A 56,145-nucleotide genomic window follows, 5' to 3' on the forward strand; every position below is an offset into this window, starting at 1 on the left:
TACTTCCGGCCTTCTGGGCCGCCTCGACCCGGGCCTTCCACCTCTCATTACCCAGCAGCCAGTCAAAAGAGTTGGTCTGCAGAGCAAGGAGGTCCGGGACTTCGAGCGGCTCCTTGATGCGCGCGAAAGAGACGCGACGGGGACCAGTGGAGACGGCGGAGGCGTTGCGCGAGGCTGCCAACAGATGTCCTTCCGAGGGAACGCGGCGGACTGACGACACGCACGCCAGACGACATCAGACCCGATACGGAGGAGCGGGATGCCGAGGGCAGGTGCGGAAGGGCAGCATAAACCAAAACGCAGACAAATGTCCACACGTATTATGAGTGTCAACCTCGATCCCGTAGTCAGGATCGCATGCCCGCGTACAAATCGTCAAGCTGCACGTCCAAAACGTACCCGACTGGCGGCCCCACCGCTGCCCTGTCTGCTCATATCCTGCGGCACACCTTTTGCCGCCAACCTGCGCTGGGGCGTTGGGCGGACGGTTCAGAGCCAGGTGGTGCCGAGCCAGGCGGTTGCTGCGGCGGCTGCCAGCAGGGCGATGTTGAGTCCGATCTCCCGGACCTCGCCACGGTTCAGGTGGACCACGATGCCGCCGATCTGGATCAGAACGAGGCCGATCGCCGCGGCGATGGCGAGCCCGACCGCGATCCCGGTCAGCGGCGGCAGGATCAGGCCGGCCGCGCCGAGGACCTCCAGCACTCCGATCAGCCGGACGAGCGGCATGGGAACGGTGTCGACCCAGCCCATCATCGGCTGGAGCTGCTCCTGGCTCTGGGTGACCTTCTTGCCTCCGGCGTAGAGGTAGAAGACGGCCAGGAGTGCCGCCACGATCCAGTAGGAAATCTCCATGTAGCGCACCTCGGAGGCTAGTGACGTGGCGCTGGCCACGATGGTTCTCAACCGTAAGTAGCCTCATCATGCGTCACTATTGAAGGCCTTACAAAAGGCACATGCGTGTGCGTTACACACAGAGGGTTGTCATGTCTGAGTACGAGCACACCTGCATGATCCGTGGAGACGGAGGACGGACGATCCGCGCCATCCTCGACCGCATCTGCAACAAGTGGACGTTGCTGATCGTGGCGACCCTCGATCAGGGAAGCCTGCGCTTCACCGACCTGCACCAGCAGATCCCAGGGATCTCCCAGCGCATGCTGACCCTGACGCTCCGGAACCTAGAACGCGACGGCCTGGTCTCCCGGACGGTCTACGCCGAGGTCCCGCCACGGGTCGAATACGCGCTGACTCCCACCGGCAAGAGCCTCATCCCACCAGCATTGGCCCTCGCCAGCTGGGCCATCGAGCACGTTCCGCACATCGAGTCCAGCCGAGAGGCCTACGAGACCCGAAACCAATGACCCAATGCCCTCGAGCCTCTCGTCGACGTGGTGATCTTCCCCGGGACAGGGCCCCTACGACATGATCTCGGGCATGGCCGAAGCCGCGGCCAGGGGGGTGGGGTTTCATGCGTGGCGCCCATGGCCACGGGTGATGAAGGCTGGCGAGTCGACGACGGCTCCTCGGGATCTTGCGGCCAAAACCTCGTCGGTAAGCCAGGAGGCAGGCATGGAAGCAGTGACGGGCATTGGCGGAGTGTTCTTTCGCGCCCACGATCCGGAGCGGCTCAACCGCTGGTACGCCACTCACCTGGGCGTCGAGCTGGCCCCGGAGTCCTATGACGTGTCCTCGTGGTGGCAGCAGCCCGGGCCGACTGTCTTTGCCGCCATGTCGGCCGATTCCGAGCACTTCGGCGGTCCTGCGCATTCATGGTCGATCAACTTTCGGGTAGCCGACCTCGACGCCATGGTCGGCCAGCTGCGTGGCGCCGACATCGAGGTCGAGGTCGACTCCACGGAGTACCCCAACGGAAGATTCGCCAACCTGCGGGACCCTGAGGGCAACGCCATCCAACTCTGGCAGCCCGCCGGGGCGGACCTGCGCGGGCCGGCCTGAGCCCCGTCGCGAATCCGCCCTGGTGGCCTGGCCAGGGCCGGCTCATGTGTGGTGGCCGCGTCGACCCGGCACACGAGGTCGAGCATGCGGGTTGCGTTCGAGATCTTGTTCGGGCGATGCTGGTCCGACCCCGCAGCCAACACTGGCGACGACACTGTGGTGGGTCATGGATGTGATCAGCACCGGCGAGGTCCCGGCGGGAGAGCGGTTCGCCTTCTGGCGCGAGGTGAGCGCGAAGCTGTGGGTGCCTTTCGATTTGCGTTGCGAACCGCAGGTGGAGAGCCGGTTCCAGGCTCGGGCAGGTATCAGCGAGTTCGGGGTCATGCAGGCGACGTTGACGACCACGACGCCGCACTTGGTGCAGCGCACGCCCAAGCTCATCCGCCAGGCAGATCCCGAGGTGTTCAAACTGGCTTGTATCCTGCGCGGCCACGGCCTCATGACCAACGCTGACCGGCGCGGGAATCTCCGCATGGGGGATCTGGCTCTGTTCGACTCCTCGAGTCCCTACCTGGTCGAGCACGCGCCTGATGCTGGGCCGATTCAGTTCCTGCTCTTACGGTTTCCGCGTTCGTTGCTGCCGTTTCCGGCGCGGGACCTGCGGCGGTTGAGCGCGGTGCGTATCCCGGGCGAGCGGGGTGTTGGCGCGCTGTGTTCACAGTTTCTGCTGCAGCTGGCCCGGCACATGCACGAACTCAGTCCTGCCGACACCGCCCGGCTGTCCACCCTGACGCTCGAAGTGCTGACCGCGGCGCTGGCCAACGCGCTGGAAGCCGAGAATGTGGTGCCACCCCACACCAGGCGGCGAGCGCTGATGGCCCATATCCACGCCTTCATCCAGGCACACCTCGGCGATGCACAATTGACCCCGGACGCGATCGCCGCAGCCCATAACATCTCCCTGCGTTACCTGCAGAAGCTGTTCCAGCAGGACGGGCACACCGTCTCCGGCTGGGTCCGCGAGCACCGCCTGGAGCAGTGCCGGCGCGACCTGGCCAACCCCCATCTGGCCGCCAGCCCGATCAACGCGATCGCGGCCCGGTGGGGGTTCGCCAGCCCCGCTCATTTCAGCCAGGCTTTCCGCAGCGCCTACGGCCTCTCACCGCGCCAATTCCGCCAGCAGTGCGCAACAGTACGCCCGGACTAGACATGTGTACGCATACTCGTGACGACCACCCCTGTCTGCATTTTTGTGTTGCCTGAAGCGTCAGCTCTGGCTGGTTGCGGGGGCGGGTGCTGGCTCGGGTTGCTGCGGAGGGGTCTCGGCGCGTTCGTTCAGATGCGGGAGTACGCGGTCGAGCCAGCGGGGTAGCCACCAGTTGGCGTGCCCCAAGAGGGCCATGGCCGCAGGTGCTAGGACCATCCGGACGATCGTGGCGTCGAGCAGGATCGCCGTTGACAGGCCCAGGCCCAGCATCTTCACCAGCGGGGACGGATGGGCGACGAAGCCGAGGAAGACCACCGTCATGATCAGGGCGGCGGAGGTGATCACTCGGCCGGTGCCTGCCAGGCCGCGGGCGACCGATTCGGTGCTGTCCCTGGTGGTGTCGTAGTTCTCGCGGATGCGGGAGAGCAGGAACACCTCGTAGTCCATGGACAGGCCGAAGAGGACGGCGAAGAAGATCGTGGGCAGCGGTGAGGCGATCAGGTACGTACCGTCCAGGCCGAACAGGTCCGCGAACCATCCCCACTGGAACACCGCGACCACGACGCCGTACGCGGCGCCGATCGAGAGCAGGTTCATGACGGCGGCCTTCAGCGGTACCACGACGGCGCGGAACAGCACCATCAGCAGCAGGAACGAGGCTGCCAGGACCGCGACGATGAAGATCGGAAGGGTCTTGTCGAGCTGCCGGGTGAGGTCGTCGGTCATGGCGGTCATGCCGGAGACGGCGACGTTGGGTGGGACCAGGGCGCGAACGCGTTCCAGGGTTTGGGAGGTCTTTGGATCTGCGGGAGCGCCGGTGGGGATCGCGGGTAGGACGATCGCGTCCCCTTGGGGTGAGGTGCGCGGCGAGCCCACAGTGGCGATGCCGGGATCTGCGGCGAGACGTTCGGACAGTTCGGGGATGGTCTGCGCAGTCACGCCCGGGCGGCGCAGGTCGGCGACGAGGAGCAGCGGGGCGTTGTGGCCAGGGCCGAAGCCCTCGGCCAGCAGGTCGTAGGCGCGGCGGTGAGTGGTGCTCGTCCTGTCGTCGCCCGCGTCCGGGTAGCCGGTCTGCATCCACAGCGCCGGGGCGGCCAGCGTGAGCAGCAGCGCCGACGCGCCGAGCAGGTACGGCCATGGGCGGCCGGAAACGCGATGGGCCAGGCGCCACCATGCCCCGTCCTCGGGTCGCTTGGCGGGTGAGCGGCGGCGAACGATGCGTCCGGAGTCGATGCGGTCGCCGAGCAGGGACAGAATCGCGGGCAGCAGGGTGAGGGCGGTGGCCACGGCAAAGAGCACTACCAGTGCGGTGCTGAGACCGATCGAGGCCAGCAGTCCCAAGCCCGTCAGCAGCAGCGCCGACATCGCCACGATGACGGCGCCGCCAGCGAACAGGACCGACGAGCCCGCCGCTGCCATGGCGTTCGACAGCGCGGTGCGGTTGTCCTGACCGGACGTACGGTTCTCGTGGTAGCGGGCCACGATGAACAAGGCGTAGTCGATGCCGACGCCCAGGCCGATCAGCGCTGCGACACTCGGCGCAGCGCTCGTGACGTCCATCGCATGGGCCAGCAGCACGATGCCCGCCAGTCCGGTGGCCACCGTGATCAGAGCGATCGCGATCGGCACCAACGCGGCGACGATCGTTCCGAACACGACGAGCAACACGACCAGCGCGGCCAGCAGACCGGCCACCTCGGTGCCCGAGGTCTCGGTCTCGCCGTTGATGAACGCGGCGTCACCGCCGACCTCCGCGGCCGCGCCGGCGGTCCGCGCCGGCTCCAGCGCGTCGCTGATGGCCTTGATCGGTTCCGGACCGAGCCCGGCTGACGGACGATCGAAGGTGATCTCGGCGTAGCCGATGCGGCCATCGGGCGACACCGTGCCGGCGGCGAAGGGGTCGGCCACGGCGGCTACGCGCTCCGCATCGGCGATCCGGGCGAGGGCCGCCTGGATGGCGGGCCGGTAACGGTCGAGCCGTTCCCCGTCCGGTGCCGCGAAGACCGCCTTCGCGCTGCCACCGGCCGCCTGAGGAAAGCGCTCTTCCAGGAGCTCCATCGCGCGCTCGCTCTGACTGCCCGGGGCGACGAGGTCGTCGGCGAACTTTCCGCCGACAGTGCCCGCCAAGCCGATGACCAGGACGGCCAAGACCGTCCAAAGCCCGATCGTGACCCATGGTCGGCGGGCGCTGGCGTCGCCGATGCGACGGATGACGCGATGCATGACGGTGCTCCTTCGGGGGGCCGGATGCGGCGGCGGATGCGTCGGCGGGTGCGCCGACTGGGCGGTCGTCAACAACCGTGCTCGCCGAGGCCGGCTCAGTCGCCCGCCCCTCGGTGGAACGGACCTCCCCCGCGAGAAGGGTCGTGCGTCATGGTGGGGTGCCGTTCTCCCCCGTCCAGCAGCGGATGGCCGCTCCGCCTCGGGACGGATGACCGGTGTGCCCGTTCCCGCATACGGTGGCTCCGCGCCCGCCGACAAGTCGCGGAGGGCTACCACATCTCGCATCGTGGAGCGCCGGTGAACCGCACGACGTCGCCAATCCGGCCGCCGACCGGGGCCGGGGCTGGGGCCGGGACCGGCCTCGCAGCCGGTTCCGGGACCGGCTCCGGGGTCGGCTCTCGGAGGTTTCGGGGCCCTTTCACCCGCTGGCCCCGCGCCACGGACGCCGTCCTCGCGGTCCTGGCCTTCCTCGTGTTCGTGCTGGTGCAGGACGGGCATGGCGATGATCTGGTCTTCCGCCCCCTCCGCGACCTCAACCTCGCGGCCCTGCCGGTCTTCACCGCAGCCGCTGCGGCTCTGTACTGGCGCCGCCGCGCACCCCTGGCCGCGCTGAGCGTCACCTTGATCGCCTGGGCGCTCTTGCTGCCGACCACGCGCACGCTCATCGGCGTTCCAGTGCTTGTCGCGCTGTACAGCGCCGGGCGGTATTCGTCCGAGGAACATTCTCTCCCGGCAGACCTGTTCCGCCCGAGCTCATGGCGTGGCACTGCGGGTGTCGCGGCGGCCGTCGCCCTGGTCACCATCGACCTGCATACCGATGCCGCGCCGTGGGGTGAGTCCGTCTTCGGCATCGTCGTCATGGTGGGGATGTGGTACATCGGGCGCGGTCTCCGGCTGCGCGATCGCCATGCCGCCCGGATCCTGGACGAACAGGCCGCCGAGGCCAGTCGCATCGTGGCGGAGGAACGGACGCGCATCGCCCGCGAGCTGCACGATGTGGTCGCCCATCGGGTGAGCGTCATGACCGTTCAAGCGGGGGCGGCCAAGGCGATGGCAGAGCATGCCGCCGACGGTCCGATACCGGAGCAGGCACTGCGGGCGATGGGAGCGGTAGAGGAGGAAGGACGCCAGGCGCTGGCCGAGCTGCGCCACCTGCTCGGTGTCCTGCGTCCCGACAACGGTTCGGATGGGCCGGAGCCTCAGCCCGGTCTCGCCGACATCCCCCGGCTCGCCGATCAGATCCGCGGGACGGGCATCGCGGTGACACTGTCGATGGACGGGTTGTCCTCGGGGCTGCCCGCCCGCGTGGACTTGTTCGCCTACCGCATCGTCCAGGAGGCGCTGACCAACGTACTCAAGCACGCCGGGCCCGGCGCCCAAGCCGAGGTGCGACTCAGCAGCCGGCGAGTGGGCACCGGGAACGAGATCGTCATCGAAGTGCGCGACGACGGACGCGGAACCACCGCACTCCCCCGCACAGGCGACGCCCAGAACGGCACGAGAGGCCACGGCCTCGTGGGGATGCGGGAACGGGCACTACTGTTGGGCGGCACCCTCGACGCCGGGCCGCACCCGGCCGGCGGTTTCGAAGTCGTCGCCCACCTGCCCACCGGAGGGGAGCCCGTGTGAGCATCCGTGTCGCCATCGTGGATGACCAGGCTCTGGTTCGCGGCGGCTTCGCCATGATCCTGCAGATCCACGACGACATCGAGGTCGTCGCCGAGGCCGGGACCGGCACCGAGGCGATCGAGGTGGCGCGCCGGCATCGGCCCGACGTGATCCTCATGGACATCCGGATGCCCGGCATGGACGGCCTGGAGGCCACCGAGCGGATCCTGGCCGAGTCCGACAGGACGGTCCGGGTGCTCATCCTGACCACGTTCGACCCCGACGAGTACGTCTACCGGGCGATGCACGCCGGTGCCAGCGGCTTCGTGCTCAAGGACATCCCGCCCGACCAGCTCGCGACCGCCGTCCGCACCGTCGCCGACGGCGGGGCCCTGCTGGCGCCGTCGATCACCCGGCGGCTCATCGGCCGGTTCGCCCAGCGCCTCACCGTCAACACCGCCGTCGCCGGCCGCCTGGAACGCCTCACCGACCGCGAACGCGAGGTGATGGCCGCCGTCGCCCGCGGTTCCAGCAACTCCGAGATCGCCAGAGAGCTCTTCATCGGACCCGCGACCGTCAAGACGCACGTGTCAGGCATCCTCGCCAAACTCGGCCTCCGCGACCGCGCCCAGATCGTGATCTTCGCGTACGAAAGCGGGCTCATCGAGGCCGGCGAACGCGACATCGGCCACTGAGCCACACCACCGGCGCCGACGGCTCAGCCCTCAACGGTCTCGTCCGCGTGGCTTTCGGGCAGTTTCCGGGACTCGACGCCGTCCCGAGGCAAGACGCCGTCCCGAGGCTCGACGTCGTTCTGGGGCTCGACGTCGTCCCGAGGCTCGACGTCGTTCCGAGGCCCGACGTCCTTCCGAGACGCGGCGCCGGGCAGTGCTGCGAGGAGGATGGCGCCGAGCACTAGAAGGACGGCGGTGACGGTGAGCGCGAAGGAGAAGCCTTCCGTCGCGGCGTGCCGGATGCCGACCGAGTCGACCAGGTCGTCGCTACGGCGCGTGGCCAAGGTGACCAGGATCGCCAGTCCCACGGCGCCGCCGACCTGCTGAAAGGTGGTGAAGACGGCCGAGCCGAGACCTGCGTTCTCCCCGGTGGTGCCGCTGACCGCGGCGATCGTCAGCGCGGGCAGGCTCAGGCCGCACCCGAAAGCGGTGACGAGCATGCCGGGCAGTACTCCCGCGGCGTAGCCGTCGCCCGGCTCGACACCTGCCAGGAGAAACAGCCCGGCCGCGCTGATCAGGAACGCGACGACAAGCGTCCTGCGCACACCCACCCTGATCGCCGCGCGCGAGGAAAGCCACATCCCGGCAAGGATGCCGGCGCCGTACGGCAGATACGCGGCACCGGCCGTGAGCGGCTTGTAGCCCAGCACGGTCTGCAGGTGCAGCATCAGCAGGAACGCCATCGAGTAAAAGCCAGCCGAGAACAAGAGAGTTGCGGCATTGGCCACGGCGCGCGTCCGGCTGGCCAGAAACGACAGCGGCACGAGGGGTTCGGGGCTGCGTGCCTCGACCACGATGAACGCGGCGGCCAAGACGAGGGCGAGGACGAGCGGCAGCCACTGCTCCTGCAGCAGCCCGTAGACCAGCGACAACAGCGCACCGGTGCCCAGGGCCGCTCCGGGCACGTCCAGGCGGCCGGGGCGGTGACCGGCCCGGCTCTCGGACACCAGGCGCGGCAGCAGGACGAGGGCCGCGGCGGCGACCGGCAGGTTGATCAGGAAGATCCACCGCCAGGATGCGAGGCCCGTCAGCGCACCGGACACCATCAGCCCCGTCGTGCCGCCCAGCGCCGCGATGCCGCCCCATACGCCGAGCACCTTGGCGCGCTCTTCGGACCCGGGGAACAACAGAGTGATCAGCGACAGCGCGGCGGGCCCGGCCATGGCCGCACCCGCACCCTGGACGAACCGGCCGGCGATGAGCTGCCAGGGCTCCTGCGCCAGCCCGCAGGCGAGGCTCGCCAAGCCGAACAGACCCACGCCCATCAAGAACACACGTCTGCGCCCCAGCAAGTCAGCCACCCGGCCGAACAGCAACAGCAGACCGCCGAACGCGAGGAAATAGGCGTTCACGACCCAGGTCAGACCCGCCGCACCGAAACCGAGGTCGTCCCGGAGACTGGGGAGTGCGACGTTCACCACGGTGTCGTCCAGAACGAGCATGAACTGCACGAAGCACAGCACCACTAGCGCGCCACGGCGCCGCCCAGTGGCCTGGGTTGATGTAGGCATGCGGACGACGCTAGGCAACCGCTCATGATGACCTCAAGACGCTACAAGGCCATGGAATATCGCATTGAGGCCATACCCTGAATCCCATGACTGATGAGTTCGCCGTCCCGGCCGGGGTCGGAGCGATCGTCGTCGGGAGCTTCCCGCTGACCACAGGGGAATGGATCCCCCCGCACAGCCACTCCCATCATCAATTGGCCTGGACACGACAGGGCGTGCTGGGCGTCGCCATCGATGACGACTACTGGGTCCTGCCACCCACCCGGGCCCTCTGGCTGCCCGCGGGAGTCGTCCACGGGACCGGCGCGACCCGCGACGCGGTGCTGCTGGGCCTCTACTTCGACCCAGAACGTTGCGACCTCGACTGGTCCGAACCCACGCCGGTCGCGGTCGACGGGTTGCTGGCCCACCTGATCGGCTACCTCGCCCGCGAGGACCTGGCCGACGACGCGCGCCTGCGCGCCGAGGCGGTCGTCGTGGACCTGCTGCGCCCGCTGCCAGCCACGCCCATCGACGTTCCCCAGCCCGTCGACGAACGCGTCCGCGCCGTAGCCGACGCGCTGATCGCCGACCCCGCAGACCCCCGAAGCCTTGAGGCCCACGCACGGGCCATCGGCGTGAGCCGGCGGACCCTGACGAGGCTGTTCGTCCACGACACCGGCATGGCCTTCGACCGCTGGCGCACCCACGCGCGGCTGAGGGCAGCACTTCCCATGCTCGCGGAGGGCCAGCCAGTCTCACGGGTCGCGCACGCCGTGGGATACGCAACACCGAGCGCGTTCCTCACAGTGTTCCGTCGCACCGTGGGCACCACCCCTAAGCGCTACCTGACCGGCTGGGGTGGTGAGGCCAACCGAGCCAACTGAGCCGCGCAGGTCGGCGTCTGCCAGAGCGGTCTGGTCCAACTGTGCACCCTCGAGGATGGCATTGACCAACCCCAAAGCTGCATCCCGATCTCGTTAGTCGAAGGTGATCGCGCCTAGGTCTCGGAAGACCTTGGCGAGGCTGCGGATGGCAGGGGTCTCGGCATCGGTCCGCCAGACCAGGCCCCAGCTGATGGGGCGGGCGTCCCGAATGGGCAGGTAGGCGATGTCGGGACGCGCGTTGTAGCGGATAGCCGACCACTGAACCGTTTGAATGGCTTGGCCATCGGCGACCACCGTGGCCATGTCCTCCCAGGTCGTGATCAGGGTGTTGCGCGGGACTGCGTGACCTCTGGGGGTGCTGAAGGGGACCGCGGTGTTCTCCCAGTAGTCGGGCAGGGCGACCGACGGCCCGCACACGCCGTAGTCGCCGAGTACATCGAGGCAGACTTGACCGCGCTCGACCAGTTCATGGTCGGCGGCCACCATCAGGGCCCGGGGTTCGGTCCAGACAAGGGGGCCGGCGGTGAGGTCGGGTTCCTCGACGGGAAACCAGGCGACCAGGACGTCGATCGCGCCGCTGCGGAGCGGTTTGAACGGTTCGACGAACAGGTTGTGCCGGATTTGCAGGCCCCACTGGGGGTGCCGGGCGCGGAAGGCCTCCCAGAACGGTCGCAGGTCGTGGGCAAAGCTGGGGATCATGCCGATGCGGAGCACGCTGGTCTTGCCCTCAGCGGCCAGGCTGGCTCTTTTGATGCTGTCATGCAGCTCTCGGTAGACCGGCTGGAGGTCGCCTCTGAGCTGCTCGCCGACCGCCGTGAGCCGCACGGAACGGTTGGTGCGTTCGAACAGCAGAGCCCCGATCCCGCGTTCCTGCTTCTTGATCGACTGGCTGACCCTGCCCTGCGTCAGGTGCAGCCGCTCGGCGGTCCGCCCGAAGTGCAGCTCCTCCGCGAGCGTCAGGAAGATCTCGATATCGCGAAGCTCCACACATGCACCTTTCGGGCGATTAGCGAAAGTAATGGCACGCTACTTGACCTGGCGTTGTTCCGGCAGTGATCTCACAGCACGCTTGGGGGCATCCGAACCACCCGTGCGGGGGTGGCCGATATCGAGAACGGATCTCACGATGGATGCTCGCTTGAACCTGTTCGGCAGCCCAGTCGTCTCCCATCTGCGCGACGCGCTCACCCCCGGCCGTTCCCCCACTGGCAGTGAGGTGTCGGCTCGCTGGGCTCGCTCATGGCCGGTTCTCCTGTCCGATCGCTTCGACTTCACGCACAAGACGCCGGTCCCCGCCGCTTTGTGACACCGGTGAGCGGTGGCGCACGTCACGGGCCGCGGCTGTCACGGAGAGCGGATGACCGACGTCTGGTGTTCGTCATAGCCGCGGGAACGATCCGGGCGGCACCCACTACAACGAGTGAGGCCCAAGTCATGGCATCCACGAAGGCGCAGGCCCCGGGCGGGCACGTCGCGCCGATGCGCCGCGCTGTTCTTCACCGGGTTGGCGCAGCTCATGATCGTTCTCGACGCCACCCTCGTGAACATCGCGCTGCCGTTGCTCCAGCGGAACCTGGGGATCTCCAGGGCGCCACCATTACCTGACGTCCGGGCCGCACTTGGCTCACCGCGCCACCGCGCCACCGCGCCACCGTGCCAAGCGCTGCGCGCGGCGGACGGGCCCACCTCCCACTCACTCTCGCGACCGGTCCTGCTCCGGCGCTGATTCTGCATGCCCTTTTGAGAGGAATCCATGAGTACGAATGCTGCACAGGCGGTATCCGCTGACGGGAGCGGCGGTGGCGTGCCGGATGCGCGTCAGCTGCGCGCAATCCTGATCGCCGTCTCGATGGCGCTGATGGCCGTCATCGCGTCAGTGGCCGGGCTGATCGTCGCCCAGACGGAGATGGCCGTCGAGTTCGACGCCTCGCAGGACACGGTCCTGTGGATCATCAACATCTACACCCTCGCCCTGGCCGCGCTGTTGCTGCCGCTCGGCGCGATCGGTGACCGCTTGGGCCGCAAGCCCATGCTGATCGCCGGGCTGGCCGTCTTCGGCGTCGCGAGCATTGCGGCGGCCGTAGCCCCGAATGCTGAGGTGATGCTTGCCGCGCGTTTGGCCGGCGGTGTCGGCGCAGCAATGATCATGCCCATCACCTTGGCCGTCATCACCTCCACCTTCCCCGAGGAGCAGCGCGGCAAGGCGATCGGCGTGTGGACCGGCGTCGCCGGCGGCGGCGGCGTCCTGGGCATGTTCCTGTCCGCCCTTCTCGTCGACGTCGCCGACTGGCGCTGGCTGTTCGTCCTGCCCGTAGCCCTGGTCGTCGTGGCTCTGGCCCTGACGCTGAAGTCGGTTCCCAACTCCCGCGAGCGCTCCGCCCACGCGTTCGACACCGTCGGCGCACTGGCATCCACCGTCGCCGTTGCCGGCCTCGTCTTCGTCCTGCAGGAGGGACCCGAGCGCGGCTGGACCGCACCCGTAACGCTGATCGGCCTCGCCGTCGGCCTCATCGCCACGGCCGGTTTCGTGTCCTGGGAGCTGCACCGCCGGGACGCCGCGCTGCTGGACGTACGCCTGTTCCGTGAGCGCGGCCTGTCCGGCGGCTCGATCACGCTGGTCGTGGTCTTCGGTGTCCAGGCGGGTATCCAAGTGGTCCTCTTCCCGTTCCTGCAGGCCGTGCTCGGCTGGTCGGGGCTGCTGTCCGCGGCGGCGCTGATGCCCCTGGCCGTCGCGATGATTCTGTCCTCCAACCTGGCCCCCACGATGGCCGCGCGGATCGGCGCCCGCCCGACCATGGCCGTGGGAATCGCGCTGACGGGCGTCAGCCTGGCGCTCATGGCCCTGTTCGTCTCCGTCGACGGCGGCTACCTGTCGATCCTGCCCGGCATCATTGTCATGGGCATCGGCATGGGCCTGTCCATGGTGCCCTCCACCGAGGCCATCACCGGCTCCCTGCCGCGCGAGAAGCAAGGCGTCGCCTCCGCCCTCAACGACGTCACCCGCGAATTCGGCACCGCACTCGGCGTCGCCATGCTCGGCGCAATCCTGACGGCCGGCTACCGCAACACCATCGACGACAGGCTGGATGGCATCCCCAAGGGGACCGCGGACACCGCACGGGACGGCATCGCCAACGCACTCCAGGCCTCGGGCAGCGCCGGCCCACACGCACAGAACCTGATCCACGCCGCACAGCAGTCCTACATCGACGGATGGCAGCAGTCCATGTGGGTAGGCGTCGCCGTCATGGGTGTGCTGTTCGTCTACATCGCCCTCCGCGGCCCGAAGAACGCCACCCCCGCGCCTGCGTCGGACGAGGCAGAGCCTGCATCGGACCAGGCACCCGAGACCGTCGCCGCCCTATGACCGCATACGTGGCTGGCCGAGTCGCGGCGTCCTGCCCGGGCCCGGTTCGACACCCCCGATCTACCTGCAGCGCGTCGGCACCTACCAGCCCGCCCAACGACGATCCGCACGGCACCCGATCCTGACCGGTGCCGCGAGTGAGGAGCAAGTCATGGAGTCCCGTTTCGACCTGATGGCCAATCAGCTCGGCGCCCAGATCGCCAAGCGGATCTACAACGTCGGCCTGGTCATCCAGCAGTCGCCGCTGCCCCAGGCCACCCAGGACCTGGTGATGCTGCGCGCCAGCCAGATCAACGGCTGCGGCCTCTGCGTCGACATCCACACCAAGGACACCGCTGCCGCCGGCGAAACCGCGGTCCGCATCAACCTGGTCGCCGCCTGGCGCGAATCCACCGTGTTCACCGACGCCGAACGGGCCGCGCTGGCGCTCACCGAGGAGGGCACCCGGCTCGCCGACACCCACCACGGCGTGTCGGATCAGACCTGGGCCCAGGTACGCGAGCACTACGACGACGACCAGACCGCCGCGCTGGTCTCCCTGATCGCCATGATCAACGCCAACAACCGGCTCAACGTGATCGTGCGCAACCCGGGCGGCTCCTACCAGCCCGGTCAGTTCGCCGGCCTGGCGAACTGACCGGCAGACCAGCACCTGCCGATCCGAACCCCTTCGATCCGAACCCGGCTGCGCACCTTGGTGTGACGAGCTGGAACCACCACATAGGAGAACCACATGACCACGACCCGCCCGGAGCCGACCTCGGCGCTGATCACCGGAGGCAACAAGGGACTCGGCCTGGAGACCGCCCGCCGGCTCGGAGAACAAGGCTGGACGATCTTTCTCGGCTCACGTGACCCTGGACGAGGACGAACAGCCGCCGACCAGCTGACCGCCCGCGGCGTCAACGTGACCGTGATCCCGCTGGACGTGACCTCGGACCAGTCCGTGGCCGACGCCGTAGGCCTCGTCCGCCAGCACACCGACCGGCTGGACGTACTCGTCAACAACGCAGGCGCCTCTGGCAACATCGTCGCCCCCGCGGAGGTAACAGTCGAGGAAGTTCACTCCGTCTACAACACCAACGTCTACGGGCCGATCAGGGTCACCAACGCGTTCCTTCCCCTGCTCCGGGTGGCCGACAACCCGCGCGTGGTGATGGTGTCCAGCGCCATCGGATCCATGACGATCGCGACCGACCCCACGCAGCCCCCCGCCAAATTCCACGAGCTCGCCTACAGCTCCTCCAAAGCAGCACTGAACATGATCACCATCAGGTACGCCAAAGCCCTCCCGGAGATCAAATTCAACCTCCTCACACCCGGAGAAGTCGCCAACCACAAGTACACCGCCACCGACATCAACCATCACACCGGCCAGCTGACGGTCACCGAGGGCTCGGATCCGATCATCGAGCTCGCGACCATCGACGCCGACGGACCGACCGCGACCTTCATCGATCGCCTCGGCCCCGTTCCCTGGTAACCGCACACGCAACCACCCCCGCGGTCGACACCGAAGACCGCGGGGCCCACGTGCCACATCTCGAAGCCACCCCAAGCCCCCGGCACCCAACAACGAACTGGCGCAACCGATCGTCAACCGCTCACCCGATCAACAACCAACCACTCTGGACACCAGGAAAACCGCATGAATGTCGCACTGTGGATCGTTGCCGGATTGCTGGCCGTGGCCTTCCTGGTCAGCAGCGCCAAGCTGTTCGTGCCCAAGGAGACGATGGCCGGCTTGAGCGCCGCAAGCCGATGGGTCGAAGACTTCAGCCCTGGCGCTCTCAAGATCATCGCAGGCCTCGAGCTCCTGGCCGCGGTGGGACTGATCCTGCCCGCCGTGCTCGACATCGCGCCGGTTCTCGTTCCGTTGGCTGCCACAGGGGCGGTGCTGCTGTTCGTTGGCGCGATCATCACACGCCTCCGTCGTGGCGAGAGGGCAACGGCCGTGGGCGACGGGGTCTATCTCGCTCTGGCCGCCTTCGTGGCGTGGGGCCGCTTCTTCGGTGCCGAGTCCTTCGTCGGCTGAGCAGCCCCGATAAGAACTCCTGGGAGAGCACGCCAGCCTGTGGACAGCGGTCACGTTATACGCCAGCCACTTCTTGTACCAGTCGACCGCGGTGGTCAGGGCACCGCCGTTGACGGTGGCACCATTCTCAACGGGTGGCGGTTACGGTGCGGTCAGCTGTTCGTCGGTTTCGTTCGGCAGGTGTACGGGCGTCACCGTTACGGGTTGCTCGCCTTGTGAACGCAGGCCTAGCCAGATGAGGAGTGCGCTCGCGAGTGTCACGACCACGTTGACGGTCAGTGCCAGGTGGAGACCGGTCAGCTCGGCGCTCTGCGTGGCGGCGACGGCGCTCAGGATCGGGATGCCGACGGTGATGGCCACTTGCTGGGTCATCGAGGTCAGGCCCGTGGCCAGGCCCTGCTCATCGTTCGGCAGTCCCGAGGTCCCGGTAACGGTGAAGGCCACGATCGCGGTGACGTGCCCGAAGAACCCGACGAACAGCGCGGGGATCAGGATCGCCAGGGAGATGCGGCCGGTGCCGAGGAACACCAGGGGAACGGTCGCCAGGCCTTGCACGGCCACGCCCGCGACCAGGACCGTTCGGCTGCTGAAGCGTCCGATGAGACGCCCGGCGATGACCCCGGCGGCCACCGCCGCCAGGCCCGGGACGCCCAGGATCAGGCCGGTGGCCAGCGGTGAGAGATCCAGCGTCCGCTGGAGGTACAGCGTGGTCAGGAAGATCATGGCGGGCTCCATCGTGAAGATCACGAGCCCGGCGTAGTTGCCCCACTTCACGGTGGGGCGCTTGAGGATGCGCAGCGGAGCCAGGGGTGCCGCGGAGCGCAGTTCGATCATCCAGAACGCGGCCAGCAGCAGCACGCCCACGACGGCCGCGATGGGATTCCTCTCGATGATCGCGTAGTTGGCCGCCAGCAGGCCGCCGGTGACGGTCACCGCTCCGGGCAGGTCCAGCCTCACCCGGTCGGGCGTCCTGCTCTCGCTGATCAGGGCGGGCGTGAGCAGCAGGATCATGACGGCGACGGGGACGTTGATGAAGAACGCGGCGCGCCAGCTGAGCAACCCGACCAGGGCGCCGCCGATCAGCGCGCCGACGGTGAAGCCGCCAGAGAGCAGCGCGCCGTTCAGGCCCAGGACGCGCTCGCGCATGGCACCTTCGGCGAACGTGGTGGTGAGGAGCGACAGGCTCGCCGGAATGGTCATCGCGGTGGCCAGCCCCTGCAGGGCCCGGGCGGTCAGGAGCATCTCGGGATTGGACGCAAAACCGCCGAGCAGCGAGGCCCCGGTCAGCACCACCATGCCGGACAGGAACAGCCGTCGGCGACCGAACAGGTCGGCCATCCGGCCGAACACCAGGGTGAAGCCGGCCGCGGGCAGCGCGTAGGCGGAGGCGATCCAGGCGAGCCCGGTGTCCTCCAGCCCGACGCCCGCGCCGACCTCGGGGAGCGCGACGTTCAGGATGGAGAAGTCGACCGACAACATGAACCCGGCACCAAGCAGGAGGAGCAGGATCAACAGCTGTCGGCGGTCAAGGGATGGCGGAGAGGACGTTTCCATAACCACGAGACGGTTCCCTTCGGCAAGAACCCGGTGATGCCTAACGGATGCCGGGGCGGAACGCTCCGGCATCCGGTTTGAGGGCAGGCTGAATCACACTCCCGACCGGAGCGGGCGACGCCGCCGCCGTCAGGGCAGGCTGAACGCATCCCTGGTACGAAGGCGCCGGAAAAGCTGGAGTATTAGCGCGAGTCTCGCTCTGCGGCCTCGGCGAGACGCTTGATCCTGGCCAGCCGGCGATCCCAGTCGGTCGCGAGCGCAGTCATCCACTGAGCCGTCGCGGTCAGCGCTGCGGGCCGGACTGTGTACCGCACCTCGCGTCCGACGCGGCGGCCGCAGACCAGCCCGGCGGCTTCCAGCACGCCGAGGTGTTTGACGATCGCCTGCCGCGAGACGGGGAGGCGTTCGGCGAGCGTCGTCGCCGAGGCCTCACCTTGTGCGGAGAGCACGTCGAGCAGCCGGCGCCGCGTCGGGTCTGCCATCGCGGCGAGGACGTCGTCGACCTCGACGGCGCCGTGTTCGTCGGTCACACGGACGACTCCTCGGCGTGCTTCTTGACCGCCTCGAACACCTGGCACCAGCCGCTGGTGTTGTCCTTGACCCCCTGGGCGCGCACTTCGGCGGAGGCTGCCAGCGTCGCGAACCCGCTCTCGACCACGCGGAGCCGCGTCTTGTCACCCTCGGCGGTGAGGGTGAACTCCACGAGGGTGCTGTTGTCCTCGCGCAGTTCCTGCTTTCCTTCTTCGCGGACCGTGCTCGCCCAGCGGTACGCGAGGTACGTCGGCGGCTGGACCTTCTCCACCCGTACCGGGAAGTCGCCGTATTCGGGATTGGTCGCGACCATCGTCTCTCCCTCCCTGGCCTCGCCCTCGGCAAGCATCGACTCCTCGGAGACCCAGAACCCGGGAACGGCCACCAGCGACCACACCCGCTCCAGGGAGGCCTCGATCAGGGTCTCACGTTCAATGCGGTCGGCGTTCATGAGCTGACTCCTTCGTTGTGACTTTTGGCGCAACCTCAGAGTTGCACAATGGTTCCCCAAGTGCAACCCACTGGTTGCACCTGGGGAGGGCGGCGATGATCGACCGATGAAGAATGAGGCGGTTGTCGCAGCGGGCCGCACTGCAGCTCCTGCAAGTGCCACCTCTGCGCGGTCAACCACGATTCACCCCATGCCACGGCCTGCGGACCGCTGTCCCACGACGCTGCCCACGATTCGTGGTGACTCGCCGTGGCTGTGGGGGTTCCGGGGCTCGCAACCGGGTGAGCGGCTTCGGGCAAGAGGTGGCGACGGATCTTCGTTGCTACCCACGGAGTGAGATGAGATGGAAAAGAACGGTGTCGGCTGTGGCCGTCACTGTGCTGGCTGGTGCCGCAACCCACGTTCCGGCCTCGGCGGTGGGGCGGCAGCAGGCCGCGCGGGCCGGGGTGGGGGGCGTCGGCGAGGTGACGCTCGTGACCGGCGACGTCGTACGGGTGCGGGGGAAAGGCTCGGCGGCCGTCGTGCTGGGCGTCCGGCCCGGCAAGGGACGTGAGAGAACGACGTTCCAGCGGCTCACGGTAGGCGGGCACCGCTACGTCATTCCCTCCGACGCGGCGCCGCTGGTCGGGCAGGGCAGGATCGACCGGCGGTTCTTCGACGTCGGCTTGCTGAGCGGCGAGGGATACGGTGACTCACGCCGCGGCGACATCCCGATGATCGTGCAGCGGGGCAAGGGACGCATGGCGGTCGCGGGGACCACCAAGACCGTCGCACTGCCGGCGCTCGGCATGGATGCCCTGCATGTGGAGAAGAAGAACGCCGGAACGGCCTGGGCCTCGCTCACGGCGAACGGCCTGCGCTCCAGCGGCGCGGTCGCCCGGGTCTGGCTCGACGGCAGGCGCCAGGCGCGACTCGACAAGAGCGTCAAGCAAATCGGCGCCCCCGCCGCGTGGAAGCGAGGGTGGGACGGCAAGGGCAGCACCGTCGCCGTCCTGGACACCGGGTACGACGCGGGCCATCCCGACCTCAAGGCCGTCGTCGCCCAGTCACGGGGCTTCACTGGCCAGGGCGCAAAGGACGTGCAGGACAGGAACGGCCACGGCACCCATGTGGCGTCCACCGTGGCGGGATCGGGAGCGGCCTCAAAGGGCCGGTTCCGCGGGGTGGCGCCCGGCGCGAGGATCGCGGCGGGCAAGGTCCTCGACGACGACGGGAGCGGCTACGACTCGTGGGTCCTCGCCGGAATGGAGTGGGCGGCCACCCAGGTGAAGGCCAAAGTCGTCAACATGAGCCTGGGCGGTAGGGACATCCAGGGCATCGACCCGCTGGAGCAGGCGGTCAACACGCTCACGGCCCGTACCGGGACGCTGTTCGTCGTCAGCGCGGGCAACGACGGCCCGGGCCAGCACACCCTGGGCAGTCCGGGCAGCGCGGACTCCGCGCTCACCGTGGGCGCGGTGGGCAGGAACGACTCGCTCGCCGAGTTCTCCGCCGAGGGGCCACGGCTGGGCGACTACGGGGTGAAGCCCGACATCACCGCCCCCGGCGTGGGCATCGTCGCTGCCCGGGCCAAGAACACCCAAGTCGACCAGCCCTACGACGAGAACTACGCGAGGGCGTCGGGTACCTCCATGGCGGCGCCGCATGTCGCGGGTGCGGCGGCGATCCTGGCCGCGCGGCACCCCAAGTGGCCGGCGGCGCGGCTCAAGGCGGCGCTCATGAACGCGGCCAAGCCCACCAAGGGAGCGTCGGCCTACCGCCAGGGCGCCGGACGCCTCGACGTCGCCCGGGCCGTCGGCCAGTCCGTGGTGAGCACCGAGGGCACGCTGCTGGAGATCCAGCGGTATCCGCACGCCAAGACCACCCACCGCACGATCACCTACGAGAACTCGGGCGCCAAGCCGGTGAGGCTGGCGTTGCGGGTGGACGCGCCCAAGAAGGTGTTCCGCCTGGACGGCTCAACCGTGACCGTGCCCGCCAAGGGCAGGGCCGCCGTGCGGATCGCCATCGGCGGGCCGGGCGCGCCGCAGGGCGCCCACAGCGGCACGGTCGTCGCGACCTCGGGCACCACGGTGGTCCGCACGGTGATCGGAGCCTTTCTCGAACCGAAGGCCCACAATGTCACTTTCAAGGCCATCGACCACGATGGCAAGGACGCCGGTGAACTGCTCGTCCTGCATGACCAGAATTCCTTGTTCAACGAGTTCGTCTTCACCGACGGGACCACGAAGTACCGTTTCCCGGCGGGCCGCTACAACCTCTTCGGCACGATCGCGACGGCGACCAAGCCCGATGGATGCTCCGACAGCACGCTCGCGCACACGCCTGTCGCATTGACCAAAGACCGTTCCGTGGTGGTGGATTCACGCGCCGCCAAAAAATCCGTCAGCGTGTCGATCGACGATCCCTCGGTCGAAATGCAGGAGGTCTACGACTTCGGTTTCGGATACGTCAACGGCGCCGTTCAGTACGAATGGAACCCGGAGACCAACTGCCCCCCGTCCCACCGCTACGTTCTGCCCGTCAAGCAGCGTGGCCTCGCCTACTACGTCCACACCAGTTGGCGGAAGAAAGGCGCGACGCCGGATGTCCCCGGGCCGTACCGGTACGAGGTCTACGACTACCGGCGCGGTGAGTTTCCGAAGGACCCGTCGTACAAGGCCCGTGTCGCCGACATGACGACGGTCCAGGCCACCGTGCGCGGGCTCGGGGCCCCGTCGCGCTCGGACCTCTATGTCGGTGCGGCCTTCCCCGAGATCACCTCTCCGTGGATCACGGGGGACCGGGTGAACGCCCCGGGCACAACTACGCTTCGCCTCACGCGCAATCCCCTTTTCCGGTGGCATTCCATTTTGGAGCAAGAGGGAATGTTCGTGAATTACGCCCCCCTGACCTTCGCGGGCGCGGCCCACCGGGTGACGTTCGGATCGGCCGTCGTCGGCCCGGCGCTGAAAGAGCCGCTTCCGGTCGGGTTCGAGCCGGAGCAGCGCGCCATACGCACCGGTGACGTCATTCACTACTCGCCGGGCGGCTTCTTCAGCGAGTCGGGCCACGGGGCCTTTGGAGATGGCCCTGCCCAAGGAAGCCTCGTACTGAGGTCGGGCGGGAAGGTCATCAAGAAAGCCTCGTTCGAGTCCTACGACCTGACCGCCGCCGTTCCGGCGGGTGCTGCCGAATACGAACTCACCGCCGACGCCAAACGGAGCGAATCCGGCGCGAAACTGTCCACCAAGGTCACAGCCGTTTGGAGGTTCCGGTCCGGGCGCACGAAGGGGGTCAAGCCGTTGCCCCTGCGCGTCGTTCATTTCGCGCCACAGGGACTCGACAATCTCAACCGGGCGGCCGCGGGCAGGCCGACCGTCGTCTCGCTATGGGCGGAGAGCAATGACGGATCCGCCACCAAGGGCATGACCGTGGAGGCGTCCTTCGACCGGGGCCGCACCTGGCGGAGGGTCCCAGTGAAGCGGGCCGGTGACCGCTGGACGATGACCGTTGCCGGCGCACCGGCGGGAACGGTGTCCCTGCGCGCCGTGGCGACGGGCCCGGCCGGCTCGTCGGTCACCCAGACCGTCCTCGACGCATACGCGGTCGGCGCCCGGTCCTGATCAGAGGTGGGGGCCGGAGAACCCTTCGGGACGCTCTTCGGCCTCCACCACGCCGGACAGCCGTGGGTCAATCCGCCTGCGGCTGGGTGCGTCGGGCATAGGCGCGGGCGGCGCGCGCGCGGTCGCCGCAGCGGGTGGAGCACCAATGGCGGCGGCCGTGGCGTAGCAGGTAGCGGTTGCAGGGGGTGGAACCGCAGGCGGTGAGGCGCTCCGCGTCGGGGTGCGTGAGGAGGTCGGCCGCGTTCGCTGCGAGGGTGGCCAAAGCGTGGTCCATGACCTCGTTGATGGGATGCGGGGCCGCGCGGTAGGGGCCCTCCTTCTCGTCCCACTGGAGCAGGGCGGCCGTGGGGACCCTGCGCAGCGCGTCGTTGACGGCGGCCAGAGCCCCGGGCAGGGCGGGAATCCCGGCAACGCGTGCGGCGAACAATGCCCGGAGGTGTTCGCGCAGTGAGCGCAACTGCGTCGTGCACATCTCCTGCAGTCCGGCGTCGGCTGGGGCGAGCCCGCGTTCCGCGAGCCACTCGTTCGTCCCCTTGGGAGTGCCGAGGAGGTCGATGAACTGCCCACCGGGCAATGCGATGGCGCTGTTGACGAAGTCGAGGGCGACGTACTCGTCCGCCCCCGGTGCGGGCGGCAACACAGGCTCGGCGGTCATGACTCTCATGGTACGGGTTGCGCTCATCCGTGAGAAACAACTACGGTCACTTCACGGATAGACATGCCTTCATCCGTGAGGAGATTTGTTGTGGCTTCTGCTGAGCAGTTCCCGGTCCGCGTCTTCGGCGGCCCGACCGCCCTCTTCGAATATGGCGGGCTGAGGTTCATCACCGACCCGACCTTCGACGCTCCGGGCGATTACGAGGAGAACGGCCGCAAGATCCTGACCAAGACCGCGCCGCCTTCTGGCAGCCCCGACGACCTCGGCCGCATCGACGTGGTCCTGCTCTCCCACGACGAACACCCCGACAACCTCGACAACTCCGGCCGAGCCCTGCTCGCCGACGTTCCCCTCACCCTCACCACACCCGGCGGCGGGGAGCGTCTGGGGGCCGTGGGGCTGGCCGACTGGGAGTCGATTGATCTGGACCGGCCGGGTGGCGGCACGATCACCGTGACGGGCGTGCCCGCCGTCCACGGGCCCGGCAAGCGCGAGGAGGTCGAACCGATCACCGGCCAGGTCGTCGGATTCGTCCTGACCGGGGAGGGCCTGCCCACGGTCTACGTCAGCGGCGACAACGCCTCGCTCGACGCGGTCAAGGAGATCGCCGAACGCTTCGGACCGGTGGACACCGCCATCCTCTTCGCCGGAGCTCCCCGCATCCCCGTCCTGTGGGACGGCTCGCTGCTCGTCATTGACAGCGTCCAGGCCGCCGAAGCCGCCCGCATCCTGGGCGCTCGCCGGGTGGTTCCCGTCCATTACGACAGCTGGGCCCACTTCACCGAGGGCCGCGACGAGCTGGTGGCCGCCTTCGCCGACGCCGGCCTGATTGACCGCCTAGACCTGGGCTGACCGGCTAGACCCGGGCTGACCGGCTGGTTGGCCGTCTAGACCTGGGCTGACGGGCGCTGACTGCCAAACATGCCGCAGGCGCTGGCTCCCACGCTGAGAACGGGACAACGCGCCCGGCCACAGGGATAACGCACCCGGCCACAGTCGCGAGCGCCGGAGCGCAAGCGCCTGTGTCACAACTGACGGAAGGCTTCCAGCCGATCTTGCGCATGCATAGATGATCTGTATATAAAGATGGCATGAGCAAGACGATGCAGGAGCCGACCTTCCTGATCCTGACCGCGCTGGCGGACGGCGCGCAGCACGGGTACGGGATCATCTCCGATGTCGAACAGATCTCTGCCGGCCGGACCCGGCTGCGTGCCGGCACGCTGTACGCCGCGCTGGACCGGCTGGAGGCCGAAGGGCTGATCGCCCCCGACCGCGAGGAGGTCGTGGACGGCCGGCTGCGCCGCTACTACCGGCTCACCGAGGACGGCGCCGCCGCGCTCGCCGCCGAGGTCGACGCGTTGCGCCGCCGTACGGAGGCCGCTGCCCGCCGCCTGGCCGCCTTCCCGCGCCGGGGCGGCGGCACCGTCCCGGCGTTCGCCGCCCACTTCCCGAGGGGACTTCGTTGAGCACGATCGAGGATCGTTACCGCCGCCTACTGGCCTGGTATCCAGCCGACCACCGCGCGGCGCACGAGCAAGAAATGCTGGACGTCCTGCTGTCGGCGGTGCGCCCCGGACAGACCCGGCCCTCGGTCGCCGACACCGCTGACCTGCTCTACGGGGCCATCCGGATCAGGCTGCGTCACGCCACCGGCGGCGACACCGGGTCGGCCTGGCCAGGAGCGCTCGCCATCACCGGATTCCTGGCGACGCTGATGTTGCTGGCCGACGGTGTGCGGTTCGCCCTCAACGCACCGAAATTGGCAGTGGTCGTCGCAGAGGACCTGAAGGACGGCGACTCCTTGCCTCAGACGCTGGCCGCCTACTTCGGCACCGGCCCGTACTGGCTGGCGTGGGCCGCCATCGCGTTCCTGGCCTGGCGCGGCTCACGCCGCCCCGCCGCGCTCGCCGCCTGCGCGGTGACCGCCGCCCAGATCGTCCTCGCGCTCTACGGGACTGGGTTTTCGCACCTTCCGTGGGCCACGCTCGCGGCCTCACTGGCGGGCGTCCCGCTGCCGCTGGCGCTGCTGGCCACCGCGTCCCTGATCGCCTCCCCCGGCCTGCGCCACGGGGCCCGCCTGCTGGGCCGCCGCCGCCTCGCCGCCACGGCGGCCATGGCGACCCTCCTCATCGCGCTCACCTCGTCGCCCCTTTTCACTCTGATCTACCAAGGAGACCTCGGCCCGTTGAGATTCGACGACGTCGACACGTTGACCGCGTTCTCGCAAGAGTGGAAGAGCCTGACACTGGCCACCGTCCTCGCGGTCGCTGTGTTCATCACCGCCGCACTGTCGCGCACCCATCAGGGCCGCCGGGCCTGCGCCCTGCTGGCGCTTGCCGGCGCACCCCTCATCGTCGGACTTTCCGACATCGAGCCATTCGGCGACTACCCGTTCCTCTCCGGCCTGTTGGCGGAGAGCCTGATCGGTTTTGCCCTGGTCATGCTCTGCGTCCATCTCGTGGAACTCCCCTCCAGAAGCCGGACACGCAACCGCGGACAAACCCCGGCCTGATCGCCGACGGGCAGGTCTTCGCCGCCGCGGGCCGCTGTCGTCCGGAGACGTTAGAAGCTTCCAAACCCGCCGGAGTCGCCAACGCCATAGCTGCTGTGGTGGCCGGTCCCTCGTTCGCGCTGTTCGAGGCGTTCGCGGCTGCGGCGGGTCGGCACCGGGAACCGCCGGTTCGTGCACCAGGCAGTGGGCCCCCGGTTCGGCTGCTCCCACGGACCGACGGCCGCCCACCATTCGGTGAACGTGAGCGGATGACCTGCCGCAGCGCAGTCAGCACCCACCGCCCGTTTCGTAGCGGCGTTCCAGCGCACCGTCGTGATCCCCCACTCGTACAGTTCATCGCCGAGCACATCCAGGCGCGACGGCCCGTGGGCCTTGTCGTTCTTCCGCAGCGTCCGGGCCCCTGGTACGTCGTACCGGAACAACCGGGCGACGGTTCGTCCTTTCCGCACCCAGCCCCACACCTGGCGGTGGGCGATGGCGGTGAGCCGCTCCTGCCGCTCCCGGGCCATCGCCGCGGCACGTTCCCGGACGGCGCGGACCCCTGCTACCCGAGCGAGGATCTCCTCCCGCACCGGCTGGTACCGCTCCCAGGCCTGATCCTGGAGCGCCGCACGTTCGTTGGCCCGTGCCTCTAGCTCAGCCCGATACCCAGGCAGCCAGCGGACTTCCGCAAGCCGCCGACCGCGCCGCCACCAAGGCCGATCGAACGGACGGTTCAATGCGGCGTCAGCGTGTGCGAGGTCCTCTTCGAGTTGCCGGCGGGCGGCCACCCAGCGCTCGCGTTCGTCGTCGGTACCGGGCACCCGTTCGGTGCCCCATGTCTGACCCTCGTCGGGCCGTACCGTGACTACGTAGCTGCCAGCCAATACGGGCGCGACCTCGATCGTTCCCTCTTCCGCTTTGACCAAGGACCGCTCCTTCGTCCCGGGCGAATACCCCGCCACAGGCGAAACTACGACAGCGATCGGGAACCTTCCACTGTCGCCTTTACCACCGGTCCCAGTGGAGGACCTGGTCGCGTGGGATGCGGGGCGCGGGCTTGAAGTCGGTGCCGATCGTATGGGCGAGCGGGATGAACGCGGCGAGCATGACCTCGTTGTAGGGAACGCCGAGCGTGGTGGAGAGCTCGCGTTCCAGCGGTCCTTGGGCGGTGGTCCATGTTGTGCCGAGGCCGCGGGCGCGCGCGGCGAGCATGAAGCTCCATGTCGCGGGAAGGATGGAACCCCATGTTCCGGATTGCAGGGCCGCCGAGGCGCGGTCGGTGCGCCCTTCGATGGCGGGGATGACGAACGCCGGGACGCGGTGGATGTTGTCGGTCAGATGCTGCAGACCGTCGAACACGCCCTGGGTGGAGCGCGGAGCGTGGTTCATGCGGCGGATGTCGTCCTCGTTCAGCGGCTGGCCCTCGGCGGCGGCGAGCGCGCGGCGGAAGATGCCGCCGACCTTGCGGCGCAGGGCGGGCTCAGTGACCACGATGAAGTGCCAGCGCTGCCGGTTGCGCCCAGTGGGTGCCTGAGTGGCCAGGTCGACGCACTCCTCGATGAGTCTGCGCGGAACGGGTCGGTCGAGGTCGAGCCGCTTGCGGACGGCTCGCGTGGTGGACAGCAGTTCGTCGGGGGTGAGGTCAAGGGTCATCGTGATGCTCCTCAGGCTCGGGTGGAGGTCGTCGGCTCGGCGGGGACGCGGAGGCCGGAGCAGCGAGAGGGCCCCGGAAGCCCGCCGCCACGCCGATGTAAGCCAGCGGCATCACCACAAGACTCCATCTTTGGAAAGATTATCTGTGAGCAGACGATTGGAACCGTATGACTGCCAATGATCTGCTGTCAAACAATCTTCTCAAAGAAGGTTCTGATAACCTCGGGCAGGTCGACTGAGCAGGAGACCCATGCCGTCCAAGACCGTCCGCCCGGCGTACTTCCCGGCGCTCGCGGCCGAACGCCCAGACATCGCGATGTGCCGGGCCTCGGCGTACCTGGCTCGGGCCGCCGACGCCCACGCCACCCAGCACGGCCTCGGCGTCGGTCAGCATCTGGTGCTGAAGATGCTCGACGCCGTCGGCCCCTGCTCCCAGCAGGTGCTCAGCGAGGAGCTGCGCATCGACCGCAGCGTGATGGTGAACGTGTGCGACGACCTGGAGCAGTCGGGATTCGTACGCCGCGAACGCAACCCCGACGACCGCCGCTCTTACGCCGTCACCATCACCGACGAGGGCCGCGAACGCCTCGCCGAGGCCGAAAGCACCGTCTCGTCCTACTTGGACGAGACCTTCGCCCCCCTCACCACCAGCGAACGCGCCCAACTGGCCGCGCTCGTCAACAAGCTCCTGGAACTTTGATCCAAGGCCGAGCGGCGGCGGAGGGCACCTGCCGACTTGCGTCGTCGACTGCTGCACGCCGCGAGTCGTTAGGCGTGATCAGCCGGGATCATGAGGCCGCAGGCCGGTTCCCAAACCACGGGCCGACCGCCTCTGGGGAGGCTTGTGTTTCCGGCGCTGGGGCGTTGACGGCCTCGACCAGCGGGGCGGCGTTGGTCCCTCGGGGCGGAGACGTCGCCTGGTGAGGGTTGCAGGCCACCGTTCCGCCGACGTGCTCCCACCAGCCAGGACCGTAGGTGATGGGCTTCCGGCAATGACGGCAGATCGGCTCCTCAACCATGGCGTTGATCTGGATCAAGGACCTCACCCGCGCCCGTTGATCACAACTCGATATGTGTCCTGGACGTGAAGCCTGTCCTGCCGATCGTGTGAGCCAGATGACGGTCAAGCGGGCCAGGTAGATGGTGTGGTGACCTCAGTGCTGGATCAGGCCACCGACCGGGACCGGAGCGACATGGCCGGTTGCCGGGAGCGTCTGCCACAGGGTGAGGCCGATGTCGACCAGCGATGACCGGCGCAGGTGAGCGACGTCGGGGATCGGAGTCCAGGTCGGCTCAGCGGTTTCGCCGTTCGGCTCAGCTCGAAGTTGCCCGCCAGTGATGCGGACCTGGTAGAAGATGCCGACATTCTGGTGCTCGGGTCCGCCGGGGATGGCGCGCTCAGCCGCAGGGATGACCCTTGAGTCCACGCCCAGCAGGCGTTCGACCACCGCGTCGCAGCCGGTCTCCTCAGCGACCTCCCGGATCACCGCGTCGAACGGATCCTCCGCGTGCTCGACCCTGCCGCCCGGAAGTGTCCAATTGGTCTCGCCCTTCGGTGGTATGTGACGGGCGAGCAGCACGCGCCCGTCCTCGATGCACACTGCATACGCCGCCAGCCGGAAGCTCATCCCCGTATCTCCCCATACCTCCGGAACGCGGCATGCGCGCTCGGCGTAGCGGCCATGGTGAGGGCCAGGGCTGTCCAGAACGTCGTGGTCCGGCCAGGACGCATCAATGATCAACTCCTCGGGGGGAACGCAGGACGAGCGTGATGATGAGCAGGAACGCCACAAGCGCGGTGACGGTGCGGACGATGTTGAAGGCCTCCCACCGCTGGAGGATCTCGGCGTGGTCGGGCGGGGGCGCAGTGACCGCCCAAACCTTGATCTTCTGGTTGATCGGGACGTTGCCGAACCGGGTGACCAGGAACGACACCACCGCCAGCCCGCTGGCCGCACCGGCCAGCAGACGCGGTGTTCCGTGCGTCGACACCGCCAGGTCGAGCGACCATGCTTGGGTCGGTCTCCACGGCGAACCCGCCCGCGCCACAGTCAGGCTGAAAGAGGCTGAGGATGAGGTGATCCTCGTCCAGGAGCCAACAATCCTCTTCTGGAAAAGTCGATATCGGTTGTTTATGCGCGCGGGAGGTACCGGACGTTCTCGCCAGGTGCGTCATTAGCTTGGGCGAAACCTCCACGAGCGTCTCGTCGTCGGACAGGCGCACCTGCCTGAACTGGTTGAGAAGTTGATTCCGAGTCGGATGATGGGAGTGGTGACACATTCTCCGTGGTGCCGCGCCCCGGAGGGTTGTCGAACGGTGTGCCGTGGTGTAAGCGGAACACCCGTGCGATCAACCGGTGATTATGCGCTGAGTCTGGTGCTCTACCGGAGAGTGACTTTTGTCCCCACGCGGCCACGCAGTGCGAAGTTAGGCAGTTCGAATGGCAGGCGGCTCATTGCTGGCCGATTGTGTCGACACGATCCTTGATGTCGGAGTATTCATTCTCCACGTCAGTGAGGATCGCGTTGAGGGTGCGCCCCTCACGTCGGCCAAGATGTGTCTCTGCGATCTGGGCGATCGTGGGCTGTGGGTCGGCGCCCTTATAGGACGCGCCGTACATCACGGCCTCGTAGGGCCCGATGCCGGCAGCGAGCAGGTAAATCAGGTCGCACAGGTCCGTGGCAACCGGGCCGACGTCGCCTTCGCTTTCAAGGAAGATGACCGGCTGCTGCTCAACCGGACGTCCTTCGTGGACCAGCCAGAAAGCGACCAGACCGCCGTGGCCGTCCATGCCGAACACGCGGAGCTCTCGCTCGGCTGTGGGATTGCCGGTCCACGCCGTCGGCCCGCCGGACTCGAAGCGGTCGTACAACTCGAAGTCGATTTCGCCGAACCCGGAGGCGCGCTGGTGGGCGTTCAGCGCCTGCAAGGCGGCAGGAAAGGGCTCGTTGACATCCGGTTCCGCCAAGGGCGGGATCATCCGGGGCGTTGGCGCGGTCGCGATGGCCTGTTCCGCAGCTCGCAGCAACTCAGGGTCGTCCTCGGCCATTTCGTTGAGCGAAAGCAGGTACCAGATGAAACGGCCGTCGGCAAAATAGCGCACCTCAAGTATGCTTCGCTCATCGCGGTGCAGGACGTGGACTATGTTTCCATACTCTTCAACCCTGCTTTCCAGCGCCCGCGTGCGAGCCTCCTGCTCGGGCAGTGCAGTGGTGAGGCCGTCTCGAACTGGCCGCGTGTAGCCGTCTTGGACGTATACGTTGGTGAGATAGCCGAGCACAGCACCACGACCACGGACTCGGATCGAGGGATAACAGCCGGGGACCCGCACGGTTGCCTGGTAAGCGAGCGACCACTCATCGAAGCCCACGCCGTCCCAGCCATCCCTATCGGAGAATGTCGGAGGCGGCCCGAGGTCGTAAGTCCGATGCAACTCGGTTAGCCGCGGATCGTCAGTGCGGCAGCCAAGCAGGTCGTCGAACAGTTCGAAGGAAGGCGGTTCGATCACATCCAAACGGTATCGTCCCGCGTCAGGTTTATCGGCGGCTGAGCGCGTTTGAGACCGATCTTGTTGTTCGTATTCGAGGGGGCGCGGTCCTCGACGGGTGGCGGACCGTCCACCGCGGGCGAGGCGGCGGGTCATGAGGCCGATGGCGGCCCATCGGATCATGGCTTCGCTGGTGGCGGGGTCGCGTTCGTAGTCGCGGGCCAGCCGCCGGTGTGCCGTCAGCCAGGCCAGCGTGCGCTCCACCGCCCAGCGGCGCGGCAGTACGGCGAACCCCTTCTGATCTGCGGGCTTGCGGACGATGTCGATCGTGGTGCGCAGCGTGTCGGCCGCCCAGCCCAGCAGCCGTCCGGCGAAGCCGGCGTCGGCGAACACGAAACGTCAGGTGGGCGAGGTCAGATACAGCCCCAGCAGTGCACTCTTGGCGCCGTCGCGGTCCTGGACGCTCGCGGCGCACACCGTCACCGTGATGGGCAGGCCGAGGGTGTCGGTGACGATGAAGCGCTTGCGACCGGCCACCTTCTTGCCCGCGTCGTACCCTCGCGTGCCGCGGCTCACGGTGTCGGCCGCCTTCACACTCTGGGAGTCGATGATGCCCGCGCTGGGGTCGGCGTCACGGCCCTCGGCCCGGCGGACCTGCTGCCGGGACGCGTCCAGCATTCGCAGCGTGACCCGCTGCTTCTTCCAGCGCACGAAGTACCAGTACACCGTCTGCCAGGGCGGGAAGTCGGTGGGCAGCTGCCGCCAGGCGCAGCCGGCTCAGGAGCGTGGATGTTCCGGCCACGTCTACGGGTGATGGGCTGGATCTTGTGAGGGCGTGTCACGCATCAACCTGGAGCGCTGCCTGATGTAGGAGTGCTCTAAGCGTCGCGGGTGCGTAGTAGTAGGCCGCCGGCCAGGAGCGCGGCGGTGGCCCATCCGGCGGTTACTCCGAGGCCGGCCCACGGGCTTATGGGCAGGTTGCCGAGATCGGTGGTGGCCTGGATGGTGAGCCCGGCGCTCATCGGCGCGATCTTTCCGAGCAGGCGCTGCCAGTCCGGATCGCTGATGGTCTGGGTGATGATGGGGACAATGTAGAGCAGGCCGAGGACGATCCCGATGCTGGTGGCGGAGTCCCGTACGGCGGTCGCGATACCGAGACTCAGAAGGCCGATCAGAATCAGATAGAGGACCGTCCCGAAGACCGCGCGCAGCGTTCGCCCGTCGGACAAGGACAGGGCCTGGTCGCCGAGGTCGGGCAGGATGAGCCGCCCGGCGAGCACCGAGCCGAGGACGGCGACCGTTCCGCTGACGGCCACGACACCGGTGAGAGTGATCGCCTTGGCCGTGAAGGCGGTGGCTCGCCGCGGCATCGCCGTCAGGGTGGTGCGGATCATGCCCGAGCTGTACTCGCCGCTGATGATCAGCACTGCGAGGATGGCGACCAGCGCCTGGCCGATGTAGACGCCCATAAGGCTGAGCTTGGTCGTGTCACCGCCGCAGCCACTGGCCGTGCAGTTCACCACCGAGGCCGCCACGGCGCTCAGGGCCACCATCGCCGCGACGGTACCGAGCAGCAGCCACAGAGCACTGGCGACGGTCCGCATCTTCGTCCATTCCGCGTGCAATGCCAGTCTCATGCGTCCCTCCTGTTGAGAAGGACGGCGGCCACGGCCAGGCTTGCCACCGCGTAGCCGGCCAGCACGGCGAGACCGGCCCATGGCCCCAGCGGGTAGTAGCCGTAGTACGGCGTGTAGTTGCTTGCGACCTGGTCGTACTCCACAAGCGTCTGCTGGACGGCGAAGGCCGCGCCCGGTGTCACCGTGGCCAGTCCCTTTGACACGCTCGCGGGGATGAACGGGATGGCGATCAGGATGTAGGGCAGAACGATGGCCACGATGACGGTGGTGACAGCGCCCGCACTGTGCCGGAAGATGGCGCCGACGGAGAGGGCCAGGATCGAGGCGGTCGCGAGAAGCGCGGCGGTCCCTAGCGCCACACGTAGTTCGGTTGATGGCGTCACCGGGAAGATGTAGACGCCGTTGGCCCGGGCGAGCCGTTCGCCGAGCGGAGCCGCGGAGATCGCCCCCACCAACCCGGCGACGAAGGTGACGGTCCACAACACGATCGCCTTGGCCACCAGCACGCGGCTCCGCCTCGGACTCGCGGCCAGGGTGAGGTGGATCATCTTGTTCCGGTACTCCGCGGTGATGAACAGGGCGCCCACGACGATCACTGCGATCAGCGCGCCGAACGTACCGGTGAGGATGTCCCGGAGGTGGCCGCCGGTCGGCAGGCTGTCGCGGACAGCGGGCGCTATGTCGCCGGCACCGGTCACCGTGAAGCCACCGCCAGATCCCGTGAACGAACCCGAGCCGTTCTCCGGGTAGCCGGCGAAACTGGAGGATTCGGCTCCCACCTGACCGCCTGTCCAGTTGCCACCGGCCCAGCCGCCCTGGGTACGAAGATCCCCGAAGGTGGCCGTGGACACACTGCCGGCCGTACCCCCGCCGCCCACGGCAGGCGGAGACGCGACGAACAGCCCGACCTGCGCGGTCGATCCGAGCCCGTTCACCTGCGTGGTGCCCACCTTGGTCCAGTTCGAGCCGTCGGTGGAGGCATGGCCGGTGATCGTGTCGCCCGAACGGTCCAGCCGCAGCCAGCGCGGGGACTCGGCGGAGACCGGACCGAGGGGGCCGGCCGTGTCGTTGACGTAGCCGTCCTGCATCCGCACGCCGTGGCTGCCGGTGGCCATGATCGCCGCGTAGGGTGATCCCTGGCGGGTGTTCTGCTTGATGATGAGCCCGGCCTTCGCCCACGGCACGGTGCCGGGCCGCAGGTCACCGGGGCCCTTGGGGATGCTGCTCTTGAGCGCGGAGACGGAGACGGTGATGCTGCCGTTCCCGGCGAGCGGCTGGTGCACGAAGTAGAAGCTGTCGGTGACCGGCCCACCGTCCGGTCCGATCGGAACGGGTGGTGAGCCCGCCTGGTTGCCGCTGAGCCCGACGAGCAGGGCGAACAGCACCACCATCAGCGCCGCCGCCAGCATGCCGGTCACCCAACCCCGGACCGTCCGGAACTTGGTCCACTCCGCGTACAGCACCTGCAGGAAGCCGTACCGCCCGACCCGTTCCCTGGGCCGGTAAGGCGTAACGGTAGGGGCGGTCACCGTGGTACCTCCGTGGGCGTCGCGGCGCGGAATTCAGCCGCGTCGTGAGTGAGCTCCATGTAGACCTGCTCCAGCGTGGCGCGGTGCGCTGATACCTCCGAGAACGGGACCGCGCTCTGGTTGAGCAACGCCACGACGCGACCTGTCGGCAGGCCGGAGACAGTAACGGTGTCCCGGCCGGTAGCCGCCACGGCAGCGCCCGCACGCCCGAGCACCGCCATCGCGTCCGGCCGGGCGGTGGTACGCACGGCCACCCGGTTCCCGGAGGCGGCCGCGAGCAGTTCGGCCACGCCGGCGTCGGCGATGGCCCTGCCGCGCCCGACCACGACGAGATGATCGGCGGTGTCCTGCACCTCGCTCATCAGGTGGCTGGACACCAGGACCGCGCGGCCATCGGCGGCCAGCGAACGCAAGAAGCCGCGCATCCAGATGATGCCGTCGGGATCCATACCGTTGAACGGCTCATCGAGCATGATGATCGGCGGGTCACCCAGCAGGGCCGCGGCGATCCCGAGCCGCTGCCGCATGCCGAGCGAGTAACCGCCGGCCTTGCGCCGGGCCGCCGAGGTCAGGCCGACCTGCTCGATCACCTGGTCCGCCCGGCGCGCGGAGAGGCCTTGTGAATGCGCCAGCCAGAGCAAGTGGTCACGAGCGCTCCGGCTGGGGTGCAGCGCCGCCGCGTCCAGCAGGGAACCGACGTGGCGCAGCGGATGCCGAAGGCTGTGGTACGGCTTCCCCTCGATCAGCGCGGTGCCCGCATCGACCGCGTCAAGGCCGAGGATCACCCGCATCGTGGTGGACTTCCCGGCCCCGTTCGGCCCCACGAAGCCGGTCACCCGCCCCGGACGGACGGTGAACGTCATGCCGTCGAGGGCTCGTGTCGCCCCGTATCGCTTACGAAGCCCGGCGACGACAATCTCTGCGGCGCTCATCGGGGTGAGCAGCCGTGTCGGTGTGATCTCATGCGGGCTGTTGTACATGCCGCCTGGTTCCCGCCCGGTCTCAGCCGCTGCGACGTGGTTGAAACCTGCGACGCGGTTGAAACCTGCGACGTGGTTGAAACCTGCGGCCTGGCATCGTTGAGTGCATGGCACCTCGAACCGACGGCCCGCCCCGCCGCCTTCCACGCACGACAGACGGTGATGTGCAGTGAGGGTCCTGGTGGTCGAGGACTTTGAGGTGCTGGCCCGCTCGATCGGCGCCGGGCTGCGCAGGGAGGGCATGGCCGTCGACGTCGTCCTGGACGGAATCGACGCCCTCGACCGCTTGGCCGTCACCCGCTATGACGTGGTGATCCTCGACCGGGATCTGCCCGGCGTCGGTGGCGACGACATCTGCCGGGGACTCGCCAACGACCGCTCCGAAAGCCGCGTGCTGATGCTGACCGCAGCCGGCACGATCGAAGACCGCGTCGACGGGCTCAGTCTCGGCGCGGACGACTACCTGCCCAAGCCGTTCGCCTTCGCCGAACTCGTCGCCCGTGTCCGGGCACTGGCACGCCGGGCCACCCCTCCGCTTCCCCCCACCCTCTCCTGCGAGGACATCACCCTGGACCCGGCTCGCCGGGTGGCGTTCCGTGCCGGTCGGCGTCTCGAGCTCAGCCCGAAGGAGTTCGCGCTCCTTGAATGCCTGCTGGCCTCACCTGGCGTGGTCCTGCCCGCCGAGGAACTACTCGAACGAGTTTGGGACGAAGCGGCCGACCCCTTCACGTCTGCGGTCAAGCACACCATGCACCGGCTACGGACCAAACTCGGCGACCCGCCAGTGATCGAGACCATCCGCGAAGGCGGCTACCGAATCGGATCACCATGACCGACTCCCGGCCGTTCCCCAAACGGTCCCTTCAGGCCCGGCTCGCGCTCTTCTATGCCGCAGGCATCTACGCCGCCGGGATCGTGGTCCTCGCCGTCGTCACGATCCCGCTCGTCGGCATGCAGTCAACCGTTCCCGCCCACACCTCAGCGCCAGGCACGATCACCGGCACTGGTCAGGGAATCGGCCCGCACCAACTCCTTGCTGGCTCCGCCGTCGCGCTCGCCGTCCTCATCCCCATAGCCCTCGCCGCAGGCTGGTTCGTCGCCGGCCGCTTCCTCAGGCCTCTACGGGCCATCACCACCACAGCCAGGGCCATCTCCGCCGGAAACCTCCACCAGCGGCTCGACCTCGGCGAACCCGCCGACGAGCTGACCGAACTGGGCTACATCCTCGACGACCTCTTCGCTCGCCTCCAAGCATCCTTCGACGCCCAACGACACTTCGTCGCCAACGCCTCCCACGAACTGCGCACTCCCCTCGCCGGCCTGCGCACCCTCCTCGAAGTCACCCTCGCTGACCCCGACGCCGACGCCGACACCCTGCGCTCGGCCTGCCAGGAGGCCCTTGCCCTCGGCGAATACCAGGAACGGCTCGTTCAAGCACTGCTCGCCCTGGCCACCAGCGAGCGCGGCCTCACCCGCTGCGACACCCTCGACCTTGCCCAAGTCGTGCAAGGGGCGCTCGCCTCCCGTCGCGACCAAGCAAAAGAAAAAGGAATCGACCTCGCCGAACGCCTAACCCCCGCGGTGACGGCCGGGGACCCGAGACTGATCGAAAGCCTCATCGCCAACCTCATCGACAACGCCATCCGCCACAACCACCCAAAGGGGCACGTACAGATCACCACTCAGACCAGCGGCACGCGGGCGACCCTCACAATCACCAACACCGGCCCAGTCATCCCCGAGGACCAGATCCAGCGCCTCTTCCAACCGTTCCAGAGACTGGCGCCCGACCGTAACAACTGCCGCGACGGCTACGGCCTCGGCCTAGCCATCGTCAACGCCGTCACCCGAGCTCACCACGCCACCCTCACCACCAGCGCAAGCCCCAAAGGTGGCCTGACCATCACCGTACGGTTCACACACCCATCTCACCCAACCCGCACATAAAGATGGATAACGACGCGGAACCTGCGGCCTTTGTGCCTATCTCGCTACCTGCCCGAGGCGCGGCTGACCGACGTGCCCAGCACCGAGAAGTTGCAGCTGGCCGAGGCCGTGATCGCTCATCACGCGCCGGGGCTGCCTGGTGCTGCCGAGGTGCCCGTCCGCCGGTTACTGTCCTGCACGCAAGTCGGCAACGGATCCCACCGTTGCCGGGCAGCGGCAGCGTTAGAACTGGGTGTTGCTGTCGGTCTCGGCCGCGTTTCGCAACTGCTCCTCCGATCTCCCGGTGACACCACGCAGATCCGCGCCGGTCAGATCCGCGCCAATCAGGATGGAGTCGGTCAGATCCGCAAGGGACAGGTCAGCTCCGTGCAGGTTCGCGCCAACCAGGCTCGCTTCGCGCAGGTTCGCGTAGCGCAGGTCCGCGTCGCGCAGGTCCGCGTTCGCCAGGGACGCGCTGTTCAGGTTCTTCCCGTGAAAGTCGACAGCGAGGAAGTCGACCCAGACGTCATCGGGCAGCTTGGCTCGGCCAAGGACCGACAGAGCCGCTTGAGCATCGACGGCCAGCCGGGTCTTGTCCGCACCGGTCGGTGGTTTGTCTTGGGCGTGGCCGCGGATGCAGGCCGACAGGACCTCGGTGATGGTACGGGTGTCCTGGGCGCGGTCTGAGTCGGCCATCAGGCGCTCGAGTGCGTAGATGCCGCCCATTTGCACCTCCGCCCGGCTCGAGCCGAGTTGTCCGAGCCAGATTTGTGATCTTCGAACCGCGCCCCTGCCAGGGGCCGCGGTTTGTTTCGTGAGGTAATTCCATCCTGATCTTGCTGGTCACAGCCTGGTTGCATGCCGCGCGGCGTGATCGAGAATGAGAGAGCTCCTGGTAGATCGAGGTCTGCCAAGATCACGAACACCAGGAGCTCCGTTGCTGTTCTATCGCGCTGCCCTCGATCTGTCTCGCTCGGCCCGCACGTTTGTGGCCGGTCTCATCCGGCGGCACCGCCGAAGGCTCGGGTCGAGATGGCGGCGGGTGACGCCCGAGCGGCAGGCGCTGCTGGTGCTGGTGCACCTGCGCCGCAACGAGACCTTCGCCGGCCTGGCCGCCGCGTTCGGCGTCGGTGCCGCCACCGCGCACCGCTACGTCACCGAGGTCGTGGAACTGCTTGCCGAACTAGCCCCTGACCTGCGTGAAGCGCTGCGGATCGCACAACGTAAGGCGTACGTCATCCTGGACGGGACACTCGCGCCGATCGACCGGCTGTCGGGTACCAACGACCGGCTGTACTACCCGGGCAAGCATCGCCGCCACGGGGTGAACATCCAGTTCCTCACCGGCCCGCACGGCGAGCTGATCTGGGCGTCACCAGCGCTGCCCGGCTCGACCCACGACCTGACCGCAGCACGCGAGCACGGCATCGTCGCCGGGCTGACCGCACGGGCCATCGCCGGTTACGCCGACAAGGGCTACGTCGGGGCGGGTGGCGCGATCGGCACCCCCTACAAACGCAAAAAGCGCCCGCAAGCTGGGCAGACGCAAGAAGCTGTTCAACCGGCACCACACCAAGGTCCGCGCCGTGGGCGAACGCGGCGCCGCCACCCTCAAGCAGTGGCACATCCTGCGCAAGGCCCGCTGCTCACCCAGCCGCATGACCACCATCGTCCAAGCCATCCTCACCCTGCACCACCAGGCCGGATGAGGATGGAATCAGCTCAAGGTGGTCGCAAAGCTCGACCTACCAGGATTTCTCTGTTGTCGATCACGCCGCGCGGGCCGCAACCAGCCTGCGACCAGCAAGATCAAGATAGAAGACGCTCAAGGCCCCGGAGCAAATTGCTCCGGGGCCTTGGTGGCTGTTTAGACAGGTGGGCAGGGGCGGGGTCGAACCGCCGATCTTCCGCTTTTCAGTGAACGGCGCTCGGCGGGGTACGCACCCTGCTTCACCTGGCAAAACTCACTGTGCCCGTGATCCCTGACCAGTGACATGGGCACGTATTCGGCACGATCAAGACTCAGGGCTCTCTGGTGAGCGTCCGTGCGTGGGGGTCATGTGCAGGCGGCGGGCGCCTTGCAGGATGGCGTCCCGAGCGGCTTCAGCGATTGCTTTGGTCATGAAGTGGCCTGTCCAGGTGACCAGGAAGGTGGCCAGGACTAGGGCCGGTGCCCAACGCCAGGTCAGGTGCAGCACGATCCCCTCGAACGTGCCGTGCGGATCGATGACCAGTTCCCAACTGTTGAGATGGGCCGACCGTCCAAGGAAGATCCCGACGGCACAGAGGGCGTGCGCCGCCACAGTGACCCGGCCCTGCCACACTCCCAGCCCGATCCGGCCGAGGTAGCGGCGTACCCCTGCCAGCGCCAGATAGTAGGCCAGCAAGCCCGACCCGATGAACGCCGCGTAGACCGGTAGGACTGCGGTCACCACCGGACCATCGTGATCTGCCGGCCACAAGTCGTAGGGAAGATGGAACAGGTCGGTCACCACGTACGGGGCGTTTGGCAGAAATAGCACGAACAGCACCAGCCCTGCCCACCATAGGGGCGACCGCGACACGGACCGGTCGGCGCCACCTCGGAACAGCCCCCATGCCAGGGCCACCGGAACCCAGGCCAGCAAGGTGTTCCACCCCATCCACCAGGCGTCCCGACGAATAACGCCGCCCAAATTCGGTGCCATCTGTTCCAACAGACCCATGGCCTTCATTGTGCACGAGGGGCTGATTCTGACCATGTTGCGGGAACGCACCGAGAGCGCACCCGCCAATCCCCGGCGCGGCGAGCAGGCGGCCCCGCCTATCACGTTCTGTAGAGGTTCCTCACTCGGTCGTCCGGTGAGGGGACTTGCACCCCGCCGCGTTTTAGGCAGAATCCGCAGTTGCCCCCTGGAGGGCGTGTTCCTGCTGGTCAGGGTTAGTCCAGCCACTCCCTTGGTTGTCGCCACAGAATCGTGCGGCTTGACGCAGAGACTGAGGGGCCATCCCCCAGCGGGGGCTCAGAGGCGCCGGGGAGGCAGTCGAAGAACGTCGTAAACCGGCGAGGACGGCCTCCCTGGCTTCCCGGATGGTGCGGCGGTGAGCCGCTGGACGTACCCCGCCGTCCCCAGGCGCTCCAGTGCGCTGATTCTATCTTGATCTTGCTGGTCGCAGCGTGGTTGCGGTCCGAGCCCTGAGCGAACGGGGCCCCGCCGCGCTCAAGCAATGGCGCATCCTGCGCAAGGCCCGCTGCTCACCCAGCCGCCTGACCACCCTCGTTCAGACCGTTCTCACCCTTCACCACCAAGTCAGCTGAGGATGGAATCAGCTCCGTGTACGGGATCAGTGTCGCCGAGTAGAGACGTTGCGAGATCGTCTAGCTCCGCTGGCGGCGTTGCCTCCCTTGGGATGGCGCGCCGGTAGTAGATCGGTGCGTTGCTGGCGTCCTCCGTTGGCTCTGGGACCGCCTTCGAGCCAAGCAGGGCCGCGAGCGGCTCTCCACAACCATTCCAGCCGCAAGGCCACTGGCCACCTGCCTTAACAACTCCCAGTGCTCCACCGTGAGCGCTTCCGCTCCTGGCTCAGAAAAAGCAAGCGCCTGCTTAGGTGCTAAGAGGGGTTCTGGAACGGTTTTCCCTCTCCAGCATTCATATAACCCGGCGATATATACAGCAATTCTCATTTGAAATCAACGTCTAGTGTCACCTTTACTTATGTTCGTGAACGCCATCCGCACCAAAGCAATCGTCGGCCGACGCACCCCGCAGCGAGCCCAAGGCCCCACCCTTGAGAACCACCTGCGTTTCTCACACCCAACTAACGCCCCGCATGCCGTTCACCTCCTCTTCCTGCAATGACATCTCGTCGCTGCTGCCCTCAGCTATGACCGGTCAACTCCGCCCACACGACCTTTCCGCCGCTTTCAGCCGGGTACCAGCCCCATTGCTCACAGAAGGCACTCACCAAATACAAGCCACGCCCGTCCTCTGAGACGAAATCAGGCAAACGCTCAACTGGCGGTTCCTCGCTCTCATCCCAGACCTCGATCAGCAACTTTCCCCCGCCAAACGACAACCGCAGTCGCACCGTGGCCACGTAGGCAAGTTGCTGGTAGGAAACACTCTGGGGATGCGACGCGTACTCCTGTTGCGCGGTCACGTCGAGTGTGCCCGTTTGCTTGACAGCATTCGTCACGAATTCAGTTATGACCAACTTGGCATTCGTGACGAGTGGCTCAAGACTCCACTTGGCCAATACATCTTCAGTGTGCCGCCTGGCCCAGTAGGAAGCGTTCGGCAGGGCGGCAAGAGGCAACGTGCTTTGATGCGGCCAGGTGTCCATGTGCGGTGACCAATCGCTCTGTGGGGTTGGAAGCAGGGCCGACGCCGGAGCCTGGCTCGCGCGGCGTCCCGGGGGAGAGACTCGCCACGGCATCGGCCCTGCGGTATGGACCGCTGACCAGCGATAACCCTCCCAATGTCGCTGGTCAGCGGCGGTTTGTGGCAGGCGACACAGACTTTTCCATGGGTGCGCTAGGTCACGGAACCCTGACAGACCGTGATTTTGGCCAGGTGGGTTCCCGGTTTGACGGGGAACCTCGCGGAAGGCCCGCCAGCGGGCCATTTGGGCCCTGGCCCCCGGGGTAATGTGCTAAACGGGGAGGTCAATGGCTTAGGCGGACAGGCCCCGGAGGGCAAGCATGCGTGAGCGATCGTCGAGCGCGAAGCGGGAACAGGCAGCGCTGAGCGCGCAGCTTCGAGCCAAAGGCAAGACGTGGCCGGAAATCGCTGCGGTATTTCGGGAGCGTTACCGGGTGAATGCCCGCGTGGCACTTCGCCTTGTGCACGGCATGAGCCAGCGAGACGTCGCTGATACCTGGAATGAGCGTTGGCCCGATGAACCGCGCACACTGAAGCACATCTCCTATTGGGAGCAGTGGCCCAGTAGCACAGGGCACCAGCCGTCGCTCGTCGTGCTCGGTCGTTTGGCTCAGATCTACGAGTGCAGCGTGGCCGATCTATCGGTCGACTGCGCCGACTACCGAAACCTTGACGAGGTATACAAAGCCCGGCAGACAACTCCCGACACGACTCCGGCCGTTGTCGGAGGAGCGGTGGTTACTGATCAAGAGCCTGCCGCGGTACTGGCGGTTCCGCTTGGCCGGTCACCCTCGCTGGTTGGCTCGGTGAACCTGCCGCTGCACGCCGCCGAGACGCTCATCCAGGAGCTGCACCAGAGCGATGTCAACGAAGTGGCGAAGATACTGACGATGTGGGCCGAACGTTTCATCCCCGACCGTGACCGACGGCAGCTGCTGTTCGGACTGAGTGGTGCCTTTGCAGTGGCCGCTGCCGCCCCAATATTTGACCAGCTCGATCCTGATGAACGAGCGCGCATCGCCGGCGTCTTGGCTGACCCCGGCAGGCTCGATGCCGCCACCATCGCGCACGCCGAGCGGATGGTGCACGTCTGCCGCCGTGAGGGTGAACTGCTCGGCCCGCAGGTCACCCTGCAATCGGTCATGGCCGAGCGCAGCGTGCTCCAGAGCATCCTGGCTGGCGGCCCGCCCGATGATCTTCTCGGTCACATGCAGTCGGTCTATGCCGAGCTGACGCAGCTCGCGGGTTGGTTGCTGTTCAACCTCGGCGACTACCAGGCCGCCCAGCACTACTACGAGCAGGCCCGTACTGCGGCGCACGATGCCCACAATGTCGAGTTGGTGACGTACATCCTCTGCACGATGAGTCATCTGGCGACTTGGCAGGGCAGGCCGCGCGTCGGCATCGACCACGCAGTCGCAGCCGAGGTCTGGGCCAAGAAGTCAGGCAGCCCCAACGCGCTGGCTTACGCCAGCGATGTTGCCGCCCGCGCCTACGCTGCCGACAGCGAGTGGGATGCCTGCGACGAAGCGCTCGATAACGAACGCACCGCGCTTGCCAAGATCCCGCCGAGGAACTCGGTGGCCAACTGGTGGCACTTCTACGACGAGTCGTTCTACTGGGGTAACAAGGGGCGCTGTGCGATCGCCCGGGGCAGGGCCAGGGAAGCGCTCGACACCATGGCGCAGTCGCTCGGCTCGATCGACCGCGTCAATGTCCATGACCATGCCATGAGACTCAGCTTCCAGAGCGAAGCGCTCATCTACCAAGGCGACCTCGACGAAGCCTGCCGCATCATAGGAGAGGTGGTACGGATGACGGCTGTCCACAAATCCCGGCGCATCGACCAGCGCATCGTCGCGGTGCGTGACGATCTGCACCGCAGGCACCGTGGCGTCAGGGCAGTGACCGAGCTTGATGAGACGCTCAGGCTCTACCGCGGCCGCTCCTTGCCGAGCGAGCGCAAGAACAAGTCGTAAGCGTCGAAGTAGTCGGTCGACATGCCGGGCCGCTGGCCGATCCGCTCCCACCCCCACGCCTCGTACAGGGCTTGGGCCTTGGCGGCGGTGGGGTTGGTCGCCAGCGTGGCACGCTCCTCCAGGCGGCCGGACAGCAGCTCGTCATGGATTCGCTTGCCGATCCCTTGGCTCTGCCAGGACTGGCGAATCTCGATCTCCGTCAGGATGAAGGTGCGCGTCCCGGTCTCGACCGTGAAGCCTGCGGGCGGCTCGGGCTGGAGACCCTGCCACCAGCGGGTGTTGCCCTCGGGGATCGAGTAGCCGAAGGCGAACCCCACCAGCGCACCACCTGCCCAAGCCGTGACCAGCTCAAAGCCGGCGTACCCCAGGCCTCGTTCGGCGCGTCCACGGAAGGCGCTCGTCTTCTCCGCAAGCGGCTCGACGCCGTAAGCATCGGCGTAGACCTCGCACAGGGCATCCAGCAGAGGACGGGCCGCCTCGCTGGCGTGGTGAGTGAGCACGAGGTCCTGGCGGTCGTCAGTCATGGGGCTATCTTCGCCCGCTTGTGTCGTCGGCGGGAGGGACGGCGGGAAAGGAGTTTGGCGGGCCGCGCTCGCCTCCGGCAGCCGCGAAGGCAATCCGCTGCGCGAATCCCGCCAGCACCAGGGATCAACCTGGAAGACTTGACCGCGAAGGCGACTCGGGGTGTGGTCAGGAGGCTCTAAGGTGGGCGTTGATGCAGGCGCGTTGATTGTCGCAGTCGTTGCTGTGATTGTGGCCATCATGGCTGCCGCCTATTCGCGGCAACAAGCCCACACTGCTTCAGATTCAGCAGTCTCGGCCCTCCGCTCGGCGGATGCTGCGAACGAACAGGTAGTCGCCGCGCGGGAGCAGGTGACGCTCGGACAGCGGCAGCTTGAGCTTGCTGAGAAGATCCGCAAGGAACAGAGCGAGCCGTATGTCGTCGTCGACGTTGAAGCTTCGTATACCGCACGCGGATTCTTGATCCTGGTCATCGAGAATATCGGCACGACGGTTGCTCGCAATGTTCGTTTCGACTTTGATCCACCGCTCCGTAGCGCCCGCCAGTTTAACCTGCCGGTGGCAGACGCCAAGATCCTGAAAGACGGGATTCCGATGCTCCCGCCGAAGCGTCGGTTCGAGCTGCTCTTTGACTTCGGCCCCGATCGATTCGAATCCTCGCTCGAGATGATCTACTCGGTGGCGGTATATGCCGACGGTCCGCACGGTGCTGTGGAACCCATGCGACAAGACATCGATATTAGTGTGCTGTACGGCTGGCACCCCGTATGGTCCAAGGGCATTCACGAAGGAGTCGAGACGCTTCGCGAGATTCAAGGCGACCTCGGGAAGATGCAAGCAGATCTTCGAGCATTGATGCGGCGTCTGGAGACGTCGCCTGATCAGGAGAACGAGTGATCGGGACTACTCCTTAGCCTCCCGTTGTCGACTGCCTTGGCCCGTGCCTCTCTCTGACTTCTCACCAGGAGCAATGGCTGTCGTCCCCAGCACTTTCGCAATGCCCTCACGCCGTTCTTGCAAGCGGCGTTCCTCTTCCTCGAGGCTGGCCATGGCTTGAGCGCAGAGCTCCTCGTCGGCGAGTTTGCCAGCCACCCAGCGTTTGCAGTGCTTCTTCGCCTACCTCGTTGATGGTTTGGCCAGTGATTTGTCGTAATCCTTCGACCTGCCCCCGCAAAGCCGGGTCGATGCGTGGAGCAAAGACGACCGGGGTCGCCTTGGGTTCCGCCCCTTCCGCTGGCGTTGGTGGTTGCGTGCCTGGTTGTTGTTCTCCCATATGAATCCCCTCTATTGTATAGATGATAGTGATGAGCGTATTTATAGCCTAAGTGGTGGGGGGATTCAAATATTCAACGGGTCGTCGCAACTTCCAAAATCGCGCGGCGCGAGGACTGCGTCTTGGCCGCTTTGGGTTGGCGGATCACCCCGGGACGGCTGTGGCGCCAGCCCGGTGACGGCCTCCCAGCCCGCAGTACAGATAACGGGGTGCCTCGTCGCTCCGGGTAGGGCTACGCTAGCCGCATGCTCGTCAGCCCAAGTCTCTACGATGCACCGGTCGATCAGATCACCTACGACATGGTGCGTGACTTTGTGCTGGATGCGGAACAGGCCGACCTGCTTACGGAGTCACTGACACTGGAGCTCAAGCGCGAGCGCAGCGGTCATAACGTGGTCAAAGCGGTGCAGGCGCTGTCCAACGCAGACGGCGGCATTGTGCTTGTAGGAGTGTCCGAAGAGCATTCAGGCGAGGATCGCTTTGTCGGAGTTTCCAAGCGGGAGCCGGATGCCCTGGTTACCCAGATGCGTAGCCTGATGCCAACTGCGCTACCGGAGGTCATTCCGGTCAGGATTCCAAACACCGAGAAGCTCATCGTCGTTCTGCGCGTCGATGCAGATGCCGTTCCTCATCCCGTGGTGGTTAACGGCGAGATTAGGTATCGGGTTCCTGGCCAGAACGTCGCCGTTGACCGCCAACGCATCATTGATCTGGTTGCCCGCGACACTGCGGCGTATCAAGATCTACAGTTCGAGATGGATGACCGTGCCCGGCCGAATATTCCGGACAGCTTTCCGCTCTGGGCGGAGGAGGAACCGCGAGAGATCGCCACCTTGCGTTTTGAGGGTGGACTTACCTTGCCCTACAGGGCGTTGGAACAGCCCTGGCTCGGCTCAGCAGCTAGGAAGGCAGTGATCGACACTCTCGACCGGTCCCCGATCCCTAGCAAGGTATGGGGTCTGGCTCCGCAGCAGGAAGCGTCTCCGCTCGGGTGGCGGATAAGTGAGGCGACATCCACCTGGTTCAAGCTGCACGCCCCTATGGGCGGGAAAGTTTTCACCGCTGGTGACGTGCCTGTTACGGCGGCGGCGTACCTCAGCCTGGCGGGCCGCGAACTCTCGCTGCTGCTTGGCCTGCGCTATTACGATCAATCGGCCAAGGTTGTGCCGATCGGCTTGAGCGACCTCTACCATGCGGTGCTTGCCGGACTGTTGACAATTACGAGCGTCTGCGTGGCCGTTGCAGAATCTATGGATGCAGCTGAGCCAAGCGACCTGCGCCTATATCGGGGTTGGATTCAGCCAGCCAAAGACTACCGCGTAACATCGGTGCTCAACCTGGGTGACTACCCCCGAGACAGCACCGAGCACCCTCCAAGAGGTTACTTCCCGCGCGCTCGATCCAAGGGTCGCACCATTGAGGATCTGGATAGGTTGACTCGGGACTGGATCACGCTGCTGTTGCTTGATCTCGGACTGCGTGACTTTGAGGAATCCTTGGAGGATATTGCTCTTCCGGCATGGGCCACCGAGTTCAGGAATCATCCGTAGACGGATTGCATGTCCGACACCACTCGGTGATCGTCCGAGGGTCAATGTTGTACTCCGCGCCGATCCTTATTCTATTGCGCTTGAGATTCGAGCGGTAGCGCGTTCCCTGAAAGTCAATATGGTAGCTCGCACGCAACGTGCCAAATCCGATGTGGCTCCACAACTCCAGGATATTGCGTTGACTCTGACTGTACTGGCATTGTGATCCACCCATCCATAGCGAACCACCTGAAATGCTGTGGACATCTGCGAGATGATGCTCCATCGCGACGATGTCAAGCCGCAGGGATAGGTCCAGTGATAGCCCTTGAGGTGCTGCCGTCGTCCGATCAAGGAATCGGATGAACGCACTCGGCACCTGGACTTTATCGTCAGCCAGTCGGCATGAGATATGCTTAACGAAGTAGCGGATGGTATTGTCTCGCTCCTCGCGCCAACTCTTGCCCGTACACGTCGGATAGCTTGAATCGTTGGCCGTCCGCGACCCGCCGAGCAGTTGTAGTGATGTGCTCGCTCAGTAGCGCCTTGATAGTCGAATTTGATGTCCTCGGGAACCGGTAGCGGTTCTTGGTCATCCGGCACGAGCTACCCCCAGTACAGGCGAGGTGCAGTTCACGGCTCGTGACAGATGATAGCAAGCTACAACATTTGTCCACTCTCCATTATTCGCGTGTACCGGACCGCCTCTTCGGTTTCGAAGCACCTCACCGTTCGGTGTCCAGTGAGGTGCTTCGCCGGTTGTTCAGGCGTACGCGCCTAGGCGGGCCGCGCACCTACCGCTGCGTGTGCTCGCGGATGTACCGGACGAGGGCGGGGTTCAGCCTGAGCTGGAACAGGGGATGGCCTTGCTGTAGCGGTCAGTGATCTGATCCTGCTGGGTGGTCTCCAGGGTGCGGCCGGTGTACAGCAGCCCGGCGCGGTGAACGCCACGCCTACGATCACTACCAGGCCGGTCACCGATTGCATCAGGGCTGACCGGGCGTTACTGACCGCTGCCACCCTCTGGGCCACTGTCAGCTTGGCGTGCTCGGCGGTCGTCAGCTCGACGCGCTCGCCCGCCAGCCACCTCGAGCCCGGCCCCAGCAGCCCCTACATCACCAGCACCGCCGCACCGAGCACCGCCGCACCGGCCAGCAGCCACCGCAGCGCGCCATCCGGCGCCCACTGCACCGCACCCCATACGGCGGCCAGCACCCCAAGCGCCAGCACCGTCGCCACCACATCTGACACCTTCGGCCGTATCTTCAGCCACTGCATCGCCGCGCCCCCTTCGCGCCGCGCATCGCCCCCGGCTGTCGGCAAGGGTTATACCCACCGCCGGGTCTAGCGGGTTCACAGCCATGGGCCTGTGACAGGCCCATCAATAACACCCCTATTGCCGGTGTCCTGTGCCTCTGTGCAGGTCACGGCTGCGCGGGCCGCGGGCCGTGCGGGCTTGGGATGGTGCGCAGATGACGGCGGGCGCGGCTGGTGGCTTGCTGATGCCAGCGGGGGGGTGGAGGCAGGCAGACCCATGCTCGGCCGCGGGTTTCTTTGGCGTTGACGCTGATGGCGGTGAAGGCGGCCCGGTCGATCAGGCCGGGGCCGTCGCGGACGACCTCCTGTTTCAGGTAGTCGGAGTGATCAAGCCTAGGTCGGCGTGGTTGTTGTTTTCGAGGGCGGTCTTGAAGGTGGGGGCGTCCAGGAGCCGGAAGAGGTGGAGGACGGCGCGGCCGCCGACGCCGTAGGGGTCGGCCTTGACGAAGCCGGCGTGGATGGCGGCACGCAGGCGCAGTTGCGCGGTGGCTGCGGAGATCCGGTTGTACTGGCGCAGTGCCGCGCGCAGTTGGTGGATCCAGTGCCCCAGCAACGGTTCGACGCTGACGTGGGCGGGTGTGATCACCAGGACGGCGTCGCCTCGGTCCTCGTGGTGGCAGCTGCGCAGGGGACGCCGATCTGGGCGAGGGAGTCGGTGACGATCCGGTAGAGCGCGTCGCGCAGGTAGGTGTGGAGCGCCGGGTCATGGCGGCCGAATCAGACGATATCGAGGACGAGCATCGCAGCTCGCGAAAGCGGCCTCGTCACCGGCACGCAACTGAGCGACGAGTTCCACGTCTGGCGGCAGCTGGGTCCGCGCTCGTTCGGGCACGGCTAGGCCACAAGCCGGTGGCCCGGGCGTTCGCAGGGTGCAGATCCGGTGCCCCTCCCCGCGGTCAGCCGCCGGTCGAACGCGCGTGAGCCCGAGCTGGCCCACAGCAGGTAGAGGTTCGCGACCAGCAGCACCGGCGCCACACCGAGGTGGAACGGGCCGCCCACGGTCAGCCCGGCGGTCAGGATCGCACCGGCCATCACGATCGCCAGCCCCGAGGAGGCGAGCCGCGTCCCGGCACCGAGCGCCACCTGTGCGGCCAGCACGCCACGGACGGCCACCCGGCCGCGGATCCGCAGGGTCAGGTACACCGTGTTCACCGCGCCAGCGACGATCGTCGCCAGCGCGAGCCAGCGCTGCGGACCTTCGGTCATTTCCACATACGGCCTGGTGGCGAGATACCCGATCCTGTCCCAGGATCTGCCACTGAACGACCTCATCGACCAGGTCACGGTCGCGGCGACATGGACGAGCAGCGGAAGCGCGGAGACCAGCGCCGCGGTCCCGTACGCCCGGCGGCGGACCAGCCAGACGGCCGCCAGCGCGAAGCCGGTGAGCATCAGCGCAGCGGCACCGCTGGTGGTCCATCCCGAGTCGACGGCAACCGCATGAATGCCCATGCCCTGGGTCGGGCTCCCGGACCAGCTTGTGATCGCGTCCGGCGGCAGTCCCTTCAGTGTGGACGAGGGGCCTGGGCTCGGCTGGCGGCTCGGCGACGGCAGCGGGCGCGGCAAGGGCGCTGGCTCGGGTGGTGAAGACCGGTACGAGGCCACGTCGTCCCAGTACCTGAAGATATCCGTGAACGCCAGCACGACCACGACCAACGCGAGCAGGGCGGGGACGAGAGACAAAAACGTGGGCGCATGGCGGACGGAACGGGCAAACCGGGAGAGCGTCGACATGGCGGCCGATGATATTGGTCAGTCGAGGTGGACACCCATGCCCTCATGCCGCGCGTCCCGCCCGATCGCGGCATACAGGTTGGTCTTGGTCATCCGCGCTCCTAGCCCGCCCAGAGCACATCCAGCGTCCCACCACAACCCAGGCAGTGGGGCCTGTACCTATGCGAATTCCCGGGTTCGCTGCCGGGCCGCCGTGCTGACCGCGTTATGCGGGCTCGTCTCGCCGAGTTCGTCGAGCAGTTCCCGTGCGCACGGAGTGCCGATCCTCGCGATCGCGTCGACCGCCTTCACCGCGCGGGCCCGGGCGCCCCGGTCCGCCCAGCCGGGGATCAGGGCGGCCAGGTCGCGAGCCGTACGGTCGTCGCCGAGCCACCCGAGGGCGGGCAGCGCCCACGGGTCACCGTGCAGGAACAGCGCCCAGCCGAGGTCGGCGAGCGAGCGCCGGTCGCAGGCGTCCCGGACGGCCTCCAGCCGCTCATCCGGCTTCTTCGCCAGCGCGACGAGTCGCTTGGTCGCCGCCTCGGGCAGGGCGAGCCCGGTGTCCGCGATCAACACCTGAGGTAGGCCGTCCGGGTCGGCGTAATCGGGAAGCCGGGTGGCCCTGCCCGGCTCGGTCAGCACCGCCGGCACCTGGCTGGCGGGTGCGTCTGGGACGCGGGGCCGGGTGGACGGTCCCGCCAGTTCGGGGTGGGCCTTGAGCTGCAGGTGCAGCAGACCGGCGGCGAGGAGGGCACTGGTCGAGTCGCTCCCGGCCACCTTGGACAACACCCGGACGGCGCGTACCGGGAAGCGTTCCATCGCCGCGCGCAGATGCTTGCGAGCGTGCTCGCGGTCGTAGCGTTCCAGGAGCAGTTCGAACGCCTCGTCGCTGGGCAGCAGCGAGATCAGCTCGACCAGCGGCTCCAGCCAGAGCTTGTAGACCTTGATCCGGTCCCACGCGCTGACCAGCACAGGAGCGATGGCGGGGCCGACGCCGTCGGCCATCGTCGCGCGCAGGCCGAACGAGTACGCCCCGAAGTCAGAGTCCTCCAAGCGCCATTCGCCGAGCAGCTCCAGGTGCCGCGGCGTGCCGATCGAGGCCCACAGCAGATCGCGGTAGGCGCGCTCACTGCCCCATTCGTCGTCGGGCGGCTCGACGCAGCACTCATCGACCCAGTCATGCCGGGTCGGGGCCAGGTACGAGGCGACCAGCCGCTGCGCCCGCGTCCGGCGGTGGGCGGACAGCCGTTCCACCGCCCGCTCGTACTCTGCGTCGCTCCCAAAGGCCAGCAGGCCCCGGACGCGCCGGAGGCTCACGGAGTCGACCAGCCGGAGGTCGTCAAGGGGGCTCAGCTCGGTCGACGAGGCGATCGAGGCCAGCTCCGCGAGCGCGCAGGCGGCGAAGGCGGGCCCGCGTTCCACGACCCAGCCGTCGGTGAAGATCCGCGCGGTGTCGTACCCCTGGCGCACTCGATCGACGACCGACAGGATCGCCGCGGCCCCGGCCGGGTCGTCCGCGCCGTCGAGATAGGCGCGCGCCTGCGCGACCATCGCCGCATCGCTCTTGCGGTGGGACAGCGCCGACTTGATGGTGCCGCGATGCTCCTTGATCAGCCTCGCGAGGGTATCGGCCGCACCGGCGCCGACCCTGTCATTGGGGTCGATGGCGCCCACCGACCTGTCGGTGACGCCGGTCGCTAGGGGCCGTGCGCCACCGCGACGCGAGTGCAGGTCTTCTCGCAGCGAGTCCGGCAGGACCAGAAGGTCCTCCTCCGGGGGGAAATGATCATCCATGGCGGAGCACTCTAGTGCTCGGTTGAGACGTTGCACCGGGGATGAGACTTGATGCGGGAGAGACGCCTGGAGGTTGTGCGGAGAACCACCCCACGCCGACCTCGAAGACGCCGTCAGCCAGCTCCCCACCGATCAATAAGGCACCGCTGAACTAGGCGAACTCAAACGCGTGTTACCTGGTTGCACGACTCCTACCAACACGCCGTCTTGACAATTCCTCCAGTGAGGTTCCAGCATGGTGGGCCAGATGTCCTACATTTGGAGGTTCTACGGATGGAAGGCTTGGAGGCGCCGCATCGGGCGGTGTCCTTGTCGGCCCAGCTGGTGAGCAGCCTGCGTGCTCACATCGCGGCCGGCCGGTGGCCGGTCGGGACACGGATCCCGCCGGAGAGCGTTCTTGTCCAGGAGTTGCAGGTCAGCCGGAACACGCTGCGCGAGGCCCTCCGCGCGCTCGTTCATCTGGGATTGCTTGAGGCGCGGGCCGGGGATGGCACCTATGTCCGCGCGTCCAACGAGCTGGAGTCCGTGCTGGTCCGGCGCGCGACTTCTGCCCCCAGCGAGGACGTCTTCGAGCTGCGCGCGATTCTCGAGGAGTACGCGGCAGGTCTGGCCGCCGTCCGCCGCACGTCGCATGACCTGGCCGAACTGCGTCGGCTGCTTGGCTGTGCCGAAGAGGCCGACCGTACCGGGGACATGGAAACGATCGCGGCTGTGGACGGCGACTTCCACCGCGCGCTCGTCCGTGCCAGCGGCAACGAACTCCTCACTGAGGTCTACGAATACCTAGGAAGCGCGCTCACCTCCGCCCTCGGCGCGCTGACCTGGAATGCCGAGGCGGCGGCCGAACACGCTCGTCTTCACGCACAACTCGTGGACGCCGTTGAAGCCCGAGACGAGACGGGCGCGCGATCCATGGCCGCCTCGGTGGTGCAGGTCACGCGTCATACCGCTGCGCGGGGAGAGGTATGAGTTCCCAGGAACTCACCGAGACCGCGAAGGACAGCCGGGCCGTCTCCGTCGGGTTGCTGGTCGCGATCGTGCTCGTGGCGGCGAATCTGCGGGCCACGCTCACCGGAGTGGGTGCGCTCCTGCCCGCCATCGAAGACGAGACCGGTCTGGCCTCCGGCGGCGCCGGACTGCTCAGCACCCTTCCCCTTCTTACGTTCGCCGCGACGTCTCCGCTGGTCGGACGGATGTCACACCGTCTGGGTGCCTCCCGCCTGCTCGTCCTGTCGCTGGCCGTCCTGGCCGCGGGGACCGTGCTGAGATCGCTTCCCTCCTTGGTGTGCCTGTTCGCGGGAACCGTGGTGTTGTCGGCGGCCATCGCGTGCGGAAACGTTCTCCTGCCGGCCGTAGTGCGGCGGTCCGTGCCCACCCACCGCATCGGGACCGTCAGCGCCTTGTACGTCACCGTCATGGGGCTCATCGCCGCCGTCTCCTCCGGCGTATCCGTGCCGCTCGCTAATGCCCTGCCTGGAGGATGGCGCACATCCCTTGCCTGGGCCTTGGTCCTGGCGGTCCCTGGATTGCTCGTCTGGATACCCCGCATGCGCGGGGATGCCGGCCGCCCGGCGCCCGCCGCACGCAGAAGCGAGACTCCGTGGCGTTCCTGGCTTGCCTGGCAGGTCACCTTCTTCATGGGGCTCCAGTCGCTCGCCTTCTACTCGGTCATAACCTGGCTGCCGAGCATCCTGGCCGATCAGGGCACCTCCGCATCCGCCGCCGGATGGATGCTGTTCTTCTACCAAGTGGTCGCCTTGCTGGCCGGCAGCGTCGTGCCCTTGCTCTCACGTGGGCACGACGACCAGCGGTGGACGGCCGCGGCCGCGTCGGTCGTCGTCGCTGCGGGCTTCGTCGTCCTCCTGGCAGCGCCGGGGATGTCCTTCCTCGCCTGCACGCTGCTCGGCCTCGGCGGCGGTGCCTGCCTCGTGCTGGCCATGACCTTCCAGAGCCGGCGCGCCGGAGGCCCGGCGCAGGCCTCTGCCCTCGCGGGCATGGCCCAGGCCATCGGTTACCTCGTGGCCGCCGCCGGCCCCCTGCTCCCCGGCGTCCTGCACGACCACACCGGTGGCTGGGGCCTTCCGCTCCTCATGCTGACCGGCCTGTGCTTCGCCATGGCGGCCGCGGGCTTCGGCGCCGGACGCAACATCCAGCTCGCCGACAAATCACCTTCGTGAACCCACACCGGCGGGAGGGAGCGTGCCCTTGCTGACGAGGCCGCCGCGACCATGCCGGCGGCGGCCTGCGTGGGCTCGGCTTGTGGTTCAGCGGCGGGTGCGTTTCTCGATTCCGAGGGTCAGCTCCGTGAGCAGGTCCTGGAGGTTCCATTTTCCTTTCATGGTGGTGTGGTTGCTGATCCAGAAGACCATCGTCCGGTGGTCGGGGAATCGGGCGAATTCGCCGTACGACCAGTCGTTGCCGCCGTCGTGCTCAATGATGTGCTGGTCGCCGGAACGGATTACTCCCCAGCCATATCCGTAGTGGAACTTGTAGCCGTGTCGTTCTCCGATGGCCACGTGGGGCTTGAACATCTTGCGCTTGGCGTCGGCGGAAAGGACCTTGTCGCCCTCAAGTGCGCGATGCCAGCGGAACATGTCGTTCGGCGTGGACAGCATGCCGCCGTTGCCGCGCAGGAACCAGTACGGCCCGTCGGCGGCCCAGGGGTGGTCGAACGGCTTGCCCTGAGGCTTGCCGCGCTCGTCGTACTCCACCGCGACCTGGTCACGATCCCACCGCGGCAGCACGTACCCGGTCCGCGTCATTCCTGACGGCGCGAACAGATGCTCGGCGAGGAAGCGTTCATAACCGACGCCCGAGACCTTCTCGATGATCGCCGCCAGGACGCTGTATCCCATGTTGGAGTAGGACCATTTGGTGCCCGGCGCAAACTGAAGCCTGGACTTCAGCGCGACGTCCAGCATGCCGTCGCGCGAGGCCGGCTCGTAGTCGTCGCCGCCGGTTGCATCGTTGAACCCCGCCGTGTGCGTCAGCAGGTGATGCAGCGTGATCCTTCGCTTGTCCGCGGGCACCGGGCCGACAAATCTGCTCATCGGATCGGTCACGCGCAGCTTGCCCGCCATCTCCAGCTTCATGATCGCGGCAGCGGTGAACTGCTTGGTGATCGACATGATGTCGTACGTGGTATCGCAGCGTGCTGGGATTTTCTTTTCGCGGTCGGCGAGGCCGAAGCCTTTGCAATGCACGAGCTTGCCGTCCCGGGCTGCGACGACCGTGCCGCCGGGCCCTTTCGGCAAAGTGTCATTCAGGAAGCTCTGGATGAGCGGATCGGTGCGTTCATCCGTCGCCGCCGCGGTCGGGCGATCGGCACGCTGGAGGGCGGCATCGTGCCCGCCGTTGCCACCGCCGTTGCCGCACGCACTGATAACGCCAGTCGTGGCGAACGCGACCACGGCCATTCTGGCACCGGGGGAATTGAGGGCTGTTCTCATTCCCGGAACGCTACGGAGATCATCCTCCAGCGTCGTCCCTCAGCCGAGTGAACCGCAGGTCCCTCCCGCCAGGGACCCTTTGCAGTGCCCCTTTTGCAGTGACCCTTTGCAAGCGCCAGGCGCCAGGCGCCAGGCGCCAGGCGCCAGGCGTCCGCCGCCCGGCGTTCGGCGACCGGCGCTGGGTTGCCCGTGGAGGCCGGAGACGGTAGTCCTCATGTCAAGACTCGCGCCGGACTCAGCTTGCAGGGACACCACGTGCAGAATCCGCAAGACAAATCTCTGCAGGCTCCTAACCAGGACGCGGAGGTGTTGACGCCCACGGCAGTGCTGCGGCCCGGCAGGTCATCCGACGACCCGTGTCCGCTATCTGGCTCGGACGCGAGTGGTCTGTCCGCTGCTCCTCCCCCGGCGTCGCCGGTACCGCTGCCGGTCTCGGTCGGCGACATCCCGGGTCTGCGGCCTCGGCGGCGGCGCCGTGATGGTGGCGAGGTGCCCGGCGCGGACGTCGACCTGGTCGACGAGCTCCCGCGCCGCGGTCACGACGCCAGCTGGCCCACGGTGGCGGCCTGGCTGCGGACCGGAAAGTCCGTCAACACCCGCCGAGCTCGGCTGGCCGACACCGCCGCGTTCCTACGCTGGCTGGAACGAGCCGCACCGGGCACCGGGCTGTGGCAGGTCACCGAAGACCACCTGGTCGCCTATGCCGACGAACTCGCCACCGGCACCGGCGCCGCCGCCGACCTCATCCGCGGCGGCCGACCATTGGCAGCCGCCTCCGTGGCGCGCCGCCTGTCGTCGCTGTCATCGCTGTACAAGTACGCGGTACGGCGCAACGGGCTGCCACGCAATCCCGCCGAACACGTCGACCGGCCCGAGGTGCCCAAGATCGGCACCACCCCCGCACTCCCCCTCGACCTGGCCATTGCACTCCTTCGCGGAGCAGCCGCGATCGCCCCGCACCACCCTCACGACGCCGCCGCCGTCGCCCTGCTGGTCAACCTCGCACCACGAGCCGCCGAACTCGAAGGCATGCTCGTCGGCCGCATCCGCCGCACCGCCGGACACGCCAGCGTCCGCTACCGCATCAAAGGCGGCAAAGAGATCATCGTTCCCCTCTCCGCCGAAGCACGCACCTTGGTCGACCCCGTCATCGCGGGACGCTCCCCCACCGATCTCGTGGTCGCACGGGAGGACGGCCGATCCATGGACCGCTGGCGCCAGGCCACCGCACTACGCCGCGCCGCCCGCGCCGCCGGCATCGAAACCGCCATCACCCCGCACATGCTCCGCGCCACCGCCGGCACACTCCTACTCGGAGCCGGCGTCGGCGTCGAACAAGTCCAAGAACTCCTCGGCCACGCCTCCCCCGTCACCACACTGCGCTACAACCGCGGCGAAGGCACCCTCGCCCAACACGCCGCCCACAAACTCAGCACCCTCCTGACGGGAGGGAACGAGTCGCCCTCCTGATCGCAGCTCACCTTTCCTTCAGGCGGGCGCTCCTTCGCCGGGCTTGGCGCGGACTTCATAGCGGACGCTGCCCACTGCGGCGTGTCCGTGTTTGCGCATGGGCGCGACGGCGTCGCGGTAGGCGGTGACCAGGTCGTCGTGGTCGCCGTCCAACTCCAGGCTGTCGGCAGTGGCGGCCAGGTAGTTGGAGAGCCAGAGCCTGGCGATCACAGCATTACGGAACGGCGGCCCCAGGTTGTGCGGGGCGTCACCATCAACGCCTCGGTCACCGCCTTCGGGGACAGCGGTCTCGATGCACACCGCCAGATAGATCTGCTCCTCGGACGAGCCCATGGTCGATTGTCCTATCCACACGGCCTGTTATGGCGGCGGTTCGAATAGACCGTGGACGAACATCCAGGAAGCCCTGGCTGGGCAGCGGGGCTCGTGGCACCGCTCCGGGGTGGGCGAGCGTCCTTGCGGGGTCGGCGCTCACCCACCCGGAGCGGTGTTGCGCGGCAGCCCAGGGAACGTGGGCGACCGCGATCTGCTGCCTTCCGGGACCACGCAGCGGCTGCACGACCTGGAGATCCAGGGCCCGCGCCGCCGGTTCGGGGCAGGTGACGTTGACGGTACCGCGCTCCCAATATCACGGGAAGTGATCAGCCGTTTACAGTTCTTCTTGCCGCTGGTCAAGATGTTGAGGTGGAGAAATCACCTCGGATGCCCCGCCTGCCTGCACGGATGCCGCGGCTGCTTTGCGCGTTCTGGTGAATTGAGAGCGTGCGCGAGGTGGTCAG

51 protein-coding genes and 2 pseudogenes are annotated in these 56,145 nt (G+C 67.4%); 26 read left to right on the forward strand and 27 right to left on the reverse strand.

Annotation, left to right across the window (positions count from 1 at the left end; all coding sequences use genetic code 11):
• Both ACH34W_RS40600 and ACH34W_RS40605 read right to left on the reverse strand, forming a co-directional pair.
• On the reverse strand, positions 1 to 181 hold a 181-nt coding region (locus tag ACH34W_RS40600), incomplete at its 3' end, for a hypothetical protein (protein ID WP_395966522.1).
• Positions 182 to 489: 308 nt separating this feature from the next.
• Positions 490 to 855: a DoxX family protein gene (locus ACH34W_RS40605; RefSeq protein WP_395966523.1), complete on the reverse strand. Its 366-nt coding sequence runs from the start codon at positions 853 to 855 to the stop codon at positions 490 to 492.
• A gap of 131 nt (positions 856 to 986) precedes the next feature.
• Here ACH34W_RS40605 and ACH34W_RS40610 point away from each other — a divergent pair, with 131 nt between their 5' ends.
• The 3 genes from ACH34W_RS40610 (at position 987) to ACH34W_RS40620 (ending at position 3,106) form a co-directional block, all read left to right on the forward strand.
• Positions 987 to 1,364, forward strand: coding sequence for a winged helix-turn-helix transcriptional regulator (locus ACH34W_RS40610; protein ID WP_395966524.1), 378 nt, complete (start codon positions 987 to 989; stop codon positions 1,362 to 1,364).
• 208 nt (positions 1,365 to 1,572) lie between these two features.
• Positions 1,573 to 1,959 (forward strand): VOC family protein, encoded by a 387-nt coding sequence (locus ACH34W_RS40615; protein WP_395966525.1) that lies wholly within the window; start codon positions 1,573 to 1,575, stop codon positions 1,957 to 1,959.
• A gap of 166 nt (positions 1,960 to 2,125) precedes the next feature.
• Positions 2,126 to 3,106 (forward strand): helix-turn-helix domain-containing protein, encoded by a 981-nt coding sequence (locus ACH34W_RS40620; RefSeq protein WP_395966526.1) that lies wholly within the window; start codon positions 2,126 to 2,128, stop codon positions 3,104 to 3,106.
• Positions 3,107 to 3,166: 60 nt separating this feature from the next.
• Here the strand turns inward: ACH34W_RS40620 and ACH34W_RS40625 are convergent, their stop codons facing one another.
• Positions 3,167 to 5,329, reverse strand: coding sequence for an MMPL family transporter (locus ACH34W_RS40625; RefSeq protein ID WP_395966527.1), 2,163 nt, complete (start codon positions 5,327 to 5,329; stop codon positions 3,167 to 3,169).
• Between the two features lie 297 nt (positions 5,330 to 5,626).
• Between ACH34W_RS40625 and ACH34W_RS40630 the strand changes: the two genes are divergently transcribed.
• Together ACH34W_RS40630 and ACH34W_RS40635 are read left to right on the forward strand one after the other, a co-directional pair.
• The gene (locus tag ACH34W_RS40630; protein ID WP_395966528.1) at positions 5,627 to 6,958 is read left to right on the forward strand and encodes a sensor histidine kinase; all 1,332 of its coding nucleotides are present in this window, start codon (positions 5,627 to 5,629) and stop codon (positions 6,956 to 6,958) included.
• Positions 6,955 to 7,632, forward strand: coding sequence for a response regulator (locus ACH34W_RS40635; RefSeq protein WP_395966529.1), 678 nt, complete (start codon positions 6,955 to 6,957; stop codon positions 7,630 to 7,632). Before ACH34W_RS40630 ends, ACH34W_RS40635 begins: the two co-directional genes overlap by 4 nt.
• Before the next feature lie 23 nt (positions 7,633 to 7,655).
• Here the strand turns inward: ACH34W_RS40635 and ACH34W_RS40640 are convergent, their stop codons facing one another.
• A complete protein-coding gene (locus ACH34W_RS40640) occupies positions 7,656 to 9,182 on the reverse strand; it encodes an MFS transporter (RefSeq protein WP_395966530.1) in 1,527 nt (508 codons plus the stop codon).
• Between the two features lie 86 nt (positions 9,183 to 9,268).
• Between ACH34W_RS40640 and ACH34W_RS40645 the strand changes: the two genes are divergently transcribed.
• The gene (locus tag ACH34W_RS40645; RefSeq protein ID WP_395966531.1) at positions 9,269 to 10,048 is read left to right on the forward strand and encodes an AraC family transcriptional regulator; all 780 of its coding nucleotides are present in this window, start codon (positions 9,269 to 9,271) and stop codon (positions 10,046 to 10,048) included.
• A gap of 93 nt (positions 10,049 to 10,141) precedes the next feature.
• On the opposite strand, the gene ACH34W_RS40650 is transcribed toward ACH34W_RS40645, so the two are convergent.
• On the reverse strand, positions 10,142 to 11,035 hold the full coding sequence (locus ACH34W_RS40650) for a LysR family transcriptional regulator (RefSeq protein ID WP_395966532.1): 894 nt from the start codon (positions 11,033 to 11,035) through the stop codon (positions 10,142 to 10,144).
• A 139-nt stretch (positions 11,036 to 11,174) separates the two neighbouring features.
• Here ACH34W_RS40650 and ACH34W_RS40655 point away from each other — a divergent pair, with 139 nt between their 5' ends.
• The 5 genes from ACH34W_RS40655 to ACH34W_RS40675 all read left to right on the forward strand — a co-directional run bounded on the left by ACH34W_RS40655 (position 11,175) and on the right by ACH34W_RS40675 (position 15,450).
• Positions 11,175 to 11,354: a hypothetical protein gene (locus ACH34W_RS40655; RefSeq protein WP_395966533.1), complete on the forward strand. Its 180-nt coding sequence runs from the start codon at positions 11,175 to 11,177 to the stop codon at positions 11,352 to 11,354.
• A 498-nt stretch (positions 11,355 to 11,852) separates the two neighbouring features.
• Positions 11,853 to 13,415: an MFS transporter gene (locus tag ACH34W_RS40660; RefSeq protein ID WP_395966534.1), complete on the forward strand. Its 1,563-nt coding sequence runs from the start codon at positions 11,853 to 11,855 to the stop codon at positions 13,413 to 13,415.
• 151 nt (positions 13,416 to 13,566) lie between these two features.
• Complete coding sequence (locus tag ACH34W_RS40665) at positions 13,567 to 14,052, forward strand: carboxymuconolactone decarboxylase family protein (RefSeq protein ID WP_395966535.1); 486 nt, start codon at positions 13,567 to 13,569, stop codon at positions 14,050 to 14,052.
• Positions 14,053 to 14,148: 96 nt separating this feature from the next.
• Positions 14,149 to 14,898, forward strand: coding sequence for an SDR family NAD(P)-dependent oxidoreductase (locus ACH34W_RS40670; RefSeq protein WP_395966536.1), 750 nt, complete (start codon positions 14,149 to 14,151; stop codon positions 14,896 to 14,898).
• Positions 14,899 to 15,063: 165 nt separating this feature from the next.
• On the forward strand, positions 15,064 to 15,450 hold the full coding sequence (locus ACH34W_RS40675) for a DoxX family protein (protein ID WP_395966537.1): 387 nt from the start codon (positions 15,064 to 15,066) through the stop codon (positions 15,448 to 15,450).
• A gap of 141 nt (positions 15,451 to 15,591) precedes the next feature.
• On the opposite strand, the gene ACH34W_RS40680 is transcribed toward ACH34W_RS40675, so the two are convergent.
• The 3 genes from ACH34W_RS40680 to ACH34W_RS40690 form a co-directional block, all read right to left on the reverse strand.
• Positions 15,592 to 17,004, reverse strand: a complete 1,413-nt coding sequence (locus ACH34W_RS40680; RefSeq protein WP_395966538.1) for an MFS transporter — start codon at positions 17,002 to 17,004, stop codon at positions 15,592 to 15,594.
• A gap of 182 nt (positions 17,005 to 17,186) precedes the next feature.
• Positions 17,187 to 17,534 carry an ArsR/SmtB family transcription factor gene (locus ACH34W_RS40685; protein ID WP_395966539.1) on the reverse strand — a complete coding sequence of 116 codons (348 nt, stop codon included), beginning with the start codon at positions 17,532 to 17,534 and terminating at the stop codon, positions 17,187 to 17,189.
• Positions 17,531 to 17,986 carry an SRPBCC domain-containing protein gene (locus ACH34W_RS40690; protein ID WP_395966540.1) on the reverse strand — a complete coding sequence of 152 codons (456 nt, stop codon included), beginning with the start codon at positions 17,984 to 17,986 and terminating at the stop codon, positions 17,531 to 17,533. The genes ACH34W_RS40685 and ACH34W_RS40690 overlap by 4 nt, the downstream gene beginning before the upstream one ends.
• A 338-nt stretch (positions 17,987 to 18,324) precedes the next feature.
• On the opposite strand from ACH34W_RS40690, the gene ACH34W_RS40695 reads away from it, so the two are divergent.
• A complete protein-coding gene (locus ACH34W_RS40695) occupies positions 18,325 to 21,591 on the forward strand; it encodes a S8 family serine peptidase (protein WP_395966541.1) in 3,267 nt (1,088 codons plus the stop codon).
• Positions 21,592 to 21,658: 67 nt separating this feature from the next.
• Here ACH34W_RS40695 and ACH34W_RS40700 read toward each other — a convergent pair whose 3' ends face one another.
• Positions 21,659 to 22,246, reverse strand: a complete 588-nt coding sequence (locus ACH34W_RS40700) for a CGNR zinc finger domain-containing protein (RefSeq protein ID WP_395966542.1) — start codon at positions 22,244 to 22,246, stop codon at positions 21,659 to 21,661.
• A 90-nt stretch (positions 22,247 to 22,336) separates the two neighbouring features.
• Between ACH34W_RS40700 and ACH34W_RS40705 the strand changes: the two genes are divergently transcribed.
• From ACH34W_RS40705 to ACH34W_RS40715, 3 genes are all read left to right on the forward strand, one after another.
• Positions 22,337 to 23,101, forward strand: a complete 765-nt coding sequence (locus ACH34W_RS40705; protein ID WP_395966543.1) for an MBL fold metallo-hydrolase — start codon at positions 22,337 to 22,339, stop codon at positions 23,099 to 23,101.
• 239 nt (positions 23,102 to 23,340) lie between these two features.
• Positions 23,341 to 23,718, forward strand: coding sequence for a PadR family transcriptional regulator (locus tag ACH34W_RS40710; RefSeq protein WP_395966544.1), 378 nt, complete (start codon positions 23,341 to 23,343; stop codon positions 23,716 to 23,718).
• Positions 23,715 to 24,764: a hypothetical protein gene (locus ACH34W_RS40715; RefSeq protein WP_395966545.1), complete on the forward strand. Its 1,050-nt coding sequence runs from the start codon at positions 23,715 to 23,717 to the stop codon at positions 24,762 to 24,764. Before ACH34W_RS40710 ends, ACH34W_RS40715 begins: the two co-directional genes overlap by 4 nt.
• Before the next feature lie 50 nt (positions 24,765 to 24,814).
• On the opposite strand, the gene ACH34W_RS40720 is transcribed toward ACH34W_RS40715, so the two are convergent.
• Positions 24,815 to 25,672 carry a hypothetical protein gene (locus tag ACH34W_RS40720; protein ID WP_395966546.1) on the reverse strand — a complete coding sequence of 286 codons (858 nt, stop codon included), beginning with the start codon at positions 25,670 to 25,672 and terminating at the stop codon, positions 24,815 to 24,817.
• Positions 25,673 to 25,751: 79 nt separating this feature from the next.
• On the reverse strand, positions 25,752 to 26,399 hold the full coding sequence (locus ACH34W_RS40725; protein ID WP_395966547.1) for a nitroreductase family protein: 648 nt from the start codon (positions 26,397 to 26,399) through the stop codon (positions 25,752 to 25,754).
• 250 nt (positions 26,400 to 26,649) lie between these two features.
• Here ACH34W_RS40725 and ACH34W_RS40730 point away from each other — a divergent pair, with 250 nt between their 5' ends.
• Positions 26,650 to 27,099: a MarR family winged helix-turn-helix transcriptional regulator gene (locus tag ACH34W_RS40730; protein WP_395966548.1), complete on the forward strand. Its 450-nt coding sequence runs from the start codon at positions 26,650 to 26,652 to the stop codon at positions 27,097 to 27,099.
• A 454-nt stretch (positions 27,100 to 27,553) separates the two neighbouring features.
• Here the strand turns inward: ACH34W_RS40730 and ACH34W_RS40735 are convergent, their stop codons facing one another.
• The 6 genes and pseudogenes from ACH34W_RS40735 to ACH34W_RS40760 all read right to left on the reverse strand — a co-directional run bounded on the left by ACH34W_RS40735 (position 27,554) and on the right by ACH34W_RS40760 (position 33,985).
• Positions 27,554 to 28,027 carry an NUDIX hydrolase gene (locus ACH34W_RS40735; RefSeq protein ID WP_395966549.1) on the reverse strand — a complete coding sequence of 158 codons (474 nt, stop codon included), beginning with the start codon at positions 28,025 to 28,027 and terminating at the stop codon, positions 27,554 to 27,556.
• Positions 28,028 to 28,130: 103 nt separating this feature from the next.
• Positions 28,131 to 28,391, reverse strand: a complete 261-nt coding sequence (locus ACH34W_RS40740; RefSeq protein WP_395966550.1) for a DUF1772 domain-containing protein — start codon at positions 28,389 to 28,391, stop codon at positions 28,131 to 28,133.
• Positions 28,392 to 28,852: 461 nt separating this feature from the next.
• Positions 28,853 to 30,649: pseudogene (locus ACH34W_RS40745) on the reverse strand (IS5 family transposase); the annotation flags it as partial.
• A gap of 116 nt (positions 30,650 to 30,765) precedes the next feature.
• The gene (locus tag ACH34W_RS40750) at positions 30,766 to 31,524 is read right to left on the reverse strand and encodes an ABC transporter permease (RefSeq protein WP_395966551.1); all 759 of its coding nucleotides are present in this window, start codon (positions 31,522 to 31,524) and stop codon (positions 30,766 to 30,768) included.
• Positions 31,521 to 33,053: an ABC transporter permease subunit gene (locus ACH34W_RS40755; protein ID WP_395966552.1), complete on the reverse strand. Its 1,533-nt coding sequence runs from the start codon at positions 33,051 to 33,053 to the stop codon at positions 31,521 to 31,523. Before ACH34W_RS40755 ends, ACH34W_RS40750 begins: the two co-directional genes overlap by 4 nt.
• Positions 33,050 to 33,985, reverse strand: a complete 936-nt coding sequence (locus ACH34W_RS40760; RefSeq protein WP_395966735.1) for an ABC transporter ATP-binding protein — start codon at positions 33,983 to 33,985, stop codon at positions 33,050 to 33,052. The genes ACH34W_RS40755 and ACH34W_RS40760 overlap by 4 nt, the downstream gene beginning before the upstream one ends.
• 217 nt (positions 33,986 to 34,202) lie before the next feature.
• On the opposite strand from ACH34W_RS40760, the gene ACH34W_RS40765 reads away from it, so the two are divergent.
• Positions 34,203 to 34,865: a response regulator transcription factor gene (locus ACH34W_RS40765; RefSeq protein ID WP_395966553.1), complete on the forward strand. Its 663-nt coding sequence runs from the start codon at positions 34,203 to 34,205 to the stop codon at positions 34,863 to 34,865.
• Positions 34,862 to 35,980, forward strand: a complete 1,119-nt coding sequence (locus tag ACH34W_RS40770; RefSeq protein ID WP_395966554.1) for a sensor histidine kinase — start codon at positions 34,862 to 34,864, stop codon at positions 35,978 to 35,980. The genes ACH34W_RS40765 and ACH34W_RS40770 overlap by 4 nt, the downstream gene beginning before the upstream one ends.
• 222 nt (positions 35,981 to 36,202) lie before the next feature.
• Here ACH34W_RS40770 and ACH34W_RS40775 read toward each other — a convergent pair whose 3' ends face one another.
• Positions 36,203 to 36,685, reverse strand: coding sequence for a pentapeptide repeat-containing protein (locus ACH34W_RS40775; protein WP_395966555.1), 483 nt, complete (start codon positions 36,683 to 36,685; stop codon positions 36,203 to 36,205).
• A gap of 211 nt (positions 36,686 to 36,896) precedes the next feature.
• Here ACH34W_RS40775 and ACH34W_RS40780 point away from each other — a divergent pair.
• Positions 36,897 to 37,668 (forward strand): annotated as a pseudogene (locus tag ACH34W_RS40780) (transposase family protein).
• A 306-nt stretch (positions 37,669 to 37,974) separates the two neighbouring features.
• Here the strand turns inward: ACH34W_RS40780 and ACH34W_RS40785 are convergent.
• On the reverse strand, positions 37,975 to 38,601 hold the full coding sequence (locus tag ACH34W_RS40785; RefSeq protein ID WP_395966556.1) for a DUF1361 domain-containing protein: 627 nt from the start codon (positions 38,599 to 38,601) through the stop codon (positions 37,975 to 37,977).
• Positions 38,602 to 39,116: 515 nt separating this feature from the next.
• Between ACH34W_RS40785 and ACH34W_RS40790 the strand changes: the two genes are divergently transcribed.
• A complete protein-coding gene (locus tag ACH34W_RS40790) occupies positions 39,117 to 39,257 on the forward strand; it encodes a hypothetical protein (protein ID WP_395966557.1) in 141 nt (46 codons plus the stop codon).
• A 560-nt stretch (positions 39,258 to 39,817) separates the two neighbouring features.
• On the opposite strand, the gene ACH34W_RS40795 is transcribed toward ACH34W_RS40790, so the two are convergent.
• Positions 39,818 to 40,282, reverse strand: a complete 465-nt coding sequence (locus ACH34W_RS40795; RefSeq protein WP_395966558.1) for an ATP-binding protein — start codon at positions 40,280 to 40,282, stop codon at positions 39,818 to 39,820.
• 358 nt (positions 40,283 to 40,640) lie between these two features.
• Here ACH34W_RS40795 and ACH34W_RS40800 point away from each other — a divergent pair, with 358 nt between their 5' ends.
• Positions 40,641 to 42,299, forward strand: a complete 1,659-nt coding sequence (locus tag ACH34W_RS40800) for a hypothetical protein (protein WP_395966559.1) — start codon at positions 40,641 to 40,643, stop codon at positions 42,297 to 42,299.
• Here ACH34W_RS40800 and ACH34W_RS40805 read toward each other — a convergent pair.
• Entirely contained in the window at positions 42,254 to 42,823 is a 570-nt protein-coding gene (locus ACH34W_RS40805; protein WP_395966560.1) for a GNAT family N-acetyltransferase, read from the reverse strand. The two genes, ACH34W_RS40800 and ACH34W_RS40805, sit on opposite strands and share 46 nt — an antisense overlap.
• Before the next feature lie 181 nt (positions 42,824 to 43,004).
• Between ACH34W_RS40805 and ACH34W_RS40810 the strand changes: the two genes are divergently transcribed.
• Both ACH34W_RS40810 and ACH34W_RS40815 read left to right on the forward strand, forming a co-directional pair.
• Entirely contained in the window at positions 43,005 to 43,718 is a 714-nt protein-coding gene (locus ACH34W_RS40810; RefSeq protein ID WP_395966561.1) for a hypothetical protein, read from the forward strand.
• A 621-nt stretch (positions 43,719 to 44,339) separates the two neighbouring features.
• Complete coding sequence (locus tag ACH34W_RS40815) at positions 44,340 to 45,644, forward strand: helix-turn-helix domain-containing protein (protein WP_395966562.1); 1,305 nt, start codon at positions 44,340 to 44,342, stop codon at positions 45,642 to 45,644.
• Positions 45,645 to 46,733: 1,089 nt separating this feature from the next.
• On the opposite strand, the gene ACH34W_RS40820 is transcribed toward ACH34W_RS40815, so the two are convergent.
• The 4 genes from ACH34W_RS40820 to ACH34W_RS40835 form a co-directional block, all read right to left on the reverse strand.
• A complete protein-coding gene (locus ACH34W_RS40820; protein ID WP_395966564.1) occupies positions 46,734 to 46,901 on the reverse strand; it encodes a hypothetical protein in 168 nt (55 codons plus the stop codon).
• Positions 46,902 to 47,250: 349 nt separating this feature from the next.
• The gene (locus ACH34W_RS40825; protein ID WP_395966565.1) at positions 47,251 to 47,526 is read right to left on the reverse strand and encodes a hypothetical protein; all 276 of its coding nucleotides are present in this window, start codon (positions 47,524 to 47,526) and stop codon (positions 47,251 to 47,253) included.
• Positions 47,527 to 47,774: 248 nt separating this feature from the next.
• The gene (locus tag ACH34W_RS40830) at positions 47,775 to 48,674 is read right to left on the reverse strand and encodes a hypothetical protein (protein ID WP_395966566.1); all 900 of its coding nucleotides are present in this window, start codon (positions 48,672 to 48,674) and stop codon (positions 47,775 to 47,777) included.
• Positions 48,675 to 48,833: 159 nt separating this feature from the next.
• The gene (locus ACH34W_RS40835) at positions 48,834 to 50,447 is read right to left on the reverse strand and encodes a hypothetical protein (protein WP_395966567.1); all 1,614 of its coding nucleotides are present in this window, start codon (positions 50,445 to 50,447) and stop codon (positions 48,834 to 48,836) included.
• A 273-nt stretch (positions 50,448 to 50,720) separates the two neighbouring features.
• Between ACH34W_RS40835 and ACH34W_RS40840 the strand changes: the two genes are divergently transcribed.
• On the forward strand, positions 50,721 to 51,416 hold the full coding sequence (locus ACH34W_RS40840) for a FadR/GntR family transcriptional regulator (protein WP_395966568.1): 696 nt from the start codon (positions 50,721 to 50,723) through the stop codon (positions 51,414 to 51,416).
• On the forward strand, positions 51,413 to 52,624 hold the full coding sequence (locus tag ACH34W_RS40845) for a CynX/NimT family MFS transporter (RefSeq protein ID WP_395966569.1): 1,212 nt from the start codon (positions 51,413 to 51,415) through the stop codon (positions 52,622 to 52,624). The genes ACH34W_RS40840 and ACH34W_RS40845 overlap by 4 nt, the downstream gene beginning before the upstream one ends.
• Positions 52,625 to 52,711: 87 nt before the next feature.
• On the opposite strand, the gene ACH34W_RS40850 is transcribed toward ACH34W_RS40845, so the two are convergent.
• Complete coding sequence (locus ACH34W_RS40850) at positions 52,712 to 53,863, reverse strand: serine hydrolase domain-containing protein (RefSeq protein WP_395966570.1); 1,152 nt, start codon at positions 53,861 to 53,863, stop codon at positions 52,712 to 52,714.
• 522 nt (positions 53,864 to 54,385) lie between these two features.
• Between ACH34W_RS40850 and ACH34W_RS40855 the strand changes: the two genes are divergently transcribed.
• Positions 54,386 to 55,366, forward strand: coding sequence for a tyrosine-type recombinase/integrase (locus ACH34W_RS40855; protein WP_395966571.1), 981 nt, complete (start codon positions 54,386 to 54,388; stop codon positions 55,364 to 55,366).
• A gap of 18 nt (positions 55,367 to 55,384) precedes the next feature.
• On the opposite strand, the gene ACH34W_RS40860 is transcribed toward ACH34W_RS40855, so the two are convergent.
• Entirely contained in the window at positions 55,385 to 55,699 is a 315-nt protein-coding gene (locus ACH34W_RS40860) for a hypothetical protein (protein WP_395966572.1), read from the reverse strand.
• Positions 55,700 to 56,145: the final 446 nt, after the last annotated feature.

Source organism: Actinomadura sp. 6N118, from assembly GCF_044326415.1.
Lineage (GTDB): Bacteria > Actinomycetota > Actinomycetes > Streptosporangiales > Streptosporangiaceae > Spirillospora.

What these genes read in the sequence shown, in the direction of transcription:
- ACH34W_RS40695 (WP_395966541.1), top strand. Translation starts at nt 18,325, where the DNA reads ATGAGATGGAAAAGAACGGTGTCGGCTGTGGCCGTCACTGTGCTGGCT.
- ACH34W_RS40690 (WP_395966540.1), bottom strand. Translation starts at nt 17,986, where the DNA reads ATGAACGCCGACCGCATTGAACGTGAGACCCTGATCGAGGCCTCCCTG.
- ACH34W_RS40835 (WP_395966567.1), bottom strand. Translation starts at nt 50,447, where the DNA reads ATGGATGATCATTTCCCCCCGGAGGAGGACCTTCTGGTCCTGCCGGAC.
- ACH34W_RS40680 (WP_395966538.1), bottom strand. Translation starts at nt 17,004, where the DNA reads ATGGAAACGTCCTCTCCGCCATCCCTTGACCGCCGACAGCTGTTGATC.
- ACH34W_RS40670 (WP_395966536.1), top strand. Translation starts at nt 14,149, where the DNA reads ATGACCACGACCCGCCCGGAGCCGACCTCGGCGCTGATCACCGGAGGC.
- ACH34W_RS40770 (WP_395966554.1), top strand. Translation starts at nt 34,862, where the DNA reads ATGACCGACTCCCGGCCGTTCCCCAAACGGTCCCTTCAGGCCCGGCTC.
- ACH34W_RS40675 (WP_395966537.1), top strand. Translation starts at nt 15,064, where the DNA reads ATGAATGTCGCACTGTGGATCGTTGCCGGATTGCTGGCCGTGGCCTTC.
- ACH34W_RS40805 (WP_395966560.1), bottom strand. Translation starts at nt 42,823, where the DNA reads ATGACTGACGACCGCCAGGACCTCGTGCTCACTCACCACGCCAGCGAG.
- ACH34W_RS40655 (WP_395966533.1), top strand. Translation starts at nt 11,175, where the DNA reads ATGGATGCTCGCTTGAACCTGTTCGGCAGCCCAGTCGTCTCCCATCTG.
- ACH34W_RS40840 (WP_395966568.1), top strand. Translation starts at nt 50,721, where the DNA reads ATGGAAGGCTTGGAGGCGCCGCATCGGGCGGTGTCCTTGTCGGCCCAG.
- ACH34W_RS40815 (WP_395966562.1), top strand. Translation starts at nt 44,340, where the DNA reads ATGCTCGTCAGCCCAAGTCTCTACGATGCACCGGTCGATCAGATCACC.
- ACH34W_RS40735 (WP_395966549.1), bottom strand. Translation starts at nt 28,027, where the DNA reads ATGAGCTTCCGGCTGGCGGCGTATGCAGTGTGCATCGAGGACGGGCGC.
- ACH34W_RS40605 (WP_395966523.1), bottom strand. Translation starts at nt 855, where the DNA reads ATGGAGATTTCCTACTGGATCGTGGCGGCACTCCTGGCCGTCTTCTAC.
- ACH34W_RS40610 (WP_395966524.1), top strand. Translation starts at nt 987, where the DNA reads ATGTCTGAGTACGAGCACACCTGCATGATCCGTGGAGACGGAGGACGG.
- ACH34W_RS40700 (WP_395966542.1), bottom strand. Translation starts at nt 22,246, where the DNA reads ATGACCGCCGAGCCTGTGTTGCCGCCCGCACCGGGGGCGGACGAGTAC.
- ACH34W_RS40800 (WP_395966559.1), top strand. Translation starts at nt 40,641, where the DNA reads ATGCGTGAGCGATCGTCGAGCGCGAAGCGGGAACAGGCAGCGCTGAGC.
- ACH34W_RS40830 (WP_395966566.1), bottom strand. Translation starts at nt 48,674, where the DNA reads ATGTCGACGCTCTCCCGGTTTGCCCGTTCCGTCCGCCATGCGCCCACG.
- ACH34W_RS40615 (WP_395966525.1), top strand. Translation starts at nt 1,573, where the DNA reads ATGGAAGCAGTGACGGGCATTGGCGGAGTGTTCTTTCGCGCCCACGAT.
- ACH34W_RS40730 (WP_395966548.1), top strand. Translation starts at nt 26,650, where the DNA reads ATGCCGTCCAAGACCGTCCGCCCGGCGTACTTCCCGGCGCTCGCGGCC.
- ACH34W_RS40845 (WP_395966569.1), top strand. Translation starts at nt 51,413, where the DNA reads ATGAGTTCCCAGGAACTCACCGAGACCGCGAAGGACAGCCGGGCCGTC.
- ACH34W_RS40795 (WP_395966558.1), bottom strand. Translation starts at nt 40,282, where the DNA reads ATGGACACCTGGCCGCATCAAAGCACGTTGCCTCTTGCCGCCCTGCCG.
- ACH34W_RS40820 (WP_395966564.1), bottom strand. Translation starts at nt 46,901, where the DNA reads ATGCAGTGGCTGAAGATACGGCCGAAGGTGTCAGATGTGGTGGCGACG.
- ACH34W_RS40785 (WP_395966556.1), bottom strand. Translation starts at nt 38,601, where the DNA reads ATGGGGTGGAACACCTTGCTGGCCTGGGTTCCGGTGGCCCTGGCATGG.
- ACH34W_RS40850 (WP_395966570.1), bottom strand. Translation starts at nt 53,863, where the DNA reads ATGGCCGTGGTCGCGTTCGCCACGACTGGCGTTATCAGTGCGTGCGGC.
- ACH34W_RS40710 (WP_395966544.1), top strand. Translation starts at nt 23,341, where the DNA reads ATGAGCAAGACGATGCAGGAGCCGACCTTCCTGATCCTGACCGCGCTG.
- ACH34W_RS40750 (WP_395966551.1), bottom strand. Translation starts at nt 31,524, where the DNA reads ATGAGACTGGCATTGCACGCGGAATGGACGAAGATGCGGACCGTCGCC.
- ACH34W_RS40625 (WP_395966527.1), bottom strand. Translation starts at nt 5,329, where the DNA reads ATGCATCGCGTCATCCGTCGCATCGGCGACGCCAGCGCCCGCCGACCA.
- ACH34W_RS40760 (WP_395966735.1), bottom strand. Translation starts at nt 33,985, where the DNA reads ATGAGCGCCGCAGAGATTGTCGTCGCCGGGCTTCGTAAGCGATACGGG.
- ACH34W_RS40860 (WP_395966572.1), bottom strand. Translation starts at nt 55,699, where the DNA reads ATGGGCTCGTCCGAGGAGCAGATCTATCTGGCGGTGTGCATCGAGACC.
- ACH34W_RS40665 (WP_395966535.1), top strand. Translation starts at nt 13,567, where the DNA reads ATGGAGTCCCGTTTCGACCTGATGGCCAATCAGCTCGGCGCCCAGATC.
- ACH34W_RS40640 (WP_395966530.1), bottom strand. Translation starts at nt 9,182, where the DNA reads ATGCCTACATCAACCCAGGCCACTGGGCGGCGCCGTGGCGCGCTAGTG.
- ACH34W_RS40775 (WP_395966555.1), bottom strand. Translation starts at nt 36,685, where the DNA reads ATGGGCGGCATCTACGCACTCGAGCGCCTGATGGCCGACTCAGACCGC.
- ACH34W_RS40620 (WP_395966526.1), top strand. Translation starts at nt 2,126, where the DNA reads ATGGATGTGATCAGCACCGGCGAGGTCCCGGCGGGAGAGCGGTTCGCC.
- ACH34W_RS40645 (WP_395966531.1), top strand. Translation starts at nt 9,269, where the DNA reads ATGACTGATGAGTTCGCCGTCCCGGCCGGGGTCGGAGCGATCGTCGTC.
- ACH34W_RS40725 (WP_395966547.1), bottom strand. Translation starts at nt 26,399, where the DNA reads ATGACCCTTGACCTCACCCCCGACGAACTGCTGTCCACCACGCGAGCC.